Here is a 57,671-nt window from a genome sequence, read left to right as displayed (position 1 = left end):
ACGTAAGCTAGAAAAATCCTGACGCATAAAGTTGTCTGCTTCGTCCACAAGAATCATTTTGGTGAGTTGACGATAATCTCCCCGTACCACCGGTTTGCCACGCTTTTGCATCTGAGCGTAGAACAGGTCCAACGTCAGTGCGACTACCAAGTTTTGCACTTCTGGTGGATAGCCAGCCAATTCAATCACGGTCACACCATCGATCAATTCATACAGGCTGGTCATCTGTTCAGGAATAGTTTCGAATATCTTGTAACGTGCCAGTTTAGATAGTGCCGCGTAAAGTGAATCTTCTTCAACCTTCTCTTGGGCAAGGAATCGTTGCCATACGTCTTCAATCGTTGGCGTAGTTCTTGACCATGTTGTTGGGTCCTCAGGAGAAATACCGGCTGCTTCGTAACATTCCAGGATCAGATTTTCTAATTTAAGTTGCTGCTTATGGCCCAGACTATAGGCTTTCGCCATCGTTTCCGATAATCCGCCTGCGGTATGGATCGGCAACATCGGCGTATCGCCAAACAAAGAGAGAGGGTTGTAGGGCAACTTAAAGAGTTTATATTTCTTAGCACCAGTTGCTTCCAGAAAAGCTTCGTCCACATAGTCCGACTTATAATCGAAGATCAATAAACCAATCGGCTTACTATCAACGTTACAGGACTGATTGCGCTTCAACTGCGTAACCAGCGACTTTGTAAACTGGGTTTTCCCGGTGCCCATCGTGCCAATAATTCCAGTATTGGTATTCATGAACTTCGCAGTGTTAGTTGGTTCCCAGTACAACGGGCTCTGCCGCACAGCATCATGACCAAATAGGATCTGTAATGGTGTATCCCTGCACTCAGAAGCCAGCGTCTGAGCATTAGGCTGCGATGGTTTCGGTTCCGAAATAGATTGTTCCTCGTCCTGAGATACCGTATCTGCCGCTAAAATATATTTCAACGGCTCTACATCACAATCAGGCTTAAGACAGTATTTTTCTGGTACCCGATAACGTTCAGAAAGTTGCTGTTCATCTCCTTGCGCAGCGATTAGCGAGGGTAGCAATGAATAAGGGATTTCGATCTGTAAGATATTATCTGGTGTCGTTTTATATGAAAGATCGAAGCAAGTCTCACTGTCCACATGGGCCACCACAAAACCCTCAACATAGTCGGAAAATTCACCCAACTGATAGTCGCCAGTGAGCCACCATTCGCGTCGTTCCAGCAGGGAAGATAGCTTGTCGTTGTCCAGCACACCGTACAATCGCAGCTTTTCAACCTGCATTAATACCTGGCGGATAAAAAGTGCCCGGTATAGCTGCGACGCCAGCGTTTGGGGCCCCAAAATATCCTGCTGTAAATAGCGTTTCAGCTCGCGGGCCTGCCTCCCGGCATAATTGTAATCAGGCCGAGCCCCCGTTTTCACTTCCAGCGGCAGTAGATAAAGATTGTTCTCTTTAAACCCCACAAAGAGCACATCGTCAGAAATAGCACCATTTTGGTAACCCTGTAAATGGCGGGATAAATCACTTTCTTTCATTCTCAGTCCGACGTTGCCGGATACGCGGATCATTTCAGCTACCGACAACGGAACCCAGCAAATATCAGACTGATGCAGCATCGACTGCACGAACTTATACGCACCAATAATGCCGTGCTTCTCTTTGCGTTCCTTCTCACCAGAACGCAACATTTTCAGCAGCCATTCACCGTTAAGGCATTAAATTCAGCAAGCAGGTGCTGGCTGTCAACAGTTGGTTGTCCGATCTGATTTCCTGTCTGGAGCAGACGCAGGAACAACTCAACCTGCTTTGTGACAGTCACAGCGTCATAACCTGCGCAACTGGTGTACTGGTCAGAGTAATGGATCAGTACCACATCTTTCTGGTTGGTAAAAAAATCAAGCGTGACTTTGGGGTCGATAATGGTGGTCCAGAGCGAGCTGTCATAAGAGTGGTTGAGCAACTGCTTAAAATTACCGCTGACTGCCAGACCAATACCCTGACAGTGATACTGGCTGTTGCTCTGCCGCGCTGGTTGCCACAGGCAGCCCAACAGCCGGGCAAGGCGTAGGGCGCAATAAGGCTCAGTATCGACATTACGCAAACCAAAAGCGGTAAAGTATGCATCGCCCTGGGTTTCAGCCCCTTCCCCCGCAATGAGGCCATGGCATAACACGCCACTAGAGGCATCTTCAATGCAAATCTGGCGGCAATCCACCGGTGCGGTATTGGTGAAAAACGCCAGATGAGCATAAGCCAGTTTGTCATTTGCTGACGGCAGGACAAATTTGCTGAACGTTAATCGGCTACGCAGCAAATCAATTAGCATATCGGCTTCTGCACGCCATGTACCACTGTTTAGGCCAAGGTCGATTTTAAGTTGTTCATAGCTGCCGCTTTCAGCAAAGTGGTCAAAGGCATTGGGCAGCAGACGTTCATCGTAGCAGTTTACATGTACCGAAATTGCCCGCTCTTTTTCCTGCTTAAAGTACTCCACCAGCCCCAGGAATAGCTCTCTGGCATTGCCTTGGTTGATAGCATTGATAATCAATGCATTATTCCCAGCTCTCTGGAACAACCGTGAATAGGCGTCTGTGAATTCGTTAAGTTTGTCTTTTACCAGTCGTTTAACGTAGTCATGACTCATCTGGCGCTGAGGAATAACGTCAATCCAGAATCGATTTTCCACTACTGATTGAAGCTGCGCATATTCATGTTCGCTATGGTACACAAACGGCATTAAGCCAGAGACAACCAAGCGATCGAGGGTAATCGGTGGTAATGAGGCAAAGGAAGCCAGTGTGGGTTGTTCTGGCTCCGCGATGATGGTTTCTACCAGTTGTAAATGATAAGCCAGCACTAAAGGATGTAATGGCGAGAGGCGTTCATGCGTATCGCCACGGCAAATTCCCAGATGTAGCAACCGTTTTTCCTGTAACGTCAGCGCTCTGCTCAGGCCAATTTGTTGTAGTGCTTGTTCAAAAGTAGCGACTACATGGCTAACCAGCGTACGGTATTCCACTGACCACGACACCAAGCTCGGCAAAGTGTTACGCCGCTGATAGTATGCCAGCAGTTGATGATACGCATTATGGAGGTCGGGGTAGCTGGTAAGGAGTTCCTCCACTGCAAATACGCTGTCATCACTATCTATACCGAGCAAGTTACGGTCGATCAGTGAGGCTTCCAGGGCCAGCAACTGCTGGCGTACACCGACCACGTTATGTTCGGTGTTATCCAAAATGACACGCCCCTTCATCCGGTTCCAGGTCGCATTACCCTCCTCTTTGAAGAGCTTATTGAAACGGTTCTGATCAAAAAGCAGTGGTAGCGTTAATCCTTCCTCTGCCCCCGGCCCTTCGATATTAAGCAGTAGACGGGAATCACCTGAAATCAGCGCAAATTTTATCAACTCGCTTTGATTCGCTAGCGTCTCAAAATTCACTCGCGCATAGTGCAGACAATCAATGTCATTGTTCTCTTCATTCACCGTACAGATCTGGTCGCCTGTTTCTGCAATCTGTAACTCATTATCTTCCAGTTGCAGAGTCAACTGCTCTTTACCAGGTTCAACGCGGTAGCAATGCTGGATTTCGTTCAGCCAGAATTGCCCCTGTTCAACTAACAGTAGACGAAACTTATACTCTTCCGCCGAGTTATTGCGGTTGATTATTTCTAGGCTAAAGAAGCAGGGACGCCCATCGAAAGGCACTGACGCCATAATGCGGGAGGTTTTCCCCCCAGCACGACTGGTGCGCCAGAAACGTTCTTTCTTTAGCTGGCGATGATGAGCAATTTTTATCTGATCATCCTGAAGGTCGTTACTCTGAAAGCTGAACTCCAGTTCTACGTGCGATTGTCCCGGCTGTACCTGAACCAAGACACTGATATCACGCTTACCCGCTTTACTAATGCTTTTTGCTCTCTGCCAGACCTCACCGTTTTCAACGCAGATATTTTCCAGCACCAGCTTCTGTTCGCTGTTACGCGCTTTCTCTTCCTGGTAGACAGAAAAATCAAGCTCACGCCAATCGTCTTTATCGACAAAGTGTTGCTGAATGAATTTAGTACTGAACTCGGTCAGCACATTCTCCAGCTGCCCACTGTAACGCTCAATACTGTCCTCTATCTGGCGATATAATTCTTGATTTTCATTCAACCGGGCGCGTAGCTGCTTATCTCTAAAATCCAATACATTATTATCGTTGAATAGCTTTAACTCAGAGAAATCCAGGTTGCCGTCTTCCAAAAGACGGTATAAGGACGAAAAACCAAATACTGTTGCGCCTTCATCCAGTATCGTTGTCAACTGATCACCCAGCAAACAACGGGACACTTGCGAATGGTTGCTGTTCGTGGTGATTAATTTTTCCAGTTGATGACAGAAAGTTTCGGGATGCCAGATTGCATCCGGAGCGGCAACATCCTTGGTACTATTGAGTAAAGTATCCAACATGCTGTTATGGATAATTAACAACGCCGTTTTGGCAAAAATCCCGTTGCGACCGGAAACTTTATCGCGCAAATGGGAAATGTAGTTTTCCGTAAACGCAGGAGCAGTTGAACCGTGCAATACTGGAATAAGCTGGATGCCATTACATGAGACGCATGAAAGTTGCTGCTCCGGCGCGATCTCCAGTTTATTGCCATCAGCTAAAAAGTCGAAAGCCTTCCAGAGTTTTAAGGCGTTATCGGGATCAGGAGATTTAAACTGGTAGCGTTCACCCGGCTGGATGGTACAGCTAACCCATTCAATGAAGGTTTTCGCCAGATAGGTTTCATACTGTTTTACGGACATATACGGCATCTCCACTGTCACTCATTCGCTCCACATTTCCCATACGTTCGTAAAACGCCACCAGCATTTGTGTCGACTGGTTATCGAGATAAAATCCGCGTTGCTCAAAACCGCGCAGCAGTTCATGCAACCGGAGTTTTTTGTTTTTACCCACAGTAAGATTGGTTAGCAGCAGCAGTCGATCTTGATTCAACACCAGTACTTTCCCTGCCCGGCCACGTACCTGGATGAAATCAGCACAAATCTGGCACTCTAGCTCATTAATGTATTTGCGATTTACCGATGCCCTTTCAGACTTCTTGCCTTGAAACTGTTCAACAGCGACGGACAATAGCTGTTTAAAAGCATCGTCCAGGTTTGTAGCTTGATCACGAGAGGAGAGTTGGCGATCCTCAATAAATTCCTGCAAATATTTGTTGAGAGCATTTAATATCTGCGAAGAAGGATCTGAATAATTCAAGGTATCCTGATAAACCTGCCACAATGGACGCTTTTTCGCCCCTTTTCCCCATTGCAAAACCTCCAGCGCGGAAAGTATGGGGAAAAGTTTTTCACTTTGGCTGGAAAACCACTTATAGCCAAAACGCTTTATTTGATCCCGTTCTGAGCTGGCTTTTTCGGTATCAAGAATAAAAAACAGCGACTTACTTTTGGGTTCACCATCCCGCCAGTTATCTAGGTTGAGCGCCAGTTGAGCACACCAGCTAAAGGCATACAAACGCAGAGTATTAGTCAATTCCTGCAAAAGATATTGCGGATGATCAGCCAGAAATGCCAGATCGGACTGAAAGCACGTAACCAGATAGGGCAGGTAAGGTTTCTCTTCGGCAAACGGACCTTCCCCCAGCAATTTTACTTTCTCATTGAGCTTATTCAGCATTTGTTGTTCAATGAAGTTCAGCTTGTCCTGTATCGGATAATTTAGGCTGAAACCTCTCATCAAATTGGCAAACAACGTCCCAAGGCGTTTATCTGCCATAGAGCCTAAGCTTATTTTTTCATCATCGAATTGGGCGTGAAACAGCAAAAAAAGCGGAGAAACCCGAAAGATATCCAAGCTGGAAAAATACATTCGCTCCAATAAAGGCCAGAAGGCTGGTTCATCATTAAATGTTTGCAGGTAAGTTTTGCAATCTTCGCGAAATTGTTCGAGATTATAAGTGTCGATTTTATACTTCACGGCATAACTCAGTACCAAGCCAGTGACAATTTGCCAGTCAATATTATTGTTTTTATTGCGCACCGGCAGGTAGCTATCCAGTTGGTTGTTGCCCACTTTTAACGTTGTTGCAATGGGATACATGATGTTATCTCTCCATGCCGCTGATGGTGATCATGTCGTCATCGGCCCTAGCGGTGTAAACCCGCTGTGCGCCATCATAAAACTTGATTTCACTACTCGATTTGGCTCGTTCAGCAATCAGTTCAACTATTTCATCCAGTAATACAATCGCACTCTTGTCATACTTATTAGGGCGATAGCCGTTATTCAACTTGCTCAGTAGGTCAAATAAATTAAGTCCGATACGAATAGGCAGCAAAGAGTTTTGTCCCACCTTTAGATGAATGTCGAAGCAGGTTGAGTGCGCTGTATTTTTCCTGAAAATTGCATCCCAGTCCGGTTTCACCACCACTGGTGCGGTGACTTTTACCCCGCCAAATTCGCCCAAAAAAAACTCTTCTTTTTGTGTGATCAACTCAGGCGCTTTACGATTTGCGTAGCGCTGAATACCAGCTATAAGCTCAGAAGAGTAAAATCGGTTCAACGATCTTTTCTGCTCTGGATCTGCGATGTAGTTTTTATGCAAATGCCAGATTTGTGAGTAACGTTCAAACAGAGATTCTTTAAAAAACCCTGAAAATTTATGATGATAATTATTACCCAACGACACATATTGTAGCAGCCAGAAGAGTCTAATTAGCGAGGCCGCATCGCCCGGCTTAACACACTGGCGATCAAATTGAATATGTAATTTCTCAAGTGTTAAGAGGAAATCATCCAAGTCTGGATCAATCACTCCCAGCTCATAACGTAAAATGAACTGATCGAGCTCGTAGGTATGCATTCTGGCAGGATCGAAATCAGAGACCTTTTTAATCAAGTCATTCTCTTCACCATTGAAGAGGTTATCAAACAAGTAACCCGGCCCAGTAAGCAGGTGATGCAAAAAATCCAGCAATGTTCTTGTTGTAGCAAATTGGTCCTTAATTAATCGGGCTTTAAATAGCTGGGTGATTAAGACATTCTGAACGCCGGGCATACAAAGCAGCTTGAAATTAGCAACTGTTTTTAAATCATGATTAATTGATTCATCACGTTGAAAAATAGTGTAAAACAGATTTTCATCATCACTGGTTAATTGATTTAATAATTTTTTTATAAATGGTGAGTATTGTCTGTCTTCATCAAACTGGAACTTAGGATAATTTTCAAAATCAAAAAAAGAACAATTGTCACTGTGAAAAGGGCCACTACTTTCTTGCTGGCTAGATAAAAATGCATCAATCACAAAACGAAGTACATGATGACGTTCAGCACCTTCTCTCGCAAAGTTGGCGAGCATCCCCGTATTGATACCCACCAGCAACGGACATAGTTGCTTCTGATGATTGTCGAACAAATCGTCCAAAGCATCAATTGCGGTCTGTTGGGGGGCAAAGCTATGCGTCGCATCCAGATGAAAGACAAATCGCTGCTGGTAACGTGGGTTTGACTGACAGCGGGTTAAAATTTCTGACTTACCATCCCCACTACTGCCACACAAAAAAATGATTTCACCGGGTTTAGCAGCGTCCAAGTGATGTAGTAAATCTTTTTCAATATCTTGTTTAACAAAGAGTTGTTCTTTTAACTGATCAAACACGTCTCTTTGCCGGTGCGTTACCGTGGTGACAGAAAACGAAGATGACTTCGCGAGTACACCCAACGCTTTGCGTAATGTGATTGCGCTCATAACTTCATGTTCTCTAAAGAAAGAATTCTCTCATTGTATACAAGCTAACCCATGATCTCTATATACCTTTTCTCCAATTACCACTCAGCGTTTCAACAAATGCTGCTCTCACATGGCTGCAGGCATCGATAGCTAAGGTATTAGCCTCACTGACCCATCGTGTCAGTGAGACCCACTACAAGTATCTATGAGTTGAGTACTACCTTTTGAGATTCACATCGAATGTACTCGGCAATCATAAGCCATTCTGAATTTTTATCGATGTGTTAATCTTCGCAAAATCAAACGGACTCACCGCCTTCTCCCGATTCGCATCCAAGAAGTCAGCCCACCATTGCAGCATTAGCTTGCGCTCATCCAGATGCTCGGCCTTATGAATGTAAGCCGCACGCACAGAGTTACGCTCCATATGGCTCATCTGTCGTTTTACGGCATCCCTCGACCACAATCCTGACTCAATCAACGAACTACATGCCATGGTCCTGAAACCGTGGCCGCACACTTCAATTTGTGTGTCATATCCCATTACTCGCAATGACTTGTTAACTGTGTTTTCACTCATCGGTTTGCGAGGGTTATGATCGCCAATAAAGATCAGTTCATGATCACCGCTGAACGTTTTTATCTGCTCAAGAATCGCCAGAGCTTGTCGGGAAAGTGGAACCAGATGAGGTGTCCGCATTTTCGAACCTCGCTGTGAGTGCTTTACTCCCTCAATAGCTTCTCGCTCGGCAGGAATCATCCACATCGATGTTTCAAAATCGATCTCAGACCAACGAGCAAAACGCAGTTCACTTGAACGAATAAATACAAGGAGGGTTAGCTCAACGGCAAGGCAGGTCAAAGGTCTACCGGTATAGCTGTCTATGCGCTGAAGCAGTTCGGGGGTACGTTTCAACTCCAATGCAGGTCTATGCTGCCTGTTACTTGAAGCAACAGCACCAACCATTTCCTGTGCGGGATTGTAATCAAGTAAACCACTCTGAACGGCATATCTCATAATTGCAGTAGTGCGCTGCTGTAGACGCGATGCCACTTCAAGACGTCCAGACATCTCCACGGCTTTAATTGGTGCTAACAGATCTCTCGTTTTTAGTTCAGCAATATTACGTTTGCCAATGGCAGGAAAGAGGTTGTCCTCCAGGCTTTTTAATACTCGTCGGCTATGTTCTTCCGACCACTTTTTATTTGTAGCGTGCCACTCAACAGCAAGCTCCTCAAAAGTGCGCGCTTCTTCCTGTTCAACCTTATCATTTTTCTTTTTGTCTCCCGGATCGATGCTGTTTGCCAAAAGCTTACGTGCTTCATCGCGACGAGCTCTGGCATCTGCAAGAGACACATCAGGATATACGCCTAAAGCCAGCATCTTTTGCTTCCCGCCAAAGCGGTACTGCAGACGCCAGTATCTTGAACCATTTGGGTGGACGAGAAGATGCATACCGTTGCCATCAGTCAGCTTATATTGCTTATCCGTAGGCTTGGCTGTTCTGACTTTAATATCTGTTAGAGCCATGCTTATCCCCTCCCTGTTGGTACAAGCATTATCGAACCGGAAATACCATCATCTGTACCAACATGTGTTGGTAGATGTACGTTGAAGTCGGTTGACCTTGAGAGAGTAAATATAGCGAGAAAAGCAGGTAACTGACGGATTTCAGGCATAAAAAAAGACCTCCAGAGAGGTCCATTTACATACTTATGGTGCCGAAGGCCGGAATCGAACCGGCACGCCTTGCGGCGGTTGATTTTGAATCAACTGCGTCTACCGATTTCGCCACTTCGGCACTGAAGGGTATGCGGAAAACGTTGGGGATTATACCTTTACCCCCTGCATACGCAACCCTATTCGCTATCGGCGACGGCTGAATGATGAAAAAACACGCACGCTGACCCAAATATTCGCCGCGAACTGCGTAACCATGCTGCATCACCCGCGGTACTGCCTGCCTCCCGAGCAGTACCGCGCAGCACTTTCATTCACTTCTTTTGCGGAATTTTCTTAAACCTTGCACCATAATTAACAACGGACTGGGGTACAGGGAACTCACCGGTCATCCGGTAGTCCGAACAGGTATTCGACGGCGCGGTGCCAGAGTGGAAGCCGCGCGTAACATCACACTCAAGGATATAACGATGAAAGCAGTAACCAAGATGATTCTGGCATTGGCCATTTCCGGTACACTTTTTAGCGGTGTCGCGAACGCCGCCAACTGGCAGGATCAACTTAGCTCCGCCGCTAATGCACTGGGTCAAAATTCGAACGGTAACGCCACCCCGGCCACCGGCAGTCAGGGCGGTACTTCGCTTGGTGCTCTGACCGGGCTGCTGAACGGCGGCAACAATTCACTTAGCTCCAACAGCATGAGCAATGCGGCGGGCGTGCTGCAATACTGCATGAAAAACAATATTGTCGATAACAATGTTTCGTCGGTGAAAGAGCAGCTGCTCGGCAAGCTGGGGCTGGCGGAAACGCAAAAACAGCAGCAAAGCACCGATTATAAGCAGGGGCTGATGGGCCTGCTGAATACCGGCAATAATCAGCAGGTGAATCTGAAGTCGCTGGGCGATACCGAAATGGGCAAAAAGGTAAAAACCAAAGCCTGTGATTTGGTGCTGAAGCAGGGTAAGCAGTTTATCTCGTGATCTCTCTGAAAGGTGGTGAGGCTGTCCCCTCCCGCCGTTCTTCCCTGGCCACCGTTGTGTGGCCTTTTTTATCGCTCTGTCAGGAATGCCAGCCGGAGACAGTGGCGAAAACGTTGCCTGCTATGCTTACCGTAGCCTCCACCTGACCTGCAACCAAATGGAATGTGAAGATGAACGAGCCACTGCCGATCGCGCAAACTCCTGAACACCCACTGCATCTGCTGCCGGCGATGGCTAACCGCCACGGGCTGATTACCGGAGCAACCGGCACCGGAAAAACCGTAACGTTACAAAAGCTGGCAGAGAGCTTTTCCAATATCGGCGTGCCGGTGTTTATGGCCGATGTGAAGGGCGATCTGACCGGGATAGCCGAAGAGGGCGTGGCATCAGAAAAGCTGCTCGCCAGGCTGGCGGAAAGCGGCGTCACCGACTGGAAAACGCAGACTAACCCGGTGGTGCTATGGGATATTTTCGGCGAACGCGGCCATCCGGTGCGCGCCACGGTCTCCGATCTCGGGCCGCTGCTGCTGGCGCGTCTGCTTAACCTTAACGAAGTACAAAGTGGCGTGCTGCACATTATCTTCCGCGTGGCGGACGACCAGGGACTGCTGCTGCTCGATTTCAAGGATCTGCGCGCCATCACGCAGTACATCGGCGATAAGGCCAAATCCTTCCAGAACCAGTATGGCAATATTAGCGGCGCCTCGGTGGGTGCTATTCAGCGTGGCCTGCTGGCGCTGGAACAGCAGGGAGCGGAGTATTTCTTCGGTGAGCCGATGCTGGATATCAACGACTGGATGCGAACCGACGCCAACGGCAAAGGGATCATCAATATCCTCGCCGCCGAAAAGCTTTATCAGATGCCAAAACTGTACGCCACCAGCCTGCTGTGGCTGTTGTCCGAGCTGTACGAACAGCTGCCGGAAGCGGGCGATTTGGATAAGCCAAAGCTGGTGTTCTTCTTTGATGAGGCGCACCTGCTGTTTGCGGATGCCCCGGCGGTGCTGCTGGACAAGATCGAACAGGTGATCCGTCTGATCCGCTCAAAAGGCGTTGGCGTCTATTTTGTGTCGCAGAATCCCGCGGATATCCCCGATGCGGTGCTGGGCCAGCTGGGTAACCGCGTGCAACACGCGCTACGCGCCTTCACGCCGAAGGATCAAAAGGCGGTGAAAGTGGCAGCACAAACCATGCGCACCAATCCGGCGTTCGATACCGTTAGCGTCATTCAGCAGCTGGGAACCGGCGAAGCGCTGGTGTCGTTTCTTGATGAAAAAGGCAGCCCGTCGATGGTGCAGCGCGCCTCGGTCATCGCCCCCGGTTCGCGTATGGGTCCTGTCAGTGATGATGAGCGCAACGGGCTAATCAATCACTCGCCGCTGTCGGGCAAATACGAAGAGGCGGTTGACCGCGAGTCGGCTTACGAGCTTTTGCAGCAGGGCGTACAGGCCGCCAGCGAACAAGCAGGCGCTCCGGCGGCGAAGGGTGATGCAGCGCTGGATAGCGGCATCCTCGGCGGCCTGAAGGAGATTCTGTTTGGCAGCACCGGGCCACGCGGCGGAAAGCGCGATGGCCTGATGCAGAACATGGCGAAAAGCGCCGCCAGACAGATTGGGCAACAAATTGTTCGTGGCGTGCTGGGCAGTATTGTCGGCGGCCGTAAAAAGTAATATGGATAAAGAAACTGAACTTCGGCAGGCAAAACGTCTGCCGCTGCTGATGCTGGTGATGGCGGCGCTGCTGTTTATTTTCACCGTCCTGTGGCCGCTGTATGCGCCGCTGAATCTGTGGATATCCGGGCTGAAAGCGGTGGCGGAAGCCTCAATGGTCGGGGCGCTGGCAGACTGGTTTGCCGTCAGCGCGCTGTTTCGCCATGTTCCGATCCCGCTGGCGGCACGTCATACGGCGATTATCCCGCGTAATAAAGATCGTATCGCCGATAATCTCGCTCTTTTCGTGCAGGATAAGTTCCTCAACAGCGAGGCGCTGCTGGCGCTGATACGCCGTCACGATCCGGCGCAGCTTATCGCCCGCTGGCTGAGCGCCCGGGAAAATGCCGCCCGCCTGAGCGGCTATCTGCTGAAGATGATGCGCGGCTTCCTTGACCTTGCCGATGACCTGCGCATCCAGGCGCTGATGCGGCGCGCCATTCACCGGGCAATCGATAAGATCGATCTCAGTCAGTCGGTGGCGGTTATCCTTGAAAGCCTGACGAAAAATAACCGTCATCAGCAGCTGCTGGACGATGCGCTGGCACAGATGCTGCAGCTGCTGAATAAACCCGCTACCCACGAGTTTATCGCGCATCAGGTGGTGCGCTGGCTGAAGCGCGAACATCCGCTAAAAGAGAAAATGCTGCCAACCGAATGGCTGGGGGAAAAAAGCGCCGCGCTGGCGGCCGAGGCGGTACAGTCAATCCTGAACGATATCGAGAATGATGACAGCCACCAGCTGCGCCAGGGGTTTAACCGCGCGGTACAGCGGCTGATCGACCGCCTGCGCAACGATGCGGAAATGCAGGCCAAAGCCGAAGAGATCAAAACGTACCTGAAGCAGGATGAGGCGCTGAATGGCTATATCAGCCAGCTTTGGGGCGATCTGCGCAGCTGGCTGAAGGAGGATCTCAACCGCGAAGACTCGCTGCTGCACGCAAAGGTCAGCGCCGCCGGGCAGTGGTTCGGCGATACGCTGATGCAGGATGAGTCGCTGCGCGCTTCGCTGAATCAGCATATGGAAAAGGCCGCGATCAGCGTAGCACCGGAGTTTTCGGCGTTCCTGAGCCGCCATATCAGCGATACGGTGAAAAGCTGGGATGCCGGGGATATGTCACATCAGGTCGAGCTGAACATTGGCAAGGAACTACAGTATATCCGCATCAGCGGCACGCTGGTGGGGGCGACGATAGGTTTGATTCTCTATCTGCTGTCGCTGCTACCGCTGGTGCTGTGATCGGCTGGCACCACAAATATTTGTATCCTGCACAGCGCCAAACGCAACTTATGGCGTTTGATCTCTTATGCTGACCCACGTTTAGAGTTGCTGCATCCGGATTTCCACTTTGACCTGGCCGTTGACCTTCGTTTGGCCGTTGACCTGGACCTCCGGGCGGCGTTAAGCAGCGACGAAGCCCGGCTGATTTCCAGCCTAAGCCGACAGGACGTCGGCGCAAGGGCGTGCAAAGACAGGATATCGATTCACGACCGGTGCGGCAGGAAAGCGGACGGGCTGTGGGAACCCACGCCAGTGGGCGCTGCGCCAGCCGCAAGCGCGGGATGAAGGGGTGTGGGCGACTGCCCCCCTTGCCGACCGCCTGCAAGGCGGCCGAAACGCCCTTGAAACTGAACCTGAACCTGACCAGATGTTGATCCTGGCCTGACCGTTGCCCCCCAGGCGGCGTTAAGCAATGCCGAAGCCCGGCTGATTTCCAGCACAGGAATAACCCCTGAAAGGCTATCGCCGTTTAACCAGCATCGCCACACTGAGAGCGAAAAACGCCGCGCTGGGCAACAACGCCCCGAGGATCGGCGGAATGTTATACACCAGGCTAAGCGGGCCGAAAATCTGATCCAGCACGTAAAACAGGAAACCAAAGCTGATACCGGTAACCACACGCATGCCCATTGAGACGCTGCGCAGCGGACCAAAAATAAACGACAGCGCCATCAGCATCATCACCGCTACCGACAGCGGCTGGAAGATTTTGCTCCACATATTCAGCTGATAGCGCCCGGCCATCTGGCCGCTTTGCTTCAGGTATTTCGAATAGCTGTACAGGCCGCTGATCGACAGCGCCCCCGGGTCCAGCGACACCACGCCCAGCTTGTCCGGCGTCAGGGAGGTTTTCCACTCGCCGCTTAGCGTCTGGTTGCCGTTAATCTGCTGTGTATCGCTCAGATCAGACTGATCGACCTGCGCCAGCTCCCACAGCTTTTTATCAGCGTTGTACTTTGCGGAGGCCGCATAGCGCACCGTCTTCAGGCGACGCTGGGGGTCAAAGTGGTAGATACTAATGCCGGAAAGCTGATTATCGTCACGCATGCGTTCAATAAAGATAAAGTTATCGCCGTCTTTTGCCCATAACCCGCTTTGGGTGGAGAGCAGCGAACCGCCCATCAGCTGCTGCGCCCGGTAATTGCGCGCCATCTGTTCGCCCTGAGGAGCAACAAACTCACCGATAGCCATCGTCAACAGTACCAGCGGAATGGCGGTTTTCATCACCGAGGCTGCAATCTGCATACGGGTAAAACCCGAAGCCTGCATCACCACCAGCTCGCTGCGCTGCGCCAGTGTTCCCAGCCCCAGCAGCGCACCTAATAGCGCCGCCATCGGGAAGAAGATCTCAATGTCTTTAGGCACGCTAAGCAGCGTGTACAGGCCGGCACCTAAAACGGTATATTCACCTTGCCCGGTTTTGCGTAGCTGGTCGACAAACTTAATGATGCCGGAGAGCGATACCAGCATAAACAGGGTTGCCATGATGGTGTTGAAAATCGTTTTACCGATATATCTGTCAAGAACGCCAAACATCAGACCGATCCTCCGCGATTAAAGCGCGCGCGCAGACGGCGCATCGGCACCGTGTCCCACGCATTCAGCAGCACGGCCAGCGCCAGATAAGCGAGGTTAACTGCCCACATCGCAACAGCCGGGTCGATGCGGCCCTTGCCGCCGCTGGAGCGCAGCGAACTTTGCAGCAGGAAGAACACCAGATACAGCAGCATCGCTGGCAGCATAGACAGCACGCGCCCCTGACGCGGATTGACCACGCTAAGCGGCACCACCATCAGCGCCATAATCAGTACCGAAAACACCAGCGTCAGACGCCAGTGCAGCTCGCTGCGAAAATCGGGCTTGTCAGAATGCCACAGGGTATCCAGGCTCATCTGCTCGGAATCATTAGGGTCCAGCGTCACCGCCTGATGGCCGATAATCGCCTGATAGTTTTTGAAATCGGTAATGCGGAAGTCGCGCAGTAACGCAGTGCCTTCAAAGCGGGTGCCGCTGTCCAGCGTCACGATCTGCGATCCGTCGACGCGCTGCTCCATACGGCCCTGTTCGGCCACCACTACGGAAGGACGCGCGTTACCTTTTGGCCGCAGCTGCGCGAGGAAAACGTTGCGGAAGGTGTTACCTTTCACGTTTTCAATAAACAGCACCGATTGCCCGTCGGCCGACTGCTGAAACTGCCCGGCCGCCAGCGCGGCCGCGCCGGGGTTAGCCTTGGCGTTTTGCATCACTTCATTCTGATAGCGGGCCGACCATGGCCCCAGCCAGCCGACATTGAGCGCCGCCAGCAGCGCGGTGAACAGCATCAGGATCATCGCGGCTTTTACCAGCACGCTTTTGCCCAAACCACAGGCATGCATCACCGTGATTTCGCTCTCGGTATATAACCGGCCAAGCGTCATCAGAATGGCTAAAAACAGGCTTAACGGCAGGATCAGCTGCGCCATTTCCGGCACGCCAAGGCCCAATAATGTCAGTACTAAATTTGTAGGGATCTCGCCATCCACCGCGGCTCCCAGTATCCTGACTAACTTCTGGCAAAAGAAGATCAGCAGCAGGATAAACAGGATAGCCAGTTGGCTTTTGAGCGTTTCCCGGACCAGATATCTAATGATAATCACACTGAGTACGCCTGTGAAAACTTGTCTTTTTGCAGGAAAATCGCTAGTTTCATCGCTTATACGCCATTTTTATCATCAATGGCCCACGTCATAGCTAAAATAGTATGACAATAATCGCGTTTTGGTGAGGCAAAAACAAACGTTCTCGCCAAAACTCAATCTGACAACGACGTATTGCGCCAGCCCGTAGGTTACACAAGCGAACCATTCTAGCCGCAGCAGGCGCCGTTGTCTTTAAGATTCAGGAGAGTACATGGAGTTCAGTGTAAAAAGCGGTAGCCCGGAAAAACAGCGCAGTGCCTGCATCGTTGTGGGCGTGTTTGAACCGCGCCGGCTGTCACCCATTGCTGAACAGCTGGATAAAATCAGCGATGGATATATCAGCGCCCTGCTGCGTCGTGGCGAACTGGAAGGTAAAGTCGGCCAGACCCTGCTGTTACATCATGTGCCCAATATTCTTTCTGAACGTATCCTGCTGATTGGCTGCGGCAAAGAGCGGGAGCTGGACGAGCGCCAGTACAAGCAGGTTGTCCAGAAAACCATCAATACGCTGAATGATACCGGTTCAATGGAAGCGGTGTGTTTCCTGACCGAGCTGCACGTCAAAGGGCGCAACACCTACTGGAAAGTGCGCCAGGCGGTGGAAACCTCAAAAGAGGCGCTGTACAGCTTCGACCAGCTGAAAAGCAATAAGGTCGAACCTCGTCGCCCGCTGCGTAAACTGGTGTTCAACGTGCCTACGCGCCGTGAACTGACCAGCGGCGAGCGCGCCATCCAGCACGGCCTGGCCGTGGCTTCTGGCATTAAGGCAGCGAAAGACCTTGGCAATATGCCACCAAATATCTGTAACGCTGCTTACCTTGCCTCTCAGGCGCGTCAGCTGGCGGATGCCTACAGCAAAAATATCACTACGCGCGTAATCGGCGAACAGCAGATGAAAGAGCTGGGTATGAACGCCTATCTCGCCGTGGGCCAGGGTTCGCAGAATGAATCCCTGATGTCGGTGATTGAGTACAAAGGCAACCCGGATGCGGAAGCGCGCCCCATCGTACTGGTCGGTAAGGGCGTTACCTTTGATACCGGCGGCATATCGCTGAAACCGGGCGAAGCAATGGACGAAATGAAGTACGATATGTGCGGTGCTGCCTCGGTGTACGGCGTGATGCGCATGGTCGCCGAGCTGAATCTGCCGCTGAACGTGGTTGGCGTGCTGGCCGGCTGTGAAAACATGCCGGGCGGGCGCGCTTATCGTCCCGGGGATATACTCACCACCATGTCCGGTCAAACGGTGGAAGTGTTGAATACCGATGCGGAAGGCCGCCTGGTGCTGTGCGATGCGCTGACCTACGTTGAGCGTTTCGAACCGGAAGTGGTGATTGACGTCGCCACGCTGACCGGCGCCTGCGTGATCGCGCTTGGCCACCATATCAGCGGCCTGCTGTCGAACCACAATCCGCTGGCGCACGAATTGATCGGCGCTTCCGAGCAGGCCGGTGACCGCGCATGGCGTCTGCCGATGGCCGACGAATACCAGGAACAGCTGGACTCCAACTTTGCCGATATGGCCAACATTGGCGGCCGCCCGGGCGGTGCCATCACCGCCGCCTGCTTCCTGGCGCGTTTTACCCGTAAGTACAACTGGGCGCATTTGGACGTGGCCGGCACCGCCTGGCGTTCCGGCAAGGCCAAAGGCGCGACCGGGCGGCCGGTGGCGCTGCTGTCGCAATTCCTGCTGAACCGGGCCGGGCTGAACGGCGACGATTAACCCGTTCAGCCCGGATGGTGCGTGTGTCAGGCCGCCAGCGATGAGCTGGCGGCCTGCTTTCCCACATTGCCGTCACCCGGTGACCTTTATTCCACCCGTTTTATTGAGTAACAGGCATCATTGAATGAAAAACGCAACTTTCTATCTGCTGGAAACCGACATCCCGGTTGACGGACTGAGCGCTCAGGAAGCGCTGGTCTGTTCCCTGGCCGAGGCCCGCTGGCGAGAAGGAAAGCGCGTGCTGATCGCCTGTGAAGACGAAGTGCAGGCGATCCGGCTGGACGAAGCCTTGTGGCAGCGCCCGGCCAGCGCCTTTGTACCGCATAATCTGGCAGGTGAAGGACCGAAGTACGGCGCCCCGGTCGAACTGGCCTGGCCACAGCGTCGCGGCAATGCGCCGCGCGACCTGCTGATCAGCCTGCTGCCGCAGTTTGCAGATTTTGCCACCGCTTTCTATGAGGTGATAGACTTCGTACCCTATGAAGCATCCCTGAAACAGCTGGCGCGCGACCGCTACAAAGCGTATCGCAGCGTTGGCTTCCACTTGAATACGGCAACGCCCCCATTGCCTAAGACATAGCAGAAATGGAAAAGACATATAACCCGCAAGATATCGAGCAGCCGCTTTACGAGCACTGGGAACAACAGGGCTATTTTAAACCGCATGGCAATACGTCCGAGGAAAGCTTCTGCATCATGATCCCGCCGCCGAACGTGACCGGTAGCTTGCATATGGGCCACGCTTTCCAGCAGACCATCATGGATACCATGATCCGCTACCAGCGCATGCAGGGTAAAAACACCCTGTGGCAGGCAGGGACTGACCATGCGGGCATCGCCACGCAGATGGTGGTTGAGCGCAAGATCGCGGCCGAAGAAGGTAAAACCCGCCAGGATTACGGCCGGGATGCCTTTATAGAAAAAATCTGGCAGTGGAAAGCCGAATCTGGCGGCACCATTACCCGCCAGATGCGCCGCCTGGGCAACTCCGTCGACTGGGAGCGCGAGCGCTTCACCATGGATGACGGCCTGTCGAACGCGGTAAAAGAGGTGTTCGTTCGCCTGCACAAAGAGAACCTGATCTACCGTGGCAAACGTCTGGTGAACTGGGACCCGAAACTGCGCACCGCCATTTCCGACCTGGAGGTGGAAAACCGCGAATCCAAAGGTTCCATGTGGCATATCCGCTATCCACTGGCCGACGGGGTTAAAACCGCTGACGGCAAAGATTACCTGGTGGTCGCCACTACCCGCCCCGAAACCGTGCTCGGCGACACCGGCGTGGCGGTCAATCCTGAAGATCCGCGTTATAAAGACCTGATCGGCAAATTCCTCGTGCTGCCGCTGGTGGATCGCCGTATTCCCATCGTCGGCGACGAACACGCGGATAGGGAGAAAGGCACCGGCTGCGTGAAAATCACCCCGGCGCACGACTTCAACGACTACGAAGTCGGCCGCCGTCATCGTTTACCGATGATCAATATTCTGACCTTCGACGGTGACATTCGTGATTCCGCCCAGGTTTACGACACCAACGGCGAAGAATCTGACGTCTTCGCGCCCACCATCCCGGCGGAATTCCGTGGGCTGGAGCGCTTTGCAGCACGTAAAGCCGTCGTCGCGGCGGTTGATGCACTCGGCCTGCTGGATGAGATCAAACCGCACGATCTGACCGTTCCCTACGGCGACCGCGGCGGCGTGGTTATCGAACCGATGCTGACCGATCAGTGGTACGTACGCACTGCCCCGCTGGCGAAAGTGGCGGTGGAAGCGGTGGAACAGGGCGAAATCCAGTTCGTACCGAAGCAGTACGAAAACATGTACTTCTCGTGGATGCGCGATATTCAGGACTGGTGCATCTCGCGCCAGCTGTGGTGGGGTCACCGCATTCCGGCCTGGTACGATGCTGCAGGCAATGTTTATGTTGCTCGCAGCGAAGAAGAAGCGCGTGCCGAAAACAATCTGGCTGCGGATGTGGTACTGACTCAGGATGAAGACGTGCTCGATACCTGGTTCTCTTCCGGCCTGTGGACTTTCTCCACCCTCGGCTGGCCGGAAAATACCGCAGCGCTGCGCACCTTCCACCCGACCAGCGTGCTGGTGAGCGGCTTCGACATTATCTTCTTCTGGATTGCGCGCATGATCATGCTGACCATGCACTTCATCAAAGATGAAAACGGCAAGCCTCAGGTGCCGTTCAAAACCGTCTATATGACCGGCCTGATCCGCGATGATGAAGGGCAGAAAATGTCCAAGTCGAAAGGCAACGTGATCGATCCGCTGGATATGGTTGACGGTATCTCGCTGGAAGATCTGCTTGAGAAGCGCACCGGCAATATGATGCAGCCACAGCTGGCGGAGAAAATCCGCAAGCGCACCGAGAAGCAGTTCCCGAACGGCATTGAACCGCACGGCACCGATGCGCTGCGCTTCACTCTGGCGGCGCTGGCGTCAACCGGACGTGATATCAACTGGGACATGAAACGCCTGGAAGGTTACCGCAACTTCTGTAATAAGCTGTGGAACGCCAGCCGCTTCGTGTTGATGAATACCGAAGATCACGACTGTGGTTTCAACGGCGGCGAACTGGCGCTGTCGCTGGCAGATCGCTGGATCCTCGCCGAGTTTAACCGCACGGTGAAAGCTTACCGCGAAGCGCTGGACAGCTATCGTTTCGATATTGCCGCCAATATCCTGTATGAGTTCACCTGGAACCAGTTTTGCGACTGGTATCTGGAGCTGGCCAAACCGGTAATGAATGGTGGCAGCGAAGCCCATCTGCGCGGCACGCGCAATACGCTGGTCAATGTCCTGGAAGCCCTGCTGCGCCTGGCGCATCCGATTATTCCCTTTATCACTGAAACCATCTGGCAGCGGGTGAAAGTGCTGAAAAACATCAGCGACGACACCATCATGCTACAGCCGATGCCGGAATTCTCCGCCAGCAAGGCAGACGAAGTGGCCATGGCCGATACCGAGTGGCTGAAGCAGGCGATCGTGGCGGTGCGCAATATCCGTAACGAGATGAACATTTCTCCGGCCAAACCGCTGGATGTTCTGCTGCGCGGTGCCAGCGATGAGGTGGTTCGTCGCGTTAATGATAACCACAACTTCCTGAAAACCCTGGCGCGCCTGACTACGCTGGAGCTGCTGCCTGCCGGTGAGAAAGGCCCGGTTGCCGTCACCAAACTGGTGGACGGCGCTGAGCTGCTGATCCCAATGGCCGACCTGGTGGATAAGACCGCCGAGCTGGAGCGCCTGGCGAAAGAGGTGGTTAAGCTGGAGCTGGAGATGGGGAAAATCAGCGCCAAGCTGGATAATGAAGGGTTTGTGGCGCGCGCACCTGAAGCTGTGGTGGCGAAAGAGCGTGAACGCCTGCACGATTTTGCACTGGCCAAAGCCAGGCTGACCGAGCAGCAGGCGGTGATCGCCGCACTGTAATAGTGACGGCGGATCGAATCAAGGATCCGCCGGCTTATGCATCAAACTGACCGAAACAGTCTTATTGCGGCTTAATCTATTCCGGCAATGGCAATGCCGGGATCCGCATCCTATTCCATCGCCAGTGCAAACCTTTTGGTTTGCGTAGACTTCCAGCTGGCAACTCGCCAAATTGATTATTCATCAATCCATTATTAGGTTAGTGGATTGGGATTTCTAAAGCATTATTCAGCAATCATTATAAACGACAAAAGTATGCGCTAATCGGCATATTTATCAGCAGGCCCTTGCCCGATAAGTAATAAAGCAGTTAATTATTATCCACTTCATTAAAACTCACTCATATACCGCTTAATGAAAAGGTTTGCTATGCAATTAACTTCCAGCCTTAAGGCTTCACCGCCCGTTCTCTGCGTTGCCGGGCACCAGCAGGAAGAGTACTTTGCTGCCGATCAGCTTACCCTGTTATGTGACGGGCTGGCAAAACAGCGCCCCTGTTCGTTGCATAGCGTACTGAATTCATTTGCATTAATCGCTCCGTTGCTTAACGCTATTCCCCATGTGGTCTTTTTTATTAAGGATCTGCAGGCGCGCTATCTGTTGGCCAATCTCACGTTAGCCAAACGTTGTGGTTTTAAAACCGTCACGCCGTTGTTAGGTAAAACTTCTGCCGACGTCTTTCCGGCACAGTTGGGTTCCGGTTACACCGAGCAGGATCTGCGTGTATTACGCCAGGGGGTGCAAATCCAGGATCGGCTGGAGATGCACCTCTATAGCGCCCGTGAAACCGGCTGGTGCCTGACGCAAAAACTGGCTCTGTATGACCGGCAGGGCAAGATTATCGGCATGGCTGGGATCTCACACGATCTGCAAAAATCCAGGGCTAATCACCCGGCCTATCAGCAGTTGGCCGCGCTGGACGTCTATATTCGCCAGCATTATGACAAACCGATCGCGATGGCAGAACTCAAGGTGCTGACCGGTCTTTCCGTGGCGCGGATTGAGCGCTACTGCAAACGTATTTTCCACTTGACGCCGCGCCAGATGATCCACAAAGTGCGGCTGGAAAAGGCCAGCGAACTGCTGGCCAGCGATCTGCCCATCACCGATATTGCATTACAATGCGGCTATACCGATCACAGTGCTTTCAGCCGTCAGTTCAAAATCATGACAGGATCGACGCCTCGCGCCTACCGCGCCACGACCAAAAATTGAATGACGAAATGAATGACTGTTTGCTTAACCCCAATAAAGAGGTGAGCCGCAGTCAGCTTTCATCCGCAGCTTCGGGCTTTGCGCGCCGTGGTTCGATGGCCAGAGGTAATAACAGGAGCGTTGAAGCTAAGGTTGTTACAGACAAGACAACGAAGAAGCCATCCCAGCTCCAGCTTTCCAACACTTTAGCCAGCGGCCATCCCGACAGAGCGGCACCAAGATAGCCAAAGATGCCAACGAACCCGGTCGCAGCTCCTGCTGAATTTTTGTGGGAGGACTCTGCCGCTGCCATACCAATCAGCATCTGGGGGCCAAAGATGAAGAAACCGATAAAGAAAAAGCAGATGGCATTAAACACATAGCTATCAATACGTAACAGCCATATCAAAAGCACGCTGAGCAAAATACCGATCATAAAAATGATATTCATGGGCACCCGGTTACCCGCAAACAGCTTATCAGAGCCCCAGCCAGCCACGATAGTGCCAATAAAGCCGCCGACTTCCAGCATCGTCAACGCTGAGTTAGCTTTCACCAGCGAGAAGCCATGATTTTGTGTCAGATACAGGTTACCCCAGTCGTTAATGCCAATGCGCACAACGTAAACAAATACATATGATGTGGCAAGCAACCATATGTATTTATTGAAAAAAATATATTTTTTCAACATCAACATCAGAGGCAGTTTTGCGCTTTTTTGCTCTTGATCGAGTTCCTGTCTATCGCTGCGCCAGCGTCCTACCGACGGCAACCCCATTGAAGCTGGGCGATCGCGCAGGCGAAAGCAAAGAAAGCAGCCACTTATAATGGCAATAACCCCCGGCACGATCATCCCGTAGCGCCAGCCGTGATGAACAGCCAACACACCGGCCAACAGGGGGATAACAGCCCCGCCAACATTGTGCGATGTATTGCAAGCTGCCCACCAGAATCCCCGCTCATTGCGCGAATACCAGCTAGTGAGCAGTTTGGCACAAGGAGCCCACCCCCACCCCTGGAAGAACGCATTGGCAATCCATAACACGATCAGGGCGAATAACGATGAGCTGACACCGAACAAAATATTCAGCACTCCTGTCAGAATCAAACCGATGCCCATAAAATAACGCGGGTTAGCAGCATCGCTTAGCACCCCGGAAATAAAACGTGAAGCGCCATACATAAAATAAAATAGCGTGCTGATCAGCCCGACGTCCGCAATGGTGAATCCCAGATCTTGCAGCATCTCCGGCATCACGTAGTTAAAGCTTTTACGGGTTAAGTAGTACACGGCATAGCCAACATACATGCCAAGCATGATCTGAATACGCCAATAACGATACGTATCATCAACGTGCTCTTTATCTGCAAGTAATGGTTGCTCCGGGGCTGACTTTATCCATTTAATCATATTGTTACCCCTGTCACTTGAGGAGGGGAGATGGCGAACTATTGTGGCGGGAAAGCGCTAAAAGCACTTGCGCATGCAGTTGAGGATCGCCAGCCGCAACTACGCTGGAGCCGGAATACATGGTGAGTGGTTCACCCTCCCAGTCGGTGATTTTGCCGCCAGCGCCTTCAATGATCGGTACCATTGCGCAGTAATCAACTTCACGCATGCCTCCGCTATCGACGCTGAGATCGAGACGACCGGAAGCCAGGCAACCATAGGCATAGCAAGCGCCACCATAGATGCGCCATTTGCTGGCTGTGAGCAGATGGTTGTAGCCGGCCAGATGCTCAGGAAGTACAAACTCAGTATTGCTCGTGGACATAAGAGCATCAGACAGATATTTGCAGGAGCGAGTGGTAACGGGGTAGCCATTCAAAGTGCTGGGGTACCCGGCAATGCCGATCCAGCGCTCGTCCAGTGCAGGAATATCAATGATCCCGACCACGGGCCGACCGTGGCGACACAGCGCCAACAATGTTCCGTAAACCGGAACGCCAGCGATAAACTGTCTGGTCCCATCTATAGGGTCGATAACCCACACCCATTCTCCATGATGAGCGCTGGCACCGAACTCCTCGCCTAAAATGCCGTGGGAGGGGAACGCCTGGGTTAACTGCCCGCGTATCAGTTGTTCGACCTGACGGTCGATGAGGGTGACCGGGCTTAGATCGTCTTTAGTATCAAATTCGCGGCCACTGTACAGATAACGCTGGCGTTCTTGTTTCAGTTGCTGACGGGTCTGATCGGCGATGGATGCAGCGATCTTAGCGAAGTATTTCAGATCCATATACATTCTCCCAGTTGCAGATTGTTGTGAACAACGTTACTGCTGACGGACTCTGTTCAACACAGTTGAAAAACTGTCGATTGACGGAGTACAGCATCTCATTGCGAAATTTTTCTTTGAATGAAGCCGTCATTATGGTGAGTGCGGAGTTATATACTTGATGTGTTTCTGTGGTGGAGATGATGAAACTGGCATAGCAATGGGTAAAACCGCCGTGCCGGATAGCGAAGGATTTGTGGCATGCGCCAGGTAAGCGCATTGATCTATGACAGAGTTGGATCCTGTTTCAAATTTGGCGATGTAAACTCCAGCTTAAGAAAAGCTCAGTTGCCGATAATAACGATCGTGAAAATGTTAGCCATTGGTATCGATTTCCCACCTGTAAACAGTCAAGTGCTTCATTCAAAATGTGATGCTCATATCGAAATTCTTAATGGCGATGACCAGTCATTACATCTGATACAAACAGCACAAAACACCTTTACCTCTTCAGGGCTTGCTCTCGTTAAACGACATTAATAAGTCGGCAACTGATAGAGATAAGATCATTGAGTAAATGAGAAGCCAAAACACAAAGCTTCTGTTGTGCGACAAAAAGAGATCGATGGTTTTCCGTAGAAATGTAAGTTTTGTCCATTAGGGTAGGAGTTTACGGAACTTGGTAAGCTGAACAGAGGTGATATCATCACCTCATGGCGGCAGTGGTCAATTAGAAATGGCCACCCGGTGCCAACAACCGGCATTGCATCCAGATACCGCCAATGTTATTACATTTGTCGGCAACCGAAACACCGTGAGCAAAACCTATGACATCCCCGATGCAAACCACCCTGCGCGTGCGCCCAATCGCCCGCGCTGACAACCCGCATATAGCCGCCGTTATTCGCACGGTGTCGGCAGAATTTGGCCTGACGGCGGACAAAGGTTACACGGTTTCTGACCCTAATCTTGACCATCTTTACCAACTCTACAGCGAGGACAACAGCGCTTACTGGGTAGTCGAACTGGCGGGCAAGGTGGTAGGCGGCGGCGGCGTAGCCCCGCTGGTGGGCAGCGATGCCGATGTTTGTGAACTGCAGAAAATGTACTTCCTGCCCGCCGTGCGCGGCCTTGGCCTGGCACATCGTCTGGCGATCCAGGCTATGGATTATGGCCGCCAGTGCGGTTTCAAGCGCTGCTATCTCGAAACCACCGCCTCACTGACGCGTGCCATTCGCCTGTATGAACAGCTTGGCTTCAGCCATATCGACGGGCCGATGGGGGCCACCGGCCATGTGGATTGTGAAGTGACCATGCTGAAAGCGCTGTGAAACACAACGTCAATGACATAACGGCACGCCGCTGTGAAAACGCAATTCGCTGTCCGGTCCCGCGATAATCCGCGCCCCGGTTTCCCCCATTGCCGTCCCCTTACATTGATGTCATGCGGTGATATCGCCGCCGCCAGCGCGAGGTCATGCTGCTAATGACGCACTTCGAAGGCAACTAAAGCAGTGACAGAAGATCGCCCGTTCTGCCTCCAGCAGAGAGCAAGGCTGGACGGCTACGTCGACCCAGGCTGGCTGAGTGCAGCACTGTAGAAAACGGTGAATGAAGGGCAAGAAGGGAGCGGGATTTAACAGATTAACGCAAAAAAGTGGATCCTGGCCGGGCAAGCCCGGCCAGTTCGCCATCAGTGGCGCACGCCGTTATCTTCGCCGTCTAAATGTGCATCATTCTCATCGTCTTCGTCCTGCGCGTCCGGGTCTTCGAAATAGGTGCCCCAGCCATCGTAGTCAACGTTGAATTTACCCGCAACATCCACCAGTTGCTCAACCTGAGCATCAATCAGCTCGGCATTAAGCGCGCCTTCGCTAAGAATATCGCAGCACATCACTTTTGTGCCGTCCTCCAGATCCAGCTCTTCCGGCTCGGTCACTTCGTAGCCCAGCTTGAAGGCTTCCACCGCCGCTTTTTCCAGCGCATCAAAACTGTCACAGGAAAAATGGTGCTCGATGGTATACAGCGCGTCCGGGTCGCTGCCATCATCCAGCAGTTCTTCAATAATCAGCCGCGTCTCTTCGCGCTGCTCTTCCAGTAATGCTTCGTTAGCCATGATCCGTTCCTCGTAGTGGCATTATTTCACGTATTTTCCCACAGTGCTGATTGCGCCACTACCTTTAAACGAAAGTTTCTGCATGTGGGGGTTGAATATGCATATTAATACCGTTAAATTGAATTTAAATTCACTAAAAGTTATCCGGAGTGCTCCATGAATCCGTTATATCAACGTCACTTTCTCAGGCTGCTCGATTTCAGCCCCTCTGAAATCAATGGCTTACTGGCGCTGGCATCCCGCCTGAAGTTCGCTAAGAAAAAGGGCGAAGAGATTCAATATCTGACAGGCAAAAACATTGCGCTCATCTTCGAAAAAGACTCGACTCGTACCCGATGCTCTTTCGAAGTTGCCGCATTCGATCAGGGCGCTAACGTCACCTATCTTGGCCCAAGCGGCAGTCAGATCGGCCATAAAGAGTCGATTAAAGACACCGCACGCGTGCTTGGCCGCATATATCACGCCATTCAGTATCGCGGACACGGCCAGCAGCTGGTGGAATCGCTGGCCGAACACGCTGGCGTGCCGGTATGGAACGGGCTGACCAATGAATTCCACCCTACCCAGCTGCTGGCCGACCTGTTGACGATGCAGGAGCATTTGCCGGGGAAAGCCTTTAGTCAGATGACGCTGGCCTATGTGGGTGATACGCAAAACAATATGGGTAACACCCTGCTGGAAGCAGCAGCGCTGGTCGGCCTCGATCTGCGCCTGGTGGCACCAAAAAGCTGCTGGCCGGATGCAGCGCTGGTGGCCGAATGCCGGGATGTGGCACAGCACAACGGCGGGAAAATCACCCTGACGGAAGATATTGCCACAGGGGTACAAGGCGCTGATTTTATTTATACCGACGTCTGGGTTTCGATGGGCGAACCCAAAGAAGTATGGCATGAACGCATTGCCCTGCTGCGTCCGTACCAGGTGAATATGGCGCTGCTGCAGGCGACGGGAAACCCCCGGGTGAAGTTCCTGCACTGCCTGCCCGCCTTCCACGACGATCAGACCCTGCTCGGTCAGCAGATGGCGCAGCAGTACGATCTGCACGGCGGCATGGAAGTGACCGATGAAGTGTTTGAATCCGCGCACAGCGTGGTGTTCGATCAGGCGGAAAACCGTCTGCATACCATCAAGGCGGTGATGGTCGCCACGCTGTCAAAGCAGGAGTAATCCCGCCGAAGCAAACGATCACCTCGCTCTCTTTTTCGCTTGCTGAACGCCGATGAATGCGTATAATGCACCCCGTTTGCCGGGAGGATGCATGAAACTGAATCGCAAAACTGATCCCTCACCAACGCGCCCGATTGCCGGTGGGCTGCGCCGTTTTCTGCATCAGGCATCACCGATCGTTATGAAATGCCCCTCACACAGAGGGGCTTTTTTTTGCCCCTGATTCAGTGCAAAAGAGACTCGCCCCGTCGTGCTGCCAAACCGATGATGACGGGCAACAGAGGAGAGTGAAGATGGCCAATCCGCTATATCGCAAACATATTATTTCCATTAACGATCTCAACCGTACTGAGCTGGAGCTGGTGCTGAACACCGCCGCCAGCCTGAAAGCGGCCCCGCAGCCGGAACTGTTGAAGCATAAAGTGATTGCCAGCTGCTTCTTTGAAGCCTCAACCCGCACCCGCCTGTCGTTTGAAACCGCCATGCACCGCCTCGGGGCGTCGGTGGTGGGCTTTGCCGACGGCGGTAATACCTCTCTGGGGAAGAAAGGCGAAACCCTGGCCGATACTATTTCGGTGATTAGCACCTATGTGGATGCCATCGTGATGCGCCATCCACAAGAAGGGGCCGCCCGACTGGCAACCGAGTTTTCCGGCGGCGTGCCGGTACTGAACGCGGGGGACGGAGCCAACCAGCATCCAACCCAGACGCTGCTCGACCTGTTTACCATTCAGGAAACCCAGGGGCGTTTGAGCCATTTGCAGGTCGCGATGGTTGGCGACCTGAAATATGGTCGTACCGTGCACTCGCTGGCTCAGGCGCTGGCGAAATTTGACGGCAACCGCTTCTGGTTTATCGCCCCGGATGCGTTGGCGATGCCGGCTTATATCACCGATATGCTGGACGAAAAAGGCATTGCCTGGACGCGCCACGACAGCATTGAGGAGGTAGTGCCACAGGTGGATATTCTGTATATGACGCGCGTGCAGAAAGAGCGGCTGGATCCCTCGGAATATGCCAATGTCAAAGCGCAGTTTGTGCTGCGCGCTGCGGATTTGAACGGTGCGCGTGACAATATGAAGGTGCTGCATCCGCTGCCGCGTATTGATGAAATCGACAACGACGTCGACAGCACGCCGCACGCCTGGTATTTCCAGCAGGCTGGCAACGGCATTTACGCACGCCAGGCGCTGCTGGCGCTGGTACTCAACAGTGAACCGGCTCTGTAAGAGGAGATCATCATGACTCAAGACAATAAACTGCAGGTTGAGGCGATTAAACGCGGTACGGTGATTGACCATATTCCGGCGCACGTTGGCTTTAAGCTGCTGTCGCTGTTCCGCCTGACGGAGACCGATCAGCGCATCACTATCGGCCTGAATCTGCCCTCCGGTGAGGGCGGGCGCAAAGACCTGATTAAAATTGAGGATACCTTTCTGACTGACGATCAGGTCAATCAGCTGGCGGTGTACGCTCCGCACGCCACGGTAAACCGCATCGATGATTACAATGTGGTGGCGAAAATCTCCCCCACGCTGCCGGAGCGCATCGACCGCGTGCTGACCTGCCCGAACAGCAACTGCATCAGCCGCACCGAGCCGGTTGATTCCAGCTTCACGGTAAAACAGCGCCAGGATGAACTGCATCTGAAGTGCAAATATTGCGAAAAAGAGTTCACGCACCAGGTGGTGATGGCAAGCGATTGATCGCTGCCGTTTGCAATTGATGGCAACGGCGGGCAGGATGTGAGTGCCCCGCGCCAGCCAACATCATGGAAGTGACGTTAACAACGCCGTGCCAGCTTCGGGCTGGCAGGGGATCATCCCAGACACCTTCAGGAGAAAAAATGTTTCGCGAAATCAATACCGATAAAGCGCCAGCCGCCATCGGCCCGTACGTTCAGGGCGTGGATCTCGGCAGTATGATCATCACCTCTGGCCAGATCCCGGTCGACGCCAGAACCGGGACGGTCGCGGACGATATTGCCGCCCAGACACGCCAGTCGCTGGAAAACGTACAGGCGATTATTGAAGCGGCCGGTTTACAGGTTGGCGATATCGTCAAAACAACGGTATTCGTTAAAGATCTCAATGACTTTACTACGGTAAACGCGACCTACGAAGCGTTTTTCAGCGAGCATCAGGCGAGCTTCCCGGCACGTTCGTGCGTGGAAGTCGCGCGTTTGCCAAAAGATGTGAAAATCGAAATCGAAGCGATTGCCGTTCGGCGTTAAGCACGACATGGGGGCGGAGGATCATCTCCCCCCATGATGTCGCAGCGTGCGCGCAGCCGTCGTTGGCTATCCCCTGTCGTTTTCCCGACGGTTATTTATCTGCCCACAGCAATTTCTCAATCGGGTAGAGCAGCGCGATCACCCATTCATTCTGCCTGAGCGCCTCAGCATCGAGTAACTGCTGCATCTTCGCCACTTCGCGCGCGCCGAAAATGCGCTCATTTTCCATCGCATCGACCAGTGACAGCCCCACCTTACTGATGGCCCCCACCTGCTTTGCTACCGGTAACAGCGGCCGCAACGGCGGATTGCTCGCCAGCAGAGGCTCAACCTGTAGGATATTGTTCTGCCACAGCTCGAGCTGACGACGTATCGCCAGCGCCGCCTGACGGTCACCACGGTTGGCAATCAGCGCATCCACCCGGCGGTCAAGTTCCCGAACCTTGTTGCTCTCGCTGGGCAAGATATCCGCCAGCTGATTAAGAGGTTCGGCCAGCGTTGAATGCCCGGCGCGGTGCTTGAGATGCTGACGCGTGCAGGACTGCGCTGGTTCCAGCGCCTCGGCAAAAATGTGTAGCGGTGCAATATCGTTGCCGTTGGCAAGGCGCATCATCTGTAGCTGAATTTGTGTATGCTGTTGCAGGCCCACAGATACCGCCGACCAGTTGTCCACCGCCGCCAGCCGTTGATACATATTTTTTTCGTCAGTGACATCCGCTGCCGACCACAGTCGCTCGGCAACGGCAAACGCCCGTGGCCACAAACGGATATCAATGATGTTTTCATCAACCATCTCACTCCACAACACCGCTTCCCCTCCCAGCAGATTCTCCCTGAGCTGCGCCTCATCAGGTAAGGCCGGTTTTATGCCCTGTGGGATCTGCGCCAGCCGGCTGCCCGTGGTCGGATATCGCACATTGCCAATACGCCAGTAGCCGTTCAGGCTGTCGCCCGCCAAAGTCAGTACCGGCTGTAGATTGCCCATCCAGCTGTCAACACGAAAGGTTAACTGTGTGGGCGAAAGCCAGCGCATGTTTTGCACCATGCGCCGCGACCGTCCGGCAAAATCGATAAAGCCACGCCATCCGCTCGCGCTGTCAATCAGGGTAAAACTGCCGTTTAGCGGCTCGCCCTTCAGACGGGGTAAGCTAAACTGCCAACTCTGCGCCGTTTCCCCTGCTCTCACCCGATCGGCACCGTTCAGCCCCTGCGGCCAGACTTCATTGCGGTAATGAAAAGCGGCTGGCTGTGCCTGATCGAGATAGAAACCAGTGGACAGGATGCCGCGGTAGTTGTTTTTCGCCATTTCTCCCAGCGCATCGGCTCCCCGCCAGGACTGGATCAGAATGCTGCGTGGCAGATCGGGGTGATACATTTTGTCCCAGCCGATGGCGCGGCGCTGGTGTTTTGCCAGGATCTTCTCCACCCGCTGATTGAAGTAAGCCTGCAGAGCGTGGCCATCCCTCAGTCCTTGTCGCTTCATAAACTGGCTGATACGCTCGGATTGCCGCCATTGCGTATCGTCCACCTCATCGCCGCCAATGTGTAAATACGGGTCGGGGAAGATCGCCGCCACCTCGCCGACCAGCTGGTCAATAAACCGGTAAACATGTTCGTTGGTCGGGTCAAGTAACGGTTTGAACAGGCCCCAGCCGCGCTCCGGTTGATAGCGCCCCGGAATGGCCAGCAGCTGCGGCATCGCTACCGCCAGCGCGGATGCATGGCCGGGTAAGTCTATCTCCGGCACCACCCGCACGCCGCGATCGGTGGCATAGCTGACAATATCGTGCATCTGCTGCTCGCTGTACCACAGGCCATCGCTGGCTTCTGCCTGGAGCTGCGGAAAGTGGCGGGAGGCAAAGCGCCAGCCCTGGTCATCGGTCAGATGCCAGTGAAACACGTTCATGCGCGCTGCGGCGATGCCATCAATCTGCCGCTTCAGGGTCTCCACCGGCATAAAGTGACGGACAGAATCAATCATCATGCCGCGCCACGGAAAACGTGGGCGGTCATCAATAGTCACCAGCGGCAGCGCCCCATTCTGAACCAGCTGCAACAGCGTTTCCATACCGCGCATGGCGCCAAAACGCGTGGCACTGTCCAGACGCACGCCGTCACGGCTGACCACCAGACGATAGCTTTCATCGCTGTCAGGCTGGGGAACAGGGGCGACCCGGTTTGCGATATGGATTTGCAGCGGCGTGGCGTGGGCAGAAAGCGGGTAATACGCTTTACCCGTCTGACGCGCCAGACGCCGCTGCCAGCGCGGCAGGGCTTCGTGCAGATCATCGCCTTTTACCTGCATGTCCAGCGGAGTAACCAGCTTGAGGCTGGCTCCATCGGCGGCCAGTTCTACCTTCTGTGGCCACGGCATCAGCGGCAGATCTCCTGCCGGCACCGCAGCCACGCACAGCGGCAAAATGGCACTAAAAGCAGTCAGTATGCGGCACGGTGACCAGAGCATAGTAAAAATCCTTTTTGGTGGTACTTCCTCAGAACACAGTTAGCATGACGTATTCAGTCAGGCATGATGAAACCAGAGGGATCTGGCTGACTATGGGGCGAACAGGTCGCTGAGATCTTGCTGGCTGAAGCTGGCAGGCTCGCTTAGCTCATCATTAAGGATTTCTTCGGCAAGATCGGCTTTTTGCTGCTGTAAGGCGACGATCTTCTCCTCGATAGTACCCGCAGCGATCAGCTTGTAAACAAATACCGGCTTATCCTGACCAAGACGCCAGGCGCGATCGGTCGCCTGATTTTCCGCCGCCGGATTCCACCAGGGATCGTAATGGATCACCGTGTCTGCCGCCGTCAGGTTCAGCCCCACGCCGCCCGCCTTCAGGCTAATCAGGAATACCGGAACTTCGCCCTGCTGGAAACTTCGTACCGGTTCGTTGCGGTCCCGGGTAGCACCGGTCAGCGTAACAAACGGAATACGCGCCTTGTGCAGTTCCCCGGCGATGATCGTCAGCATGGTGGTGAACTGCGAGAAGATCAGAATACGACGATCTTCCGCCAGCAGGTCGTGCAACATTTCGCGCAGCAGCGCCAGCTTGGCCGAATGACGCACTTTCTCCGCGCGCGCATCGGCCAGCAAACGCGGATCGCAACAGATCTGGCGCAGCTTTAGCAGAGCGTCCAGAACCAGCAGGTGACTGCGCCCCGCTCCTTGTTGCTGTACTGCCAGCTGCACGCGATCCTGCATTGCTTTAAGAACATGGTCATACAGTTCGCGCTGCGCGCCGTCCAGCACCACGCTGCGCACGATGGTATTCTTAGGCGGCAGTTCTTTCGCCACCTCCTGCTTACGCCGACGCAGCATAAACGGCCGCACGCGTTTCGCCAGCAGATCGCGCCGCACTTTATCCCCCTGCCGCTCCACCGGAATGCGCCAGCGCTGGGTGAAATCGCGTTCGCTGCCGAGGAAACCCGGCAACAGAAAATCAAACTGCGACCACAGCTCGCCAAGGTGATTTTCCAGTGGGGTGCCGGTCAGGCACAGGCGATGGCGCGTTTTCAGCATACGGATCGCTGACGCCGCACGCGAAGAGCTGTTCTTGACATATTGCGCTTCGTCCAGGATCAGCAGGTGGTAGTCGTGAGCCATCAGCTGATCCTGGTCGCGCCATAGCAGCGAGTAGGTGGTGAACACCACGTCATACTGCTCAAGTCGCTGATAGAATTCCTTGCGCTGTGGGCCTGTCAGCGCCAGCACCTTCAATCCTGGCGCAAAGCGTGCGGCTTCGCAGCACCAGTTATGCACCAGCGTGGTCGGCACCACGATCAGCGCCGGGCGATCGAGCCGCCCGGCCTCTTTTTCCAGCAGCAGATGCGCCAGCGTTTGAATCGTTTTGCCTAAGCCCATATCGTCAGCCAGCACGCCAGCCAGCTGGTGCTGACGCAGAAACTGCATCCAGTTTACACCCTGTTGCTGATAGTCGCGCAGCGTTGCCTGTAGCCCAACCGGCGGCGCGACCGGCGGTAGGCCAGTATGACCGCTTAGCCGCTGCGCCAGTTGATAAACCGCATTTTCGCCGTCAAATACCCAGCGGCGATCGTCCACCTCGCTGAGACGACCGACATCCCAGGCGGCGAGGCGCAGCGGCTGCGCATCGCTACGGGTAAACAGGTCGATAAGGTTACCCACCAGCGGCTTGAGCTGGGAAGCGCGGAACACCAGGCGCTGCTGACGTTCATCACGTATTTCAATTTGTTCATCGTCAGGGATCTGCGTGAGATTAGCGGACATCCAGCGGCGGTCGCGTGCAAATAAACGTGCCAGCAGCGGTTCCAGCCGCACGCGTCGTCGGCCAATTTTCATCGCCAGTTCAAGATCGAACCAGCCATCTTCACCCTTTATGGCACGCCCTTCGATCTCTTCTACTTCGGTGATATTCCAGGTGAAGTCATCGTCCATGTTGACATGCCAGCCGCGTTGACGCAGAGCCGGCAACCCGATTTTGATAAATTCACGCCACTGTGAAGACGACGACGGCGCGAATATCGCCGCAGGAAGCGGGGCTGGCGTGTAAATATGCCCGGAAGGGATGCTGTTCAGCCCGGCGCTGGCTATCTGTGCCAGCCAGAATTGCTCGTCGTCCATGTGACGCTGAACGTGAAAACGCTGCCCGCTGCGGTCGGCAAAGCTCTCGGCATGACTACCGGCATCCACCTTTACCCCGGCATAGTCAAAACTGACCGAGGCAAAATCCAGGCGTTTCTGACGATGGCCATAATGACCGTAGCCGCTGATAAATTTCGCCCGTGACTGTAATTGCAGCACCGGCACCGGCACCGCCCGGATGGTGTCAATGGCGACGGCAGACTGCGACTGATGCGGTTGCAGATTCGCTAACATGAGCGCAGCCACATGTTTGCAGTTGTTTTTGACCGCACAGCTGCACTCGCCGCTGGCGTGAAGCTTGCCCTGAGGACGACTGAAATGAACCATCACGCTATAAGGCTCTGCTTTTCGTCCCGGTACTTCCCCGGTTAGCAGGGTATTCTGCCACTGAATATGCCGTACGCTGGCAATCAGATCCCGCGCCCGGGCCACGGTGCGCGCACCGAGCCAGCGAGTGATCTGTTTTTCATTATAAGCAACGGACGACATCGGGCAGTATCCCTGAGTAACAAGAGCAAAATGGTTTTACTCTACGGCAACCGGCAATAGTAGTGACTCCCCGTGGTCGAATGCAACCGCCACCGCACGCGAGGATGGCAAAAAAATATCGCACGGCTGCAGCCTGCTGATGACTGATACACCCGCGCTGACTTTTTTTGCCCCTCTGCCCCGGCTTTGCTTCAGGTCAATAAAACATCAGCTGATGTGCAGCAAAATACCATATATAGATATTAATTTGACCGCAAGGACTATATGTAGTTGAACCAACGGGAGAGTCACAGTGGCAAATCAGGTAATTAAGCGCGATGGCTGTCAGGTCGCATTCGATCAGGCACGTATCGAAGCCGCCATACGCGCTGCGGCAAAAGCGGCAAAAATTGATGATGATGATTACTGTGCCAACGCCGCCAGCCGGGTAAGTGCCTTACTGAGCGCTCGTCAGAGGGTCGAAATTGCCGACGTACAGCAGGCGGTGGAGAACCTGCTGATGTCCGGGCGCTATCCACAACTGGCGCGCCGTTACATGGAATATCGCCACGACCGCGATGTGGCACGAGAGCGCCAGGGACGGTTGAATCGTGAGATCCGTGGTCTGATTGAACAGAGCCAGCCCGCGCTGTTAAATGAAAATGCAAACAAAGATAGCAAGGTTATCCCCACCCAGCGCGATCTGTTAGCCGGAATTGTCGCCAGACACTATGCATGCCAGCATTTGCTACTCGCGATGTGGTTAATGCCCATGAACGCGGCGAGATCCACTATCACGATCTTGACTACGCGCCGTTCTTCCCGATGTTTAACTGCATGTTGATCGACCTGCACGGCATGCTGACCCGGGGTTTCAATATGGGCAATGCCGGCATTGAAACGCCGAAATCGATCGCTACTGCCACCGCCGTTACCGCACAGATTATTGCACAGGTCGCCAGCCATATTTACGGCGGCACTACCATTAATCGCATTGATGAAGTGCTGGCACCGTTTGTTGACGCCAGCCTGGCAAGGCATCGCGCCATTGCTCATCAATGGCAGATTGCCGAAAGCGAAGCCTACGCCCGCTCACGCACCGGGAAGGAGTGCTTTGATGCCTTTCAGTCGCTGGAGTATGAGGTTAATACGCTGCATACCGCCAACGGCCAGACACCGTTTGTCACCTTCGGTTTTGGCCTTGGCACCAGCTGGGCGGCACGCCTTATTCAGCAGTCGATTCTGCGTAACCGCATTGCCGGGCTGGGTAAAAATCATAAAACTGCGGTTTTCCCCAAACTGGTATTTGCCATTAAAACCGGGCTTAACCGCCATCCGGGCGATCCCAACTACGATATCAAGCAGCTGGCGCTGGAATGCGCCAGCAAACGTATGTATCCCGACATCCTTAACTACGAACAGGTCGTCGCGGTGACCGGGTCGTTTAAAACGCCGATGGGCTGCCGCAGTTTCCTTGGCGTTTACGAAGAAGACGGAAAGCCAGTTCACGACGGTCGCTGTAATATCGGCGTTATTACCCTCAACCTGCCGCGTATTGCGCTGGAAGCGCACGGGGATGAAGACCGTTTCCGGGCGCTGCTCGACCAGCGCCTGCTGCTGGCCAAAACAGCGCTGATGACGCGGATCGCCCGGTTGGAAAAGGTAAAAGCCCGTGTGGCACCGATCCTGTATATGGAGGGCGCCTGTGGCGTTCGCCTGCAGGCCGATGAGCCTGTCGCAGCTATCTTTAAATACGGCCGCGCGTCCATCTCGCTGGGCTATATCGGCATTCACGAAACGCTGAATGCCCTGAGCGGCGGCAGCGTGCATCCTTACGATGATGCGCAGCTGCGCGCCAAAGGTGTGGCAATCGTTGCCCGTCTGCGCGCCGCCGTTGACCAGTGGAAACAGGAGACCGGCTACGGCTTCAGCCTGTACGGCACGCCAAGTGAAAGCCTGTGCGATCGCTTTTGCCGCCTTGATGCCGCCAGGTTCGGCGTGGTGCCGGGGGTGACCGATAAAGGTTATTACACCAACAGCTTCCATCTTGACGTAGAGAAAAAGGTGGATCCGTACGACAAAATCGATTTTGAGGCCGCATACCCCCCATTGGCTAACGGCGGCTTTATTTGCTACGGCGAATATCCCAACATGCAGCACAACCTTAAAGCGCTGGAAGACGTGTGGGATTACAGCTACAGCCGGGTGCCTTATTACGGCACGAATACCCCGATAGACCAATGCTACCAATGCGGCTTCCACGGTGAGTTCACCTGCACCAGTAAAGGCTTCACCTGCCCGAACTGCGCTAACCATGACAGTAGCCGCCTTTCGGTTACTCGTCGGGTATGTGGTTATCTCGGCAGCCCCGATGCACGGCCGTTTAACGCCGGCAAGCAGGAAGAGGTTAAACGCCGGGTGAAACATCTGCGTAAAGGCCGGGCTGGATGAATATTCATCAGTACTATGCGGTGGATGTGATGAACGGCCCCGGCACGCGCTGTACGCTGTTTGTTGCGGGCTGCGCGCATCGCTGTCGTGGCTGCTACAACCAAAGTACCTGGCGAGTGGACTCCGGAACGCCGTTCAGCCTGCAAATGGAGGAGCGGCTGATTGCAGATCTCAACGATACGCGCATTATCCGCCAGGGGCTATCGTTATCCGGCGGCGACCCACTGCATCCGGCCAATCTGGCCGATGTTCGACGCCTGCTGAGCCGGGTAAGGCGCGAATGCCAGAATAAGGATATCTGGATGTGGACCGGCTACCGCCTGCAGGAGCTAAGCGTCAGCCAGCTGCGCGTTATCGACCTGGTCAACGTGCTGATAGACGGGGAATTTATTAAGGCGCTCAAAGACCCGTCGCTGCTGTGGCGCGGCAGCAGCAACCAGGTTATCCACCAGCTGCGTTAAGCCGGTCCCGTGGTCAGTAAGTCATACAGGCTGCGTTCAGGATGCCGACCCCAAGCGAGACGGCAGCGAGGAATAATCCGGCGGCGCGCTGGTTTTGCTCAATGCGTAAACTGATATCGCGAATAAACAGACGAACGACGGTGAAAACCAGCAGCTGTATGACCAACGCTACTGCGCCCCAAAGCAGGTAATCAAGCAAATTGACGGAGTTAGCTGCTACGCTTGCCAGGGGGACAATGTAACCCAGCAATGCACCGATAAAACCGTACGTCGCGGCCAGATTATTTTCCTTAATCAAACGCCATTCGTTATGCGGTGTTATGCGCATATAGATAAACAAAAACACCAGCACCATCGCGCAGCTGATAAAAAAATAGCTGGCAAAAGCGAGTAAAAGTTGCAGAGTGGCCATCATTCATCCTTAATCAGTGTGTTGTGGTCAGGCAGTGCGGCATAAGCGCCGGATGCGCGGTTTTGTAGCCTGATTGCCTGACTTTAGGTTACAGTACCAGGATTGTCATTTCGCGGAGTAACCTATGTGTCCTGCTGCCCCTGCCGAATGGCATTTGTACATTGTGCGCACCGCTGGCGGCGTGCTTTACACCGGGATCACCCTTGACGTGGCGCGCCGCTTCGCCCAGCACCAACGTGGTAAAGGTGCCAAAGCGCTGCGCGGCAAAGGGCCACTGGAGCTGGTTTTTCATTGCGCGGCGGGCGACCGTTCGCTGGCCTCAAAATTGGAATATTGCGTCAAACAGCTTAAAAGACAGCAAAAGCTGCAGCTGGCTGAACAGCAGCCTTTATCGCTCATTCAGTGGCTTAGCGATCAAAGTCGATTAAACGGTGCTGAGTATTCGATATTGCCCGCTATGCCCTTGAAAGCATCGTCCGCCAGTTTATAAACCTGGAAAACCTGTTGCGTACCTTCTAAGTGGCAGCGCAGCTGGCAATCCGCCGCAGTTTTAAAACCACACCGCCCATAGTAGGCCGGATCGCCCAGTACAACCACGGCGGCATAGCCGAACTCATTTAACGTATCCAGCCCTTCGTAAATCAGCCGCGATCCGATCCCCTGCTTACGTACGCTCTCATCGACAACCAGCGGTGCTAATCCAACCCATTGCTGATCCTCACCGTTGAGTGTAACCGGGCTGAACGCCGCATAGCCAAGAACCTGACCTTCATCATCGGTGGCCACCACGCCAAGGGTTAATAACCCGTCTTCACGAAGTTGCTTTACAAGTTCAGCCTCGGCGGATGTTGGGAAACTACGGCGCAGCAGGGCGTCAATGCTGGCAGCATCAATGCCAATCTCGGTACGAATTAACATGCTATACCTGCGCGATCCACTATGGAATTCGCGTCCTTTTCATTCAGGCTTCAGTAATATCAGCCGGTTGCATAAGCCCGACGCGCAACAGCATCGGCACCGATTCAAATTCTGTTGTGGCGGCCAGCAGGATAACGCTGCCGATGGCAGACGGCTGGCAACGCCGGGTGGGCGAAAGTTAATCGCTTTTACCTGTAATCGACCGCTTATCAACAGGCGATCGAAGCATCAGTGCATTTACGGCATATAGCCAATCAGACGATATCTTTAAAAATAGTTCCTGACTGCAGGAATGTAATTTTTGTTGATCGGCGTGTCTTGTCGTTTAACCACTTTTAGTCATGGTTAGTTAATTTTTGCATAGTGCTCGAAACGGACAATCATTGCGCGAAAGGATGTCGTAGCCTTTCACACCACACGCACCTCAGTTATGCCCTTTAGAATAAGTGAGCCATTATGTCTGAGAGAAAACCCGTAGCGCTTTCGCTGCTTGACCTTGCGCCTGTTCCGCTGGGCGCGACGGCCAGTGACGCATTCCGTACTTCGCTGGCGCTGGCGCAGCAGGCTGAGAAACTTGGTTACCATCGCTACTGGCTGGCCGAGCATCACAATATGACGGGCATTGCCAGCGCAGCGACCTCCGTGCTGATCGGCTATCTGGCTGCCAATACGCAAAGCCTGCGGCTGGGTTCCGGTGGGATTATGTTGCCTAATCACGCACCGCTGGTGATCGCCGAACAGTTCGGTACTCTGGAATCGCTCTTTCCCGGCCGTATCGATCTGGGGCTTGGCCGCGCGCCAGGCTCCGACCAGCAAACTATGATGGCGCTGCGCCGATCGGGCAACGCACAGGGGGATAACTTTCCCGCAGATGTTGCTCAGTTGATCAACTGGTTTGACGCAGCGGATGAGGGCAACCTGCCGGTGCAACCCGTGCCGGGTAAGGGATTATCTGTTCCGGTCTGGCTACTTGGTTCCAGTTTATACAGCGCACAGCTGGCGGCACAGATGGGGCTGCCGTTCGCCTTCGCCTCGCACTTTGCCCCGGAGATGCTGTTGCAGGCGCTGCGTGTGTACCGCGAAAAATTCAAGCCATCAACACGGTTGGAGAAACCCCGAGCCATCGTGTGCGTCAACGTTGTGGCTGCCGACAGCGAGCGTGAAGCGCGTTTCCTGTTTACCTCAATGCAGCAACAGTTTATCAACCTGCGTCGCGGCAGGCCGGGGCCGTTACCCGCACCGGTATCCAGCATGGATAATTTGTGGTCAGCTGCTGAACAATATGGCGTGCAACAGGCGTTGAGCATGTCGATTGTGGGCAACAAGGTGAAAGTGCGCGACGGGCTGGCAGCGCTGATGCGGGAAACCGCGGCGGATGAGATTATGGTTAACGGCCAAATCTTCGACACAACGGCGCGCCTTTCTTCCTTTGAGCTGGCGATGCAGGCACGCAACATGCTCTGATCCCAGCCGGTTTGCCCCCGGACTGCGGCCATAAAAAAACCAGCCCGGGGGCTGGTTTTTTTTGGCTGTCAGTGATTACGCATCACGACGACGCGCTGGGGCGCTGCCACCTTCATCGCGGCGTGGGCCACGGTTGCCCGCTGGACGGCGCTCACCACCGCGTTCGCTGCTGAAACGACGGCCGCCGCCTTCACCAGCGCGCCCGCCTTCGCGACCTGCGCCAGCACCGAAACCGCCACGTGCAGGACCACCAGGACGACGCTCACCACCACCGATGTTGCTGCGTGGCTGTGCATCACCAATCAGCTGCATATTCATCGGTTTGTTGAGGATGCGCGTGCGGGTAAAGTGTTGCAGCACATCGCCCGGCATGCCTTTTGGCAGCTCGATAGTTGAGTGCGTGCCAAACAGCTTGATGTTGCCGATGTAACGGCTGCTGATATCGCCTTCGTTAGCGATAGCGCCAACGATGTGACGAACTTCAACGCCATCATCCCGACCCACTTCAATGCGGTAGACTTCCATATCGCCCACGTCACGGCGTTCACGACGTGGACGGTCGCCCTCGCGTGCTTCACCACGCGCTTCGCGCGGGCCACGGTCCGGACGGTCACCGCGACGATCGTCACGACGGTCATCACGATCGCGGAATTCGCGACGCGGACGCTGTGGCGCATCAGCGGGGACAATCAGTGGACGTTCGCCCTGAGCCATTTTCAGCAACGCTGCGGCCAGAGTTTCAATGTCCAGCTCGTCTTCCGGCTGCATTTTGGACAGCAGCGCACGGTACTGTTCCAGATCGCTGCTTTCCAGCTGCTGCTGAACTTTCGCGGCAAACTTCGCCAGGCGACGCTGACCCAGCAATTCTGCGTTTGGCAGCTCCACTTCAGGAATAGTCAACTTCATGGTGCGTTCAATGTTACGCAGCAGGCGACGCTCGCGGTTCTCAACGAACAGCAGAGCGCGGCCAGCACGACCCGCACGACCGGTACGACCGATGCGGTGCACGTAAGATTCTGCGTCCATTGGAATGTCGTAGTTAACGACCAGGCTGATACGCTCAACGTCCAGCCCACGGGCGGCAACGTCGGTGGCGATCAGAATATCCAGACGGCCATCTTTCAAACGTTCCAGCGTCTGCTCACGCAGTGCCTGGTTCATGTCACCGTTGAGCGCGGCGCTGTTGTAACCGTTGCGCTCAAGCGCTTCGGCGACTTCCAGCGTGGCATTTTTGGTACGCACGAAAATAATCGCTGCATCAAAGTCTTCAGCTTCAAGGAAGCGGGTTAGCGCATCAGTCTTACGGCCGTAGGCTGTCCAGTAGCTCTGGCTGATGTCAGGGCGCGTGGTCATGCTTGACTGGATACGCACTTCCTGCGGATCCTTCATAAAGCGTTTGGTAATACGGCGAATCGCCTCTGGCATCGTGGCAGAGAACAACGCGGTCTGATGACCGTCTGGGATCTGCGCCATAATCGTTTCAACGTCTTCGATGAAGCCCATACGCAGCATTTCATCGGCTTCATCCAGCACCAGGCCGCGCAGATTAGACAGGTCCAACGTGCCGCGTTTCAGGTGGTCGAGCAGACGACCAGGTGTGCCGACAACAACCTGTGGCCCCTGGCGCAGAGCGCGCAGCTGCACGTCGTAACGTTGGCCACCGTAAAGGGCAACAACGTTGAGACCGCGCATATGTTTAGAGAATTCAGTGACAGCTTCTGCTACCTGAACCGCCAGTTCGCGGGTAGGTGCCAGCACCAGGATCTGTGGTGCTTTCACCGTAGGATCGATGTTATGTAAAAGTGGCAGCGAAAATGCAGCTGTTTTGCCACTCCCGGTCTGCGCCATACCTAACACGTCACGACCTGCCAGCAGGTGAGGAATACATTCAGCCTGGATGGGAGATGGCTTTACGTAGCCCATGCCGTTCAGTGATTCAAGGAGGTCGGCGTTCAGGCCAAGGTCAGCGAAAGTAGTTTGGATATCAGTCATGTAGTACAAGTGCCTCGTAGATTGCGGCGGCCAGTCTACATAACTCGTCGTGAAAATTTTCAGTCATTTTCATCAAAAAGTGTGAACCGGCTCAAATTAGTGGTTTCGACGAACAAAAGGGCCCTCATCCGCCAAGATGATGACTTTTCGAAATTCGGGCAATAAAAGTTCGTCAGCTATTGCTGGTCAGATTCTGATAAATCGTCTTGTGTCTGGCCGAGTAGCGCCAGCTCCAACAATGCATATCGATGCTCAACAAAGTTGTGAACGTTGTTGGCGACCGTCAGCTTGAACAACGCTTCTGCGTTGTCCTTCTCCCCCAGACTTAGGTAATACTTACCTAAATAGAAGTTGGTTTCACTGAGATGTTCAGCGAGCGAGGTGTTATCCGTTGCGTCCGCCTGGAGCCGTTCGTTCAGCGTTTTTTCGCTGATGTTGCCCAGGTAGAACTCGACAATATTCCATCCCCATTGCTCCTTAACCGCTTTATTGTAACGCTGCTTCAGCGATACTTTAGCCTGCTCTGCATTGATCTCACGTTCGGTGAGATACAGCCACAGGCTGCGGAAGGGATCGTTAGGATCGTCTTGATAAAACGCCAGCAGATCATCTTGCGCCAGTTTAAATCTTCCGCCGTAGTAAAGGGCGATACCACGATTTAAACGCGCATAATTGTAAGTTGGATCAAGCTCAAGTACAGAATCAAACGCTTCATAGGCAGCATCAAAATTGCCTGCCTGCGTTAAATATATGCCTAAGTAATTGAATACTTCAGGCATATCTGGTCTGACAGACAGCGCTTGTGAAAAATCATTTCGCGCCAGTGCTCTCAAACCGAGACTATCATACAACACTCCGCGCTCATATAACAGCTGTGCGCGTTCATCATCGGTTAAAGACCGACTGGCAAGTATTTGTTCCATGCGAGCAAGAATGACCTCCTGTTGCAGCGTAGGCTGCAAAGGAACGGCCAAAACTTCGTTCTTACGCCACTCGGTGTTGCTACATCCTGCCAACGATAAAGCCGTCGCAACGAGACACCAGCGCAAAAATGGCTTCATGTACCACTCCCGAAAACAAACATTGGGAATAACATCCTGTTACCCGCTTGCCATCGACAAGGCCGTCCCGCCCTCGCGTTCAAAAAATTCTCCGCACCCACAAGCAAGGTACGGAGAATTCATCATGACTGCTTATTGAGCTTCTGGTGCTGCAGGAGCGGCTTCTGCTTCAGGTTGAGCCTGTTCGCCAGCTTCTTTGATGCTCAGGCGTACGCGGCCCTGACGGTCAACTTCCAGTACTTTTACCGGAACCTCCTGGCCCATCTGCAAATAGTCTGTCACTTTTTCTACACGCTTGTCGGCGATCTGAGAAATATGTACCAAACCTTCTTTACCGCCGCCGATGGCCACAAAGGCACCGAAATCAACGATGCGCGTCACTTTACCGTTGTAAATACGCCCCACTTCGATCTCTGCGGTGATCTCTTCGATACGACGAATCGCAAATTTCGCTTTGTCACCGTCGGTAGCGGCGATTTTCACCGTGCCATCGTCTTCGATTTCGATGGTGGTGCCAGTTTCTTCCGTCAACGCACGGATAACGGAGCCACCTTTGCCGATCACGTCTTTGATTTTATCAACGCTGATCTTGATGGTGTGAATACGTGGAGCAAACTGAGAAATGTCGCCACGCGGACCGCTGATAGCCTGCTCCATGACGCTCAGAATGTGCAAACGCGCACCCTTCGCCTGGTTCAGAGCCACCTGCATGATTTCGCGGGTAATCCCTTCAATTTTGATGTCCATCTGCAGCGCGGTGATGCCTTCACGGCTACCGGCGACTTTGAAGTCCATGTCGCCCAGATGATCTTCGTCACCCAAGATGTCGGACAGCACCACAAAGTTGTTGTCGTCTTTCACCAGGCCCATCGCAATACCGGCTACAGCGGCCTTGATTGGCACGCCAGCATCCATCAGCGCCAGAGAAGCACCACAAACAGACGCCATAGAAGAGGAGCCGTTTGATTCAGTGATTTCAGACACCACGCGAACGGTATACGGGAATGCCTCGCCTTTTGGCATCACCGCCAGCACACCACGCTTCGCCAGACGACCGTGACCAATTTCACGACGCTTGGGCGAACCGACCATACCCGTTTCACCGACGGAGTAAGGAGGGAAGTTGTAGTGGAACAGGAAGTTGTCAGTACGCTCGCCCATCAGCTCGTCGAGGTTCTGCGCATCACGGGCAGTACCCAGCGTGGCGGTAACCAGCGCCTGAGTTTCACCACGGGTGAACAGCGCGGAGCCATGCGTACGCGGCAGCACGCCGGTGCGTACGTCAAGGCCACGGATCATGTCTTTTTCACGGCCGTCGATACGCGGTTCGCCACGCAGAATGCGGCTGCGTACCACGTCTTTTTCCAGCGCGTGCAGCAGATCGCTGATCTCACCGGCGTCCAGCGTGTCGTCTTCCGCCAGCAGCGCAGCAGTGGTTTCAGATTTGATGACGTCAACCTGAGCGTAACGCTCCTGTTTTTCGGTAATGCGGTAAGCATCGCTCAGGCGCGACTCGGCCTGCGCAGCGATACGTGAGCGCAATGCTTCGTTAACCGCTTCTGGCTGCCAGTCCCAACGCGGTTTGCCCGCTTCAGCGACCAGCGCATTGATGTTGTCGATGACGATCTGTTGCTGGTCGTGGCCGAATACCACTGCACCCAGCATCTGCTCTTCGCTGAGCAGCTCGGCTTCAGATTCAACCATCAGTACTGCGCCTTGGGTACCGGCAACCACCAGGTCCAGCTTGCTCTCTTTCAGCTCATCGCTGGTTGGGTTAAGCACGTACTGATCGTTCAGGTAACCGACGCGTGCCGCACCGATAGGACCGTTAAACGGCAGGCCAGAAAGCGCCAGCGCAGCAGAAGCACCGATCATCGCGACGATGTCCGGGTTAACCTGAGGGTTAACGGAGACCACGGTGGCAATCACCTGCACTTCATTGACAAACCCTTCAGGGAACAGTGGACGGATTGGGCGGTCAATCAGGCGCGAAGTCAGCGTTTCGCCTTCGCTTGGGCGGCCTTCACGGCGGAAGAAGCTGCCCGGAATACGGCCAGCAGCGTAGGTACGCTCCTGATAGTTCACGGTCAGAGGGAAGAAGTCCTGACCTGGTTTGGATTTTTTCTGACCTACCACGGTGACGAAAACAGCAGTGTCATCCATGCTGACCATAACGGCTGCCGTTGCCTGGCGAGCCATCATTCCGGTTTCAAGAGTGACGGTGTGCTGGCCATACTGGAATTTTTTTACGATCGGGTTCAGCAAAGTTAGTTCCTTAACATCAGGGCGGGTAATTGTTACCGGCCGTGGGTTTCAAATCTTCATTTTGCATCCTCGCGACTAATGACAACCCTAATCCCTGATGGGATAAAGCCTCTCATTAGCCGCGCGAACCTCTGCAACTGAAGATCACACTAAGCAACAATACAATAGTTTGCGTGTAATTGCTGCCGCCTGCTTGAAAAAAGGGGCCATTAAGGCCCCTTTCCAGCAAACTTGCACCAGACTGTCCGAATGCCCATCGCGTTGTCAGCAAAGCTGAAAACAGGGCGTGACAGTCTGTACGACTTAGCGACGCAGACCCAGACGCTCGATCAGGCTGGTATAGCGTGCAACGTCTTTACGCTTGAGGTAATCCAGCAGCTTACGACGCTGAGATACCATGCGCAGCAGGCCACGACGGCTGTGGTGGTCTTTTTTGTGCTCAGAGAAGTGACCCTGCAGATGATTAATCTGTGCGGTCAGCAGTGCAACCTGAACTTCTGTAGAACCACTGTCGTTAGCATCGCGACCGAAATCAGCAACGATTTTTGCTTTAGTTTCATTACTTAGAGACATGAGACAACTCCAAATTTTAAGATAAATGTACAGGCGCCGATCTCTAATTCAGCCACCCAATGTAAAGCCGCGCTATTCTACTCTTAGCCATGCGCGAGCGCAAATAGCTAGTCGGAATATTCTACAACCAGCCTGCGCGGTGCCACACGTCCATCGTCAGCAATTTCTGCCATACCGATAAACTTGCGCTGTTCACCTTCCGTGACGCGCACTAATCCACTTGCTGGCGCACCTGCCACCTGTACCGGCATGCCCTGCCTGAAGTAGGCCGCTACCGCGCCAATCAGGTTTACCACCGGATACTCAGATGCCGGACTGTCCATCGGCATCAGCAGCGGATCGAGCAGGTCAGCTGGCGACGTACCGGCCCGCAGCGCCTGTTCGGTCAGCGCATTCAGCTGATCCAGCGTGACCATCCTTGCAATCGGATAACGGGCCACCTGCAGTCGGCGTAATAAGGTGACATGCGCACCGCAGCCCAGCTTTTCACCAAGATCGTCGATGATGGTACGGATGTATGTCCCTTTCGAAACGTGAATCTCCAGTTCCAGCTCGTTACCTTCATGGCGAATAAACAGCAGTTCATACACCACGATGCTGCGCGATTCACGCGGCACCTCAATGCCTTCACGGGCGTATTCGTAAAGCTTTCGTCCCTGGTATTTGAGCGCCGAATACATTGACGGGATCTGCTGCGTTTCGCCGCGAAAACTGTCCAGCGCCTGTTGCAGAGCTTCAGCGCTGAATGTCACCGGCCGCTCACTGACCACCACGCCTTCTGCATCCGAGGTGTCGGTACGCTGCCCGAGGCGAGCAACCACCCGATAACGTTTGTCCGAGTCCAGCAGATACTGAGAAAACTTGGTCGCTTCCCCCAGACAGATGGGCAGCATGCCGGTCGCCAACGGATCCAGCGCGCCGGTATGACCGGCACGATTGGCGTTATACAGACGTTTTACTTTCTGCAGCGCATCGTTGGAGGAGAGGCCCTGAGGTTTATCCAGCAACAGCACGCCGTGAATATCGCGACCGCGACGACGAGGACGACTCATTACTCTGCTTTGCCTTCTTCCGGGTTTTCTTCTACCGGACCACGGCGCTCTTCGTCGTTCCTGACCACGTTAGTGACCAGGTTCGACATGCGCATCCCCTCTACCAGCGAATTATCGTAGAAGAAGGTCAGCTCGGGCACGATGCGCAAGCGCATTGCTTTACCAAGCAGGGTACGGATATAGCCAGATGCATCGCCCAGTGCGCGTAAGCCAGCTTTAATTGCCGCTTCGTCTTTGTCATTGAGGAAGGTGACAAACACTTTGGCATAGGCCAGATCACGTGACACATCGACACCGGAAACGGTTACCATCATGCCCAGACGCGGATCTTTGATCTCACGTTGCAGAATGATAGCGATCTCTTTTTGCAGCTCCTGAGAAACACGCTGCGGGCGACCAAATTCTTTCGCCATAATTATCATCTCCAAATAATTTGGGAGGCCAGAAGCCTCCCAAATAATATCCTACCTCTTTTGCGGCTTAGCGGCGTAACTGACTACTTTCACCCCGGTCACCTGCTGGATTAAGCGCCTGTGGAGCATTCGGTTGTCATCGTGCTGCAACGCAAAATCTGCGGGATATCTGTCAGATTATTAATCGATGGTACGCTGGATTTCGATAATTTCGAATACTTCGATCATATCGCCAACACGCACATCGTTGTAGTTCTTCACGCCGATACCACATTCCATACCGTTACGGACTTCGTTAACGTCATCTTTGAAGCGGCGCAGTGATTCCAGCTCGCCTTCGTAGATAACCACGTTGTCACGCAGTACGCGGATTGGGTTATGACGTTTAATGTTGCCTTCGGTCACCATACAACCGGCGATAGCACCAAATTTCGGTGATTTGAACACGTCACGTACCGCGGCCAGACCAATGATCTGCTGTTTGTACTCAGGTGCCAGCATGCCGCTCATCGCCGCTTTCACTTCGTCAATCAGATTATAGATGACGGAGTAGTAACGCAGATCCAGGCTTTCAGTATCAATCACGCGGCGCGCTGATGCATCGGCACGCACGTTGAAGCCAACCAGAATGGCGTTAGACGCAGCGGCCAGGGTGGCATCAGTTTCGGTGATACCGCCCACGCCAGATCCAACGATTTTCACTTTCACTTCATCAGTAGACAGCTTCATCAGTGAGTCAGAGATAGCTTCGACAGAACCCTGTACGTCAGCTTTCAGCACGATGTTCAGCTCAGAAACTTCGCCTTCGGTCATGTTAGCAAACATGTTCTCCAGCTTAGATTTCTGCTGACGCGCCAGCTTAACTTCACGGAATTTGCCCTGACGGTACAGCGCCACTTCACGCGCTTTCTTCTCGTCACGCACCACGGTGGCTTCATCACCCGCCGCCGGTACGCCGGACATGCCGAGGATCTCAACCGGGATAGATGGACCCGCAGTCAGTACTTCGCGGCCCAGCTCGTCACGCATTGCTCGTACGCGGCCATATTCGAAACCACACAGCACGATATCGCCTTTGTTCAGCGTACCTTCACGCACCAGCACGGTAGCCACCGGGCCACGGCCTTTATCCAGGAAGGATTCGATCACCACACCGCTTGCCATGCCCTGACGTACGGCGGTCAGTTCAAGAACTTCCGCCTGCAGCAGGATGGCATTCAGCAAGTCATCAATCCCGGTACCGGCTTTCGCAGAGACGTTGACGAACATGTTTTCACCGCCCCACTCTTCCGGAATGATGCCGTACTGGGTGAGTTCGTTTTTGACACGGTCCGGATCGGCTTCTGGCTTATCACATTTGTTTACCGCCACCACAACCGGCACTTTCGCCGCTTTCGCATGCTGGATGGCTTCGATAGTCTGTGGCATCACGCCGTCATCGGCAGCTACCACCAGAATAACGATGTCTGTCGCCTGAGCACCACGGGCGCGCATTGCGGTAAACGCAGCGTGTCCGGGGGTGTCCAGGAAGGTCACCATACCGTTGTCAGTTTCAACGTGGTAGGCACCGATGTGCTGCGTTATGCCGCCCGCTTCGCCAGAAGCGACTTTAGTTGAACGGATGTAGTCAAGCAGAGACGTTTTACCGTGATCAACGTGGCCCATGATGGTCACGACCGGCGCACGAGATTCCAGCATCGCGTCGGTATCACGATCGCTCATTACCGCTTCTTCCAGCTCGTTTTCACGGCGTAGCGTCACTTTGTGACCCATTTCTTCCGCTACCAGCTGGGCAGTTTCCTGGTCGATAACCTGATTGATGGTCGCCATAGCGCCCAGTTTCATCATAGCTTTGATGACCTGAGAGCCTTTAACGGCCATCTTGTTAGCCAGTTCAGCTACGCTGATGGTTTCACCGATGATAACGTCACGGTTAACCGCCTGAGCGGGTTTGTTAAAGCCCTGCTGCAGGGAGCTTGGCTTACGCTTGCCGCCCTTACCACCGCGAACCTGCGCACGCGCTTCTTCACGGTCAGTTTTGGCTTCGGAATGCTTATTGCCTTTCTTACGCACCGGGGCTTTAGCCGGACGTACAGCACGAGTGCGACGGTCGCCTTCGACCTGAGCATCGTTTTCATCTTCCGCTGCACGAGCGTGGGTTGACGTCGTCACATGGTAATCAGAGGTGTCTTCTACCTCTTTCACTACCGCCCACTCTTCGCCTTTCTCTTCCGCCATTTTACGCGCCTCTTCCGCAACACGCTTCGCTTCTTCTTCGATCTTGCGATGCGCTTCTTCTTCAGCTTTACGCTTCAGTTCAGCCGCTTCCGCTTCACGGCGGGCTTTATCGGACTGAGTGGCCCGGGTTGTTTCGTCGGTATGTTGATTGCTCACTTTATCTCTTTCCGCCGCTTCACGTTTGGCTTTATCAGCTGCCTCACGCTTGGCCTGCTCCTCGGCTTCACGCTTCGCTTTGTCTTGAGCTTCGCGCTGAGCTATTTCTTCAGCCTCGCGACGAGCCAGTTCTTCCGCTTCACGCTCTGCCTGCGCTTCTGCTTCTGCCTGTTCAGCATTAGCCGGATCGCCTTTTACATAAGTGCGTTTTTTGCGGACTTCGATTTGCACCGATTTACTTTTGCCCCCGGTGCCAGGAACATTCAGGGTGCTGCGCGTCTTGCGCTGCAGAGTCAGTTTACCCGATCCACCGCCATGGTCACGGTTGAGATGGGCAAGTAAAGTCTCTTTTTCATGCTGGGTTACAGAGTCGGTCTCAGACTTTTGGATCCCTGCATCAGCAAACTGCTGTACCAGGCGTTCTACCGGTGTCTGGATCTCTGTGGCCAGCGTTTTTACGGTTACATCTGTCGTCATGCTGTTCCTTCCTGCTACAGTTTATTACGCGTCGTCGCCGAACCAACAGATATTGCGTGCAGCCATAATCAGCTCACCAGCCCGCTCATTGCTCAGGCCATCAATATCTGACAGGTCGTCAACACCCTGCTCGGCAAGATCTTCCAACGTACACACACCTTTCGCTGCCAGCTTAAAGGCCAGCTCGCGCTCAAGGCCCTCCAGACTGAGTAAATCTTCAGCCGGTTGGGTGTCGCCGAGGCTCTCTTCCTTGGCCAGTGCCAGGGTGGTTAACGCATTTTTAGCCCGGTCGCGCAACGCTTCTACTGTCTCTTCATCCAGACCGTCAATTTCCAACAGCTCGTTGATCGGCACGTAAGCCAGCTCTTCCAGAGAAGAGAAGCCCTCTTCTACCAGCAAGGTAGCGAAGTCTTCATCAATATCGAGATGTTTGGTAAAGACGTCGATGGCAGCATGAGCTTCAGCCTGATGCTTAGCCTGCAGGTCGTCGACCGTCATCACGTTTAGATCCCAGCCACTAAGCTGCGAAGCCAGACGCACGTTTTGGCCATTACGGCCGATCGCCTGGGCCAGATTTCCAGCTTCCACAGCGATATCCATGGTGTGATTATCTTCATCCACCACGATAGAGGCAACATCCGCCGGGGCCATAGCGTTGATGACGAACTGCGCGGGATTGTCATCCCACAGCACGATATCAATACGCTCGCCACCCAGCTCACTGGATACCGCCTGAACACGCGCACCACGCATACCAACACAGGCGCCGACAGGATCGATACGCTTATCGTTGGTTTTCACGGCGATCTTAGCTCGGGAGCCAGGGTCGCGCGCAGCGGCTTTAATTTCAAGAACTTCTTCAGCAATTTCCGGTACTTCAATGCGGAACAGTTCGATCAGCATTTCCGGTTTGGAACGGCTAACGAACAGCTGCGCGCCACGCGCTTCAGGGCGCACGGCATACAGCACGCCACGGATGCGATCGCCCGGGCGGAAGTTTTCGCGCGGCAGCATGTCTTCACGAATGATCACCGCTTCGGCGTTAGTGTTAGAACCATCGTTTGGCCGCACTTCAAGCGAGATATTGTCGCGGTTAACTTTCTTCACCACGCCGGTGATGATTTCACCTTCCTGCTCGCGGAACTGATCGACGACCATCGCACGTTCGGCTTCGCGCACTTTCTGCACGATAACCTGCTTGGCAGTCTGGGTAGTGATGCGGTCGAAGGTGACAGATTCAATCTGGTCTTCAACAAACCCGCCCAGAGATAACGATTCATCTTCATAAAGCGCAGCTTCCAGCGTGATTTCGCGGGTAGGCTGGGTGACTTCGTCAACGATCAGCCAACGGCGGAAGGTATCAAAATCGCCACTTTTGCGATCGATACTGACGCGCACGTCAATTTCCTGCTCATATTTTTTCTTGGTGGCTGTGGCCAGCGCGCTCTCCAGCGCTTCGAAAATCTTCTCGCGCGGGAGGGACTTCTCATTTGAGACCGCTTCTACAACAGCTAAGATTTCTTTGTTCATCCTGGTATGCCTCAATCCGGACTTTTAAAAGTGGGGAACCAGGTTCGCCTTCTGGATGTTACTCAGTGCGAACACTTCGTCGTTACCCTCAACGGCAACAGTAATCATCTCGCCCTCTACAGACTTGATAATACCCTGCCATTTGCGACGGTTCTGAACCGCCATACGCAGCACCAGGCTCACTTCTTCGCCAGTAAAACGGTCATAATGTTCTGCGGTAAACATTGGCCGATCAAGGCCCGGCGAGGAGACTTCGAGGTTGTAGGCCACGGTAATCGGGTCTTCGACGTCCATTACCGCACTGACCTGGTGGCTCACATCAGCACAATCATCAACATTGATGCCATCTTCACTATCAATATAGATGCGCAAGGTGGATGTGCGGCCGCGTACAAACTCAATACCAACCAGTTCGTAGCCTAGCGCTTCTACCGGTGCTGAGATCAGCTCTGTTAATTTTTGCTCTAATGTGGACAATCCCACCCCCAAGACGTAAAAAAAGGGCCTATAGCCCAGTGATGCTGCTTCCTGATAACAAAAAACCCCGAAATATTCGGGGCTTATTGTGACTGGACCCTGTAAACCGCGAACAGCGGCTCGGCACAGTCCGAAAGAATTTTTTCCGAAATAAACTGCGGTGCGCCATGCTAAGCAGACAGCATATTTGAAAAAGAACTCTAAGGGAAAGTGGTTGCGGGGGCCGGATTTGAACCGACGACCTTCGGGTTATGAGCCCGACGAGCTACCAGGCTGCTCCACCCCGCGTCCGAATAATACGCATAACCTGCAAAATTCGCAAGCAAAACTTTGATTTGGTACCGAGGACGGGACTTGAACCCGTAAGCCCATGCGGGCACTACCACCTCAAGGTAGCGTGTCTACCAATTCCACCACCACGGCACTAAAGAGGCGACTTTTTTATTTCTGTCGCGTCGAAACGGTCACTGCTTACTGTGGAATATCGCTGCCCGGCGTTGCCGGTTTAGCAGGCTGAGTCTGTTGGGACTGTGCCGGCTGAGTCAGGTTTTCCCACTCGCTTCCTTTCTGGGTTTTGTTACTGTTAATGTTGCCCAGGATCAGACTGATAATGAAGAACAGGGTTGCCAGCACTGCAGTCATACGGGTCATGAAATTACCTGAACCGTTAGAACCGAACAGCGTACCGGAAGCGCCTGCACCAAATGATGCTCCCATATCAGCGCCTTTACCTTGCTGGAGCATGATCAGACCGACAAGGCCGATTGCCACAATAAGGAAAACTACTAAAAGAGCTTCGTACATAATCAACCTTGTTCCTTGCGCGTTTACCGCACATCAAAAGCTTCAAACCAGTCAGACAGATAGTTTATCACTACCCATCAGAAGCGGGTGTGAATACTAACCAAAGGGGGCCGCCCACGCAAGAGCAATTTCGTTCGCCACTGCCGATTGCGGAAAAAAACGGCAAAGAGCGGATTCTGTGCGTAAAAATGCGGTTTTAATCAGCGATGACTGCTGTGCCAGCAAATCTTCGAGCAGGACAACCAGCCTAAGCTGGTCATCCTCGCCAAAGACATTCAGCGATTTATGAGATCTCTCCGGCAGTCCCCTTAAACCGCTTTCACCGCATCTGCAATACGGTGGGCCAGAGCGCTTACCTGTGCTTCATTTTCGCCTTCCACCATCACGCGAATCAACGGTTCGGTACCTGATTTACGCAACAGTACGCGACCGCGCCCTTTTAGCTCGGTTTCTGCTTCAGCCGTCACCGCTTTAACCTTTGCATCCTCCAGCGGGTCATTAGCGCCACTGAAGCGGACGTTCACCAGTATTTGCGGCAGCAGTTTCATACCGCTGCATAAATCGTGCAGGCTCATATGATTGCGCACCATCGCAGTAAGCACTTGCAAACCTGCGACGATGCCGTCACCGGTGGTTGTTTTATCCAGCAGGATCACATGCCCGGAGTTTTCTGCTCCCAAGCGCCATCCTTTCTCTTTCAGCTTTTCAAGCACGTAGCGGTCGCCCACTTTGGCACGCGCAAAGGGAATACCTAATTGCTTGAGCGCCAGTTCCAGCCCCATATTGCTCATCAGCGTACCGACCACACCACCGCGCAATTCCCCCTGGCGCAGCCCTTCGCGAGCAATCAGATACAGGATTTGGTCACCGTCCACTTTATGGCCCATATGGTCAACCATCATTATGCGGTCGCCATCGCCATCGTAGGCCAGCCCGACATCGGCTTTTTCTGCCAGCACATGCTTCTGCAGCAGTTGCAGGTCAGTGGCACCACATCCCTTATTGATGTTCATACCATCGGGCTGATCGCCAATAGCAATTACCGTGGCGCCCAGCTCGCGCAGTACATTGGGGGCAATGTGGTAGGTTGCGCCGTTGGCACAGTCCACCACGATTTTTAACCCGTTAAGGCTCAACTGACTGGGGAAAGTCCCTTTGCAGAACTCAATGTAACGTCCGGCGGCATCAACAATGCGACTGGCACGGCCCAGGGCGGCAGATTCGACACAGGTAATCGGTTTTTCCATTTCAGCTTCAATCGCTGCTTCCACCTCATCAGGCAGCTTGGTGCCCTCGGTCGAGAAAAACTTGATTCCGTTATCGTCAAACGGGTTGTGCGAAGCGGAAATTACAATTCCGGCTTCAGCGCGGAATGTACGGGTCAGATACGCCACCGCCGGCGTTGGCATTGGCCCGGTAAATGCCGCAGACAGCCCGGCTGCCGCCAGCCCCGCTTCAAGCGCGGATTCGAGCATATAGCCGGAAATGCGCGTATCTTTACCAATGATGACCTGCTTTGAACCATGCCGCGCCAGGACTTTACCCGCAGCAAAACCCAGCTTGAGCACGAAATCCGGAGTGATGGGAGATTCACCCACTTTGCCGCGGATACCGTCTGTACCAAAATATTTACGTTCGCTCATAACATTATTTTTCCCTTGCGGACTGTGTGGCTTCGACAACGCGCATCGCCTCTACGGTTTCTTTGACGTCGTGTACGCGCAGAATATGGGCGCCCTGCATCGCGGCAATCACCGCGCAGGCGAGGCTACCGGTCAATCTTTGCGATGGCCCCACGTTCAGTAGCTGACCAATCATACTTTTACGCGACATACCGACCAGCAGCGGCAGGCCAAAATGATGTAAATCGGCCAGATGCGCCAGCAGTTGATAGTTGTGGGAGAGATTCTTACCGAAACCAAAACCCGGGTCGAGCAGCAACTGCGATTTTTTGATCCCAGCCGCTTCGCAGCGGGCAATATTCTCGACAAAAAAAGCCTCAACATCGTGCAGAACGTTCTGATACCGTGGCGACTGCTGCATGGTTTTTGGTTCGCCCTGCATATGCATCAGGCACACCGGCAAACCCGTTTGCGCAGCAGCGGCCAGCGCGCCAGGTTGATGTAGTGAGCGTACATCGTTGATGATGTGTGCCCCTGCCCGTGCAGCTTCGTGGATCACCTCTGGCTTGGAAGTATCGACCGAGATCCATACTTCAAAACGTTGAGCGATGGCTTCCACCACCGGGATAACGCGATCCAGCTCCTGCTCCGTGCTGACCTCTGCGGCACCGGGACGGGTGGACTCTCCGCCGACATCGATAATCGTTGCGCCGGCGTTAATCATCTCGTTTGCGTGGGTTAGTGCATGAATTAATTCGTTATGCTTGCCGCCATCAGAAAAAGAGTCGGGAGTGACATTCAAAATCCCCATCACATGGGGATGAGAGAGATCGAGCACGGCATCTCTGGCGAACAGCTTCATAACAAATCGTCTCCGTATATGGGATATAAAAAAACCCCGGACATGGCCGGGGTTGATTACGACAACAGGTTACCGCGTGAGCAATTACTTGTCGCCTAACTGCTCTGACATGGTATTACCCGGGTTTGGCGTGTTCGGTTCATCAACCGGGCGCGGTGCCTGTGGCGTACCATTACCGTCAGAATTGTTAGTGCTGCCCGGATCCTCCCAGCCAGCTGGCGGGCGCACTTCACGGCGTGCCATCAGGTCATCGATCTGCGGTGCATCAATGGTTTCATACTTCATCAATGCGTCTTTCATCGCATGAAGGATGTCCATATTTTCGCCGAGGATCTGACGAGCCCGCTTGTAGTTGATCTCCACCAGGGATTTCACTTCCTGATCGATGATACGTGCTGTTTCATCAGACATATGCTTGGCTTTCGCCACCGAACGACCGAGGAACACCTCGCCCTCTTCTTCTGCATACAGCAACGGACCGAGTTTTTCTGAGAACCCCCACTGCGTAACCATGTTACGGGCAATCGACGTAGCGACCTTGATGTCGTTCGACGCGCCGGTAGAAACATGTTCAACGCCGTAAATAATCTCTTCCGCCAGGCGGCCACCATACAGGGTAGAAATCTGGCTTTCCAGTTTCTGACGGCTGGCGCTGATCGCATCGCCTTCAGGCAGAAAGAAAGTGACACCCAGTGCGCGCCCACGCGGAATAATCGTCACTTTGTGCACCGGGTCATGTTCCGGCACCAGACGGCCGATAATGGCATGGCCGGCTTCGTGATAGGCGGTAGACTCTTTTTGCGCTTCGGTCATCACCATGGAGCGACGTTCCGCGCCCATCATAATTTTGTCTTTGGCTTTTTCAAATTCCACCATCGACACCACACGCTTGTTACCACGGGCGGCGAAGAGCGCAGCTTCATTAACCAGGTTAGCCAGGTCGGCACCTGAAAAGCCTGGCGTACCGCGGGCGATGATTGCCGCATCGATATCGGTAGACAGCGGTACACGGCGCATATGCACTTTAAGGATCTGCTCACGACCACGGACATCTGGCAGGCCAACTACAACCTGGCGGTCAAAGCGGCCCGGACGCAATAACGCCGGATCCAGAACGTCTGGACGGTTAGTCGCGGCAATAACGATGATGCCTTCGTTACCTTCGAAGCCGTCCATTTCTACCAGCATCTGGTTCAGGGTCTGCTCACGTT

The 57,671-nt window shown here is 53.6% G+C and carries 42 protein-coding genes, 3 tRNA genes and 2 pseudogenes (2 of these 47 cut by a window edge); 17 read left to right on the top strand and 30 right to left on the bottom strand.

The window, feature by feature from the left end; all coding sequences use genetic code 11:
• The 5 genes and pseudogenes from dptH to JGC47_RS02090 all read right to left on the bottom strand — a co-directional run.
• A pseudogene (gene dptH, locus JGC47_RS02110) lies at nt 1-4,781 on the bottom strand (DNA phosphorothioation-dependent restriction protein DptH) (it extends 300 nt beyond the left edge of the window).
• Nucleotides 4,762-6,084 (bottom strand): DNA phosphorothioation-dependent restriction protein DptG, encoded by a 1,323-nt coding sequence (gene dptG, locus JGC47_RS02105; RefSeq protein WP_004155172.1) that lies wholly within the window; start codon nt 6,082-6,084, stop codon nt 4,762-4,764. The pseudogene dptH and the gene dptG overlap by 20 nt, the downstream one beginning before the upstream one ends.
• A 4-nt stretch (nt 6,085-6,088) precedes the next feature.
• The gene (gene dptF / locus JGC47_RS02100; protein ID WP_004155171.1) at nt 6,089-7,735 is read right to left on the bottom strand and encodes a DNA phosphorothioation-dependent restriction protein DptF; all 1,647 of its coding nucleotides are present in this window, start codon (nt 7,733-7,735) and stop codon (nt 6,089-6,091) included.
• A gap of 235 nt (nt 7,736-7,970) precedes the next feature.
• Nucleotides 7,971-9,248 carry a tyrosine-type recombinase/integrase gene (locus tag JGC47_RS02095; protein ID WP_004155169.1) on the bottom strand — a complete coding sequence of 426 codons (1,278 nt, stop codon included), beginning with the start codon at nt 9,246-9,248 and terminating at the stop codon, nt 7,971-7,973.
• 186 nt (nt 9,249-9,434) lie between these two features.
• Nucleotides 9,435-9,519 (bottom strand) — tRNA-Leu (locus JGC47_RS02090).
• A gap of 349 nt (nt 9,520-9,868) precedes the next feature.
• On the opposite strand from JGC47_RS02090, the gene JGC47_RS02085 reads away from it, so the two are divergent.
• The 3 genes from JGC47_RS02085 to JGC47_RS02075 all read left to right on the top strand — a co-directional run bounded on the left by JGC47_RS02085 (nt 9,869) and on the right by JGC47_RS02075 (nt 13,327).
• Nucleotides 9,869-10,378: a YjjA family protein gene (locus tag JGC47_RS02085; RefSeq protein WP_004155168.1), complete on the top strand. Its 510-nt coding sequence runs from the start codon at nt 9,869-9,871 to the stop codon at nt 10,376-10,378.
• Nucleotides 10,379-10,548: 170 nt separating this feature from the next.
• A complete protein-coding gene (locus JGC47_RS02080) occupies nt 10,549-12,048 on the top strand; it encodes a helicase HerA-like C-terminal domain-containing protein (RefSeq protein WP_004155166.1) in 1,500 nt (499 codons plus the stop codon).
• 1 nt (nt 12,049) lies between these two features.
• Entirely contained in the window at nt 12,050-13,327 is a 1,278-nt protein-coding gene (locus tag JGC47_RS02075) for a DUF445 domain-containing protein (protein WP_004155165.1), read from the top strand.
• A gap of 501 nt (nt 13,328-13,828) precedes the next feature.
• Here JGC47_RS02075 and lptG read toward each other — a convergent pair.
• Together lptG and lptF are read right to left on the bottom strand one after the other, a co-directional pair.
• Nucleotides 13,829-14,905 carry an LPS export ABC transporter permease LptG gene (gene lptG / locus JGC47_RS02070; RefSeq protein ID WP_004155164.1) on the bottom strand — a complete coding sequence of 359 codons (1,077 nt, stop codon included), beginning with the start codon at nt 14,903-14,905 and terminating at the stop codon, nt 13,829-13,831.
• A complete protein-coding gene (gene lptF / locus JGC47_RS02065) occupies nt 14,905-16,005 on the bottom strand; it encodes an LPS export ABC transporter permease LptF (RefSeq protein WP_004155163.1) in 1,101 nt (366 codons plus the stop codon). The genes lptG and lptF overlap by 1 nt, the downstream gene beginning before the upstream one ends.
• A 253-nt stretch (nt 16,006-16,258) precedes the next feature.
• Between lptF and pepA the strand changes: the two genes are divergently transcribed.
• The 4 genes from pepA to JGC47_RS02045 all read left to right on the top strand — a co-directional run bounded on the left by pepA (nt 16,259) and on the right by JGC47_RS02045 (nt 22,426).
• Nucleotides 16,259-17,770 carry a leucyl aminopeptidase gene (pepA, locus tag JGC47_RS02060; protein ID WP_004155162.1) on the top strand — a complete coding sequence of 504 codons (1,512 nt, stop codon included), beginning with the start codon at nt 16,259-16,261 and terminating at the stop codon, nt 17,768-17,770.
• Nucleotides 17,771-17,894: 124 nt separating this feature from the next.
• Complete coding sequence (locus JGC47_RS02055; protein ID WP_004155161.1) at nt 17,895-18,350, top strand: DNA polymerase III subunit chi; 456 nt, start codon at nt 17,895-17,897, stop codon at nt 18,348-18,350.
• Between the two features lie 5 nt (nt 18,351-18,355).
• Nucleotides 18,356-21,211, top strand: coding sequence for a valine--tRNA ligase (locus tag JGC47_RS02050; RefSeq protein WP_004155159.1), 2,856 nt, complete (start codon nt 18,356-18,358; stop codon nt 21,209-21,211).
• A gap of 369 nt (nt 21,212-21,580) precedes the next feature.
• On the top strand, nt 21,581-22,426 hold the full coding sequence (locus JGC47_RS02045) for an AraC family transcriptional regulator (RefSeq protein WP_004155157.1): 846 nt from the start codon (nt 21,581-21,583) through the stop codon (nt 22,424-22,426).
• Between the two features lie 52 nt (nt 22,427-22,478).
• Here the strand turns inward: JGC47_RS02045 and uhpC are convergent, their stop codons facing one another.
• Nucleotides 22,479-23,816, bottom strand: coding sequence for an MFS transporter family glucose-6-phosphate receptor UhpC (uhpC, locus tag JGC47_RS02040; RefSeq protein WP_004155156.1), 1,338 nt, complete (start codon nt 23,814-23,816; stop codon nt 22,479-22,481).
• A gap of 13 nt (nt 23,817-23,829) precedes the next feature.
• Complete coding sequence (locus tag JGC47_RS02035; protein ID WP_004155155.1) at nt 23,830-24,645, bottom strand: inositol monophosphatase family protein; 816 nt, start codon at nt 24,643-24,645, stop codon at nt 23,830-23,832.
• Nucleotides 24,646-24,885: 240 nt separating this feature from the next.
• On the opposite strand from JGC47_RS02035, the gene JGC47_RS02030 reads away from it, so the two are divergent.
• Nucleotides 24,886-25,164: a hypothetical protein gene (locus tag JGC47_RS02030; protein ID WP_013036268.1), complete on the top strand. Its 279-nt coding sequence runs from the start codon at nt 24,886-24,888 to the stop codon at nt 25,162-25,164.
• 287 nt (nt 25,165-25,451) lie between these two features.
• Entirely contained in the window at nt 25,452-25,955 is a 504-nt protein-coding gene (locus tag JGC47_RS02025; RefSeq protein WP_004155153.1) for a GNAT family N-acetyltransferase, read from the top strand.
• Between the two features lie 362 nt (nt 25,956-26,317).
• Here the strand turns inward: JGC47_RS02025 and rraB are convergent, their stop codons facing one another.
• Nucleotides 26,318-26,740, bottom strand: coding sequence for a ribonuclease E inhibitor RraB (rraB, locus tag JGC47_RS02020; RefSeq protein ID WP_004155152.1), 423 nt, complete (start codon nt 26,738-26,740; stop codon nt 26,318-26,320).
• Nucleotides 26,741-26,896: 156 nt separating this feature from the next.
• On the opposite strand from rraB, the gene argF reads away from it, so the two are divergent.
• The 4 genes from argF to ridA all read left to right on the top strand — a co-directional run bounded on the left by argF (nt 26,897) and on the right by ridA (nt 30,140).
• On the top strand, nt 26,897-27,907 hold the full coding sequence (gene argF, locus JGC47_RS02015; protein ID WP_004155151.1) for an ornithine carbamoyltransferase: 1,011 nt from the start codon (nt 26,897-26,899) through the stop codon (nt 27,905-27,907).
• 293 nt (nt 27,908-28,200) lie between these two features.
• Nucleotides 28,201-29,136: an aspartate carbamoyltransferase gene (gene pyrB / locus JGC47_RS02010; RefSeq protein WP_004155150.1), complete on the top strand. Its 936-nt coding sequence runs from the start codon at nt 28,201-28,203 to the stop codon at nt 29,134-29,136.
• 12 nt (nt 29,137-29,148) lie between these two features.
• Nucleotides 29,149-29,613 (top strand): aspartate carbamoyltransferase regulatory subunit, encoded by a 465-nt coding sequence (gene pyrI, locus JGC47_RS02005; RefSeq protein WP_004155149.1) that lies wholly within the window; start codon nt 29,149-29,151, stop codon nt 29,611-29,613.
• Nucleotides 29,614-29,753: 140 nt separating this feature from the next.
• Entirely contained in the window at nt 29,754-30,140 is a 387-nt protein-coding gene (ridA, locus tag JGC47_RS02000) for a 2-iminobutanoate/2-iminopropanoate deaminase (RefSeq protein WP_004155147.1), read from the top strand.
• 91 nt (nt 30,141-30,231) lie between these two features.
• Here the strand turns inward: ridA and JGC47_RS01995 are convergent, their stop codons facing one another.
• Together JGC47_RS01995 and JGC47_RS01990 are read right to left on the bottom strand one after the other, a co-directional pair.
• A complete protein-coding gene (locus JGC47_RS01995) occupies nt 30,232-32,604 on the bottom strand; it encodes a beta-N-acetylhexosaminidase (protein WP_004155146.1) in 2,373 nt (790 codons plus the stop codon).
• A gap of 90 nt (nt 32,605-32,694) precedes the next feature.
• Nucleotides 32,695-35,253 (bottom strand): DEAD/DEAH box helicase, encoded by a 2,559-nt coding sequence (locus JGC47_RS01990; protein WP_004155145.1) that lies wholly within the window; start codon nt 35,251-35,253, stop codon nt 32,695-32,697.
• A 349-nt stretch (nt 35,254-35,602) separates the two neighbouring features.
• Here JGC47_RS01990 and nrdD point away from each other — a divergent pair.
• A pseudogene (gene nrdD, locus JGC47_RS01985) lies at nt 35,603-37,683 on the top strand (anaerobic ribonucleoside-triphosphate reductase).
• Entirely contained in the window at nt 37,680-38,144 is a 465-nt protein-coding gene (gene nrdG, locus JGC47_RS01980; protein WP_004155141.1) for an anaerobic ribonucleoside-triphosphate reductase-activating protein, read from the top strand. Before nrdD ends, nrdG begins: the two are co-directional and overlap by 4 nt.
• A 13-nt stretch (nt 38,145-38,157) precedes the next feature.
• Here the strand turns inward: nrdG and JGC47_RS01975 are convergent, their stop codons facing one another.
• Entirely contained in the window at nt 38,158-38,556 is a 399-nt protein-coding gene (locus JGC47_RS01975) for a DUF350 domain-containing protein (RefSeq protein ID WP_004155140.1), read from the bottom strand.
• A gap of 124 nt (nt 38,557-38,680) precedes the next feature.
• Here JGC47_RS01975 and JGC47_RS01970 point away from each other — a divergent pair, with 124 nt between their 5' ends.
• Complete coding sequence (locus JGC47_RS01970; protein ID WP_024015140.1) at nt 38,681-39,046, top strand: GIY-YIG nuclease family protein; 366 nt, start codon at nt 38,681-38,683, stop codon at nt 39,044-39,046.
• Here JGC47_RS01970 and JGC47_RS01965 read toward each other — a convergent pair.
• Complete coding sequence (locus tag JGC47_RS01965) at nt 38,971-39,474, bottom strand: GNAT family N-acetyltransferase (RefSeq protein WP_004155137.1); 504 nt, start codon at nt 39,472-39,474, stop codon at nt 38,971-38,973. The two genes, JGC47_RS01970 and JGC47_RS01965, sit on opposite strands and share 76 nt — an antisense overlap.
• A gap of 456 nt (nt 39,475-39,930) precedes the next feature.
• On the opposite strand from JGC47_RS01965, the gene JGC47_RS01960 reads away from it, so the two are divergent.
• A complete protein-coding gene (locus tag JGC47_RS01960; protein WP_004155136.1) occupies nt 39,931-40,938 on the top strand; it encodes a luciferase-like monooxygenase in 1,008 nt (335 codons plus the stop codon).
• 75 nt (nt 40,939-41,013) lie between these two features.
• Here JGC47_RS01960 and JGC47_RS01955 read toward each other — a convergent pair whose 3' ends face one another.
• The 16 genes from JGC47_RS01955 to ftsH form a co-directional block, all read right to left on the bottom strand.
• Nucleotides 41,014-42,930: a DEAD/DEAH family ATP-dependent RNA helicase gene (locus JGC47_RS01955; protein ID WP_004155135.1), complete on the bottom strand. Its 1,917-nt coding sequence runs from the start codon at nt 42,928-42,930 to the stop codon at nt 41,014-41,016.
• Nucleotides 42,923-42,997: a protein YrbN gene (gene yrbN / locus JGC47_RS17920; protein ID WP_223386119.1), complete on the bottom strand. Its 75-nt coding sequence runs from the start codon at nt 42,995-42,997 to the stop codon at nt 42,923-42,925. Before yrbN ends, JGC47_RS01955 begins: the two co-directional genes overlap by 8 nt.
• A gap of 109 nt (nt 42,998-43,106) precedes the next feature.
• On the bottom strand, nt 43,107-43,991 hold the full coding sequence (nlpI, locus tag JGC47_RS01945; protein WP_004155134.1) for a lipoprotein NlpI: 885 nt from the start codon (nt 43,989-43,991) through the stop codon (nt 43,107-43,109).
• Nucleotides 43,992-44,123: 132 nt separating this feature from the next.
• Nucleotides 44,124-46,256, bottom strand: coding sequence for a polyribonucleotide nucleotidyltransferase (pnp, locus tag JGC47_RS01940; RefSeq protein ID WP_004155133.1), 2,133 nt, complete (start codon nt 46,254-46,256; stop codon nt 44,124-44,126).
• A gap of 303 nt (nt 46,257-46,559) precedes the next feature.
• Nucleotides 46,560-46,829, bottom strand: a complete 270-nt coding sequence (rpsO, locus tag JGC47_RS01935; RefSeq protein WP_004155132.1) for a 30S ribosomal protein S15 — start codon at nt 46,827-46,829, stop codon at nt 46,560-46,562.
• 107 nt (nt 46,830-46,936) lie between these two features.
• Nucleotides 46,937-47,881: a tRNA pseudouridine(55) synthase TruB gene (gene truB, locus JGC47_RS01930; protein WP_004155130.1), complete on the bottom strand. Its 945-nt coding sequence runs from the start codon at nt 47,879-47,881 to the stop codon at nt 46,937-46,939.
• On the bottom strand, nt 47,881-48,294 hold the full coding sequence (gene rbfA / locus JGC47_RS01925; RefSeq protein WP_004155129.1) for a 30S ribosome-binding factor RbfA: 414 nt from the start codon (nt 48,292-48,294) through the stop codon (nt 47,881-47,883). Before rbfA ends, truB begins: the two co-directional genes overlap by 1 nt.
• A 180-nt stretch (nt 48,295-48,474) precedes the next feature.
• A complete protein-coding gene (infB, locus tag JGC47_RS01920) occupies nt 48,475-51,165 on the bottom strand; it encodes a translation initiation factor IF-2 (RefSeq protein WP_004155128.1) in 2,691 nt (896 codons plus the stop codon).
• Nucleotides 51,166-51,189: 24 nt separating this feature from the next.
• A complete protein-coding gene (gene nusA, locus JGC47_RS01915) occupies nt 51,190-52,695 on the bottom strand; it encodes a transcription termination factor NusA (RefSeq protein WP_004155127.1) in 1,506 nt (501 codons plus the stop codon).
• A 24-nt stretch (nt 52,696-52,719) separates the two neighbouring features.
• Nucleotides 52,720-53,172: a ribosome maturation factor RimP gene (rimP, locus tag JGC47_RS01910; protein ID WP_004155126.1), complete on the bottom strand. Its 453-nt coding sequence runs from the start codon at nt 53,170-53,172 to the stop codon at nt 52,720-52,722.
• A 211-nt stretch (nt 53,173-53,383) separates the two neighbouring features.
• Nucleotides 53,384-53,460 (bottom strand) — tRNA-Met (locus JGC47_RS01905).
• Between the two features lie 48 nt (nt 53,461-53,508).
• Nucleotides 53,509-53,595 (bottom strand) — tRNA-Leu (locus tag JGC47_RS01900).
• Nucleotides 53,596-53,643: 48 nt separating this feature from the next.
• Entirely contained in the window at nt 53,644-53,976 is a 333-nt protein-coding gene (secG, locus tag JGC47_RS01895) for a preprotein translocase subunit SecG (RefSeq protein WP_004155125.1), read from the bottom strand.
• 308 nt (nt 53,977-54,284) lie between these two features.
• A complete protein-coding gene (glmM, locus tag JGC47_RS01890; RefSeq protein ID WP_004155123.1) occupies nt 54,285-55,619 on the bottom strand; it encodes a phosphoglucosamine mutase in 1,335 nt (444 codons plus the stop codon).
• 4 nt (nt 55,620-55,623) lie between these two features.
• Nucleotides 55,624-56,460 (bottom strand): dihydropteroate synthase, encoded by an 837-nt coding sequence (folP, locus tag JGC47_RS01885; protein WP_004155122.1) that lies wholly within the window; start codon nt 56,458-56,460, stop codon nt 55,624-55,626.
• Between the two features lie 84 nt (nt 56,461-56,544).
• A protein-coding gene (ftsH, locus tag JGC47_RS01880) for an ATP-dependent zinc metalloprotease FtsH (RefSeq protein WP_004163899.1) crosses the window boundary here: on the bottom strand, nt 56,545-57,671 show its 3' portion. 808 nt of this gene lie beyond the right edge of the window; only the last 1,127 of its 1,935 coding nucleotides appear in the window; the start codon falls outside the window, past its right edge; the stop codon is at nt 56,545-56,547.

Source organism: Erwinia amylovora (assembly GCF_017161565.1).
Lineage (GTDB): Bacteria > Pseudomonadota > Gammaproteobacteria > Enterobacterales > Enterobacteriaceae > Erwinia > Erwinia amylovora.
The sequence above is the reverse complement of the archived record's forward strand: the minus strand, read 5'-3'. Positions and strand labels throughout refer to the sequence as shown.

Excerpts from the sequence above, each read along its gene's own strand:
- dptG (WP_004155172.1), bottom strand. The coding sequence starts at position 6,084 with ATGTATCCCATTGCAACAACGTTAAAAGTGGGCAACAACCAACTGGAT.
- dptF (WP_004155171.1), bottom strand. The coding sequence starts at position 7,735 with ATGAGCGCAATCACATTACGCAAAGCGTTGGGTGTACTCGCGAAGTCA.
- JGC47_RS02095 (WP_004155169.1), bottom strand. The coding sequence starts at position 9,248 with ATGGCTCTAACAGATATTAAAGTCAGAACAGCCAAGCCTACGGATAAG.
- JGC47_RS02085 (WP_004155168.1), top strand. The coding sequence starts at position 9,869 with ATGAAAGCAGTAACCAAGATGATTCTGGCATTGGCCATTTCCGGTACA.
- JGC47_RS02080 (WP_004155166.1), top strand. The coding sequence starts at position 10,549 with ATGAACGAGCCACTGCCGATCGCGCAAACTCCTGAACACCCACTGCAT.
- JGC47_RS02075 (WP_004155165.1), top strand. The coding sequence starts at position 12,050 with ATGGATAAAGAAACTGAACTTCGGCAGGCAAAACGTCTGCCGCTGCTG.
- lptG (WP_004155164.1), bottom strand. The coding sequence starts at position 14,905 with ATGTTTGGCGTTCTTGACAGATATATCGGTAAAACGATTTTCAACACC.
- pepA (WP_004155162.1), top strand. The coding sequence starts at position 16,259 with ATGGAGTTCAGTGTAAAAAGCGGTAGCCCGGAAAAACAGCGCAGTGCC.
- JGC47_RS02055 (WP_004155161.1), top strand. The coding sequence starts at position 17,895 with ATGAAAAACGCAACTTTCTATCTGCTGGAAACCGACATCCCGGTTGAC.
- JGC47_RS02050 (WP_004155159.1), top strand. The coding sequence starts at position 18,356 with ATGGAAAAGACATATAACCCGCAAGATATCGAGCAGCCGCTTTACGAG.
- JGC47_RS02045 (WP_004155157.1), top strand. The coding sequence starts at position 21,581 with ATGCAATTAACTTCCAGCCTTAAGGCTTCACCGCCCGTTCTCTGCGTT.
- uhpC (WP_004155156.1), bottom strand. The coding sequence starts at position 23,816 with ATGATTAAATGGATAAAGTCAGCCCCGGAGCAACCATTACTTGCAGAT.
- JGC47_RS02035 (WP_004155155.1), bottom strand. The coding sequence starts at position 24,645 with ATGGATCTGAAATACTTCGCTAAGATCGCTGCATCCATCGCCGATCAG.
- JGC47_RS02030 (WP_013036268.1), top strand. The coding sequence starts at position 24,886 with ATGCGCCAGGTAAGCGCATTGATCTATGACAGAGTTGGATCCTGTTTC.
- JGC47_RS02025 (WP_004155153.1), top strand. The coding sequence starts at position 25,452 with ATGACATCCCCGATGCAAACCACCCTGCGCGTGCGCCCAATCGCCCGC.
- rraB (WP_004155152.1), bottom strand. The coding sequence starts at position 26,740 with ATGGCTAACGAAGCATTACTGGAAGAGCAGCGCGAAGAGACGCGGCTG.
- argF (WP_004155151.1), top strand. The coding sequence starts at position 26,897 with ATGAATCCGTTATATCAACGTCACTTTCTCAGGCTGCTCGATTTCAGC.
- pyrB (WP_004155150.1), top strand. The coding sequence starts at position 28,201 with ATGGCCAATCCGCTATATCGCAAACATATTATTTCCATTAACGATCTC.
- pyrI (WP_004155149.1), top strand. The coding sequence starts at position 29,149 with ATGACTCAAGACAATAAACTGCAGGTTGAGGCGATTAAACGCGGTACG.
- ridA (WP_004155147.1), top strand. The coding sequence starts at position 29,754 with ATGTTTCGCGAAATCAATACCGATAAAGCGCCAGCCGCCATCGGCCCG.
- JGC47_RS01995 (WP_004155146.1), bottom strand. The coding sequence starts at position 32,604 with ATGCTCTGGTCACCGTGCCGCATACTGACTGCTTTTAGTGCCATTTTG.
- JGC47_RS01990 (WP_004155145.1), bottom strand. The coding sequence starts at position 35,253 with ATGTCGTCCGTTGCTTATAATGAAAAACAGATCACTCGCTGGCTCGGT.
- nrdG (WP_004155141.1), top strand. The coding sequence starts at position 37,680 with ATGAATATTCATCAGTACTATGCGGTGGATGTGATGAACGGCCCCGGC.
- JGC47_RS01975 (WP_004155140.1), bottom strand. The coding sequence starts at position 38,556 with ATGGCCACTCTGCAACTTTTACTCGCTTTTGCCAGCTATTTTTTTATC.
- JGC47_RS01970 (WP_024015140.1), top strand. The coding sequence starts at position 38,681 with ATGTGTCCTGCTGCCCCTGCCGAATGGCATTTGTACATTGTGCGCACC.
- JGC47_RS01965 (WP_004155137.1), bottom strand. The coding sequence starts at position 39,474 with ATGTTAATTCGTACCGAGATTGGCATTGATGCTGCCAGCATTGACGCC.
- JGC47_RS01960 (WP_004155136.1), top strand. The coding sequence starts at position 39,931 with ATGTCTGAGAGAAAACCCGTAGCGCTTTCGCTGCTTGACCTTGCGCCT.
- JGC47_RS01955 (WP_004155135.1), bottom strand. The coding sequence starts at position 42,930 with ATGACTGATATCCAAACTACTTTCGCTGACCTTGGCCTGAACGCCGAC.
- nlpI (WP_004155134.1), bottom strand. The coding sequence starts at position 43,991 with ATGAAGCCATTTTTGCGCTGGTGTCTCGTTGCGACGGCTTTATCGTTG.
- rpsO (WP_004155132.1), bottom strand. The coding sequence starts at position 46,829 with ATGTCTCTAAGTAATGAAACTAAAGCAAAAATCGTTGCTGATTTCGGT.
- truB (WP_004155130.1), bottom strand. The coding sequence starts at position 47,881 with ATGAGTCGTCCTCGTCGTCGCGGTCGCGATATTCACGGCGTGCTGTTG.
- rbfA (WP_004155129.1), bottom strand. The coding sequence starts at position 48,294 with ATGGCGAAAGAATTTGGTCGCCCGCAGCGTGTTTCTCAGGAGCTGCAA.
- infB (WP_004155128.1), bottom strand. The coding sequence starts at position 51,165 with ATGACGACAGATGTAACCGTAAAAACGCTGGCCACAGAGATCCAGACA.
- nusA (WP_004155127.1), bottom strand. The coding sequence starts at position 52,695 with ATGAACAAAGAAATCTTAGCTGTTGTAGAAGCGGTCTCAAATGAGAAG.
- secG (WP_004155125.1), bottom strand. The coding sequence starts at position 53,976 with ATGTACGAAGCTCTTTTAGTAGTTTTCCTTATTGTGGCAATCGGCCTT.
- glmM (WP_004155123.1), bottom strand. The coding sequence starts at position 55,619 with ATGAGCGAACGTAAATATTTTGGTACAGACGGTATCCGCGGCAAAGTG.
- folP (WP_004155122.1), bottom strand. The coding sequence starts at position 56,460 with ATGAAGCTGTTCGCCAGAGATGCCGTGCTCGATCTCTCTCATCCCCAT.